At 60.5% G+C, this 40,526-nt stretch carries 29 protein-coding genes; 6 read left to right on the forward strand and 23 right to left on the reverse strand.

The annotated features are described in order from the left end of the window. Nucleotides 1–297 precede the first annotated feature (297 nt). From DI606_RS09915 to DI606_RS20345, 3 genes are read right to left on the reverse strand one after another with little or no spacing between them, the layout of a single operon-like run. Nucleotides 298–1,788: an aldehyde dehydrogenase family protein gene (locus DI606_RS09915; RefSeq protein WP_293982253.1), complete on the reverse strand. Its 1,491-nt coding sequence runs from the start codon at nucleotides 1,786–1,788 to the stop codon at nucleotides 298–300. Then, nucleotides 1,785–3,383, reverse strand: coding sequence for a GMC family oxidoreductase (locus DI606_RS09920; RefSeq protein ID WP_293982319.1), 1,599 nt, complete (start codon nucleotides 3,381–3,383; stop codon nucleotides 1,785–1,787). The genes DI606_RS09915 and DI606_RS09920 overlap by 4 nt, the downstream gene beginning before the upstream one ends. Beyond that, nucleotides 3,272–3,991 (reverse strand): SMP-30/gluconolactonase/LRE family protein, encoded by a 720-nt coding sequence (locus DI606_RS20345; protein ID WP_367119471.1) that lies wholly within the window; start codon nucleotides 3,989–3,991, stop codon nucleotides 3,272–3,274. The genes DI606_RS09920 and DI606_RS20345 overlap by 112 nt, the downstream gene beginning before the upstream one ends. A gap of 227 nt (nucleotides 3,992–4,218) precedes the next feature. Between DI606_RS20345 and DI606_RS09930 the strand changes: the two genes are divergently transcribed. The 3 genes from DI606_RS09930 to DI606_RS09940 all read left to right on the forward strand — a co-directional run bounded on the left by DI606_RS09930 (nucleotide 4,219) and on the right by DI606_RS09940 (nucleotide 10,729). Beyond that, a complete protein-coding gene (locus tag DI606_RS09930) occupies nucleotides 4,219–6,594 on the forward strand; it encodes a TonB-dependent receptor (RefSeq protein WP_293982255.1) in 2,376 nt (791 codons plus the stop codon). A gap of 85 nt (nucleotides 6,595–6,679) precedes the next feature. After that, a complete protein-coding gene (locus DI606_RS09935) occupies nucleotides 6,680–8,074 on the forward strand; it encodes a phosphotransferase (protein WP_293982257.1) in 1,395 nt (464 codons plus the stop codon). Nucleotides 8,075–8,290: 216 nt separating this feature from the next. Continuing rightward, on the forward strand, nucleotides 8,291–10,729 hold the full coding sequence (locus DI606_RS09940) for a TonB-dependent receptor (RefSeq protein ID WP_293982259.1): 2,439 nt from the start codon (nucleotides 8,291–8,293) through the stop codon (nucleotides 10,727–10,729). A gap of 474 nt (nucleotides 10,730–11,203) precedes the next feature. Here the strand turns inward: DI606_RS09940 and DI606_RS09945 are convergent, their stop codons facing one another. From DI606_RS09945 to DI606_RS09980, 8 genes are all read right to left on the reverse strand, one after another. After that, nucleotides 11,204–12,739, reverse strand: coding sequence for an efflux transporter outer membrane subunit (locus DI606_RS09945; RefSeq protein ID WP_293982262.1), 1,536 nt, complete (start codon nucleotides 12,737–12,739; stop codon nucleotides 11,204–11,206). 26 nt (nucleotides 12,740–12,765) lie between these two features. Then, the gene (locus tag DI606_RS09950; protein ID WP_293982265.1) at nucleotides 12,766–14,331 is read right to left on the reverse strand and encodes an MDR family MFS transporter; all 1,566 of its coding nucleotides are present in this window, start codon (nucleotides 14,329–14,331) and stop codon (nucleotides 12,766–12,768) included. Beyond that, nucleotides 14,331–15,647, reverse strand: coding sequence for an HlyD family secretion protein (locus DI606_RS09955; RefSeq protein WP_293982267.1), 1,317 nt, complete (start codon nucleotides 15,645–15,647; stop codon nucleotides 14,331–14,333). The genes DI606_RS09950 and DI606_RS09955 overlap by 1 nt, the downstream gene beginning before the upstream one ends. A gap of 66 nt (nucleotides 15,648–15,713) precedes the next feature. Further along, a complete protein-coding gene (gene cyoD / locus DI606_RS09960; RefSeq protein ID WP_293982269.1) occupies nucleotides 15,714–16,100 on the reverse strand; it encodes a cytochrome o ubiquinol oxidase subunit IV in 387 nt (128 codons plus the stop codon). Further along, on the reverse strand, nucleotides 16,097–16,720 hold the full coding sequence (locus DI606_RS09965) for a cytochrome c oxidase subunit 3 (RefSeq protein ID WP_293982272.1): 624 nt from the start codon (nucleotides 16,718–16,720) through the stop codon (nucleotides 16,097–16,099). Before DI606_RS09965 ends, cyoD begins: the two co-directional genes overlap by 4 nt. Then, entirely contained in the window at nucleotides 16,717–18,729 is a 2,013-nt protein-coding gene (locus DI606_RS09970; protein ID WP_293982275.1) for a cbb3-type cytochrome c oxidase subunit I, read from the reverse strand. Before DI606_RS09970 ends, DI606_RS09965 begins: the two co-directional genes overlap by 4 nt. Next, nucleotides 18,729–19,568 carry a ubiquinol oxidase subunit II gene (gene cyoA, locus DI606_RS09975; protein ID WP_293982277.1) on the reverse strand — a complete coding sequence of 280 codons (840 nt, stop codon included), beginning with the start codon at nucleotides 19,566–19,568 and terminating at the stop codon, nucleotides 18,729–18,731. The genes DI606_RS09970 and cyoA overlap by 1 nt, the downstream gene beginning before the upstream one ends. Before the next feature lie 253 nt (nucleotides 19,569–19,821). Further along, nucleotides 19,822–20,844: a patatin-like phospholipase family protein gene (locus DI606_RS09980; protein ID WP_293982324.1), complete on the reverse strand. Its 1,023-nt coding sequence runs from the start codon at nucleotides 20,842–20,844 to the stop codon at nucleotides 19,822–19,824. A 347-nt stretch (nucleotides 20,845–21,191) separates the two neighbouring features. Between DI606_RS09980 and DI606_RS09985 the strand changes: the two genes are divergently transcribed. Continuing rightward, nucleotides 21,192–21,806: a TetR/AcrR family transcriptional regulator gene (locus DI606_RS09985; RefSeq protein WP_293982279.1), complete on the forward strand. Its 615-nt coding sequence runs from the start codon at nucleotides 21,192–21,194 to the stop codon at nucleotides 21,804–21,806. A 258-nt stretch (nucleotides 21,807–22,064) separates the two neighbouring features. Here the strand turns inward: DI606_RS09985 and cobA are convergent, their stop codons facing one another. The 11 genes from cobA to lldD all read right to left on the reverse strand — a co-directional run bounded on the left by cobA (nucleotide 22,065) and on the right by lldD (nucleotide 37,999). After that, the gene (gene cobA / locus DI606_RS09990; RefSeq protein WP_293982281.1) at nucleotides 22,065–22,847 is read right to left on the reverse strand and encodes a uroporphyrinogen-III C-methyltransferase; all 783 of its coding nucleotides are present in this window, start codon (nucleotides 22,845–22,847) and stop codon (nucleotides 22,065–22,067) included. After that, nucleotides 22,834–25,443 (reverse strand): nitrate reductase, encoded by a 2,610-nt coding sequence (locus tag DI606_RS09995; RefSeq protein ID WP_293982284.1) that lies wholly within the window; start codon nucleotides 25,441–25,443, stop codon nucleotides 22,834–22,836. Before DI606_RS09995 ends, cobA begins: the two co-directional genes overlap by 14 nt. A gap of 13 nt (nucleotides 25,444–25,456) precedes the next feature. Beyond that, nucleotides 25,457–25,789: a nitrite reductase small subunit NirD gene (gene nirD / locus DI606_RS10000; protein WP_293982287.1), complete on the reverse strand. Its 333-nt coding sequence runs from the start codon at nucleotides 25,787–25,789 to the stop codon at nucleotides 25,457–25,459. A gap of 5 nt (nucleotides 25,790–25,794) precedes the next feature. Continuing rightward, the gene (nirB, locus tag DI606_RS10005; protein WP_293982289.1) at nucleotides 25,795–28,305 is read right to left on the reverse strand and encodes a nitrite reductase large subunit NirB; all 2,511 of its coding nucleotides are present in this window, start codon (nucleotides 28,303–28,305) and stop codon (nucleotides 25,795–25,797) included. 206 nt (nucleotides 28,306–28,511) lie between these two features. Continuing rightward, nucleotides 28,512–29,717, reverse strand: a complete 1,206-nt coding sequence (locus DI606_RS10010; RefSeq protein WP_293982292.1) for a hypothetical protein — start codon at nucleotides 29,715–29,717, stop codon at nucleotides 28,512–28,514. 126 nt (nucleotides 29,718–29,843) lie between these two features. Further along, on the reverse strand, nucleotides 29,844–31,088 hold the full coding sequence (locus DI606_RS10015) for a NarK/NasA family nitrate transporter (protein WP_293982295.1): 1,245 nt from the start codon (nucleotides 31,086–31,088) through the stop codon (nucleotides 29,844–29,846). A gap of 231 nt (nucleotides 31,089–31,319) precedes the next feature. Next, nucleotides 31,320–32,531 (reverse strand): ABC transporter substrate-binding protein, encoded by a 1,212-nt coding sequence (locus DI606_RS10020; protein ID WP_293982298.1) that lies wholly within the window; start codon nucleotides 32,529–32,531, stop codon nucleotides 31,320–31,322. Continuing rightward, nucleotides 32,528–33,109 (reverse strand): ANTAR domain-containing response regulator, encoded by a 582-nt coding sequence (locus DI606_RS10025; protein WP_293982301.1) that lies wholly within the window; start codon nucleotides 33,107–33,109, stop codon nucleotides 32,528–32,530. Before DI606_RS10025 ends, DI606_RS10020 begins: the two co-directional genes overlap by 4 nt. A 344-nt stretch (nucleotides 33,110–33,453) precedes the next feature. Beyond that, nucleotides 33,454–34,266, reverse strand: a complete 813-nt coding sequence (locus tag DI606_RS10030) for an IclR family transcriptional regulator (protein WP_293982304.1) — start codon at nucleotides 34,264–34,266, stop codon at nucleotides 33,454–33,456. A 161-nt stretch (nucleotides 34,267–34,427) separates the two neighbouring features. After that, on the reverse strand, nucleotides 34,428–36,614 hold the full coding sequence (locus tag DI606_RS10035) for a glycoside hydrolase family 95-like protein (protein ID WP_293982307.1): 2,187 nt from the start codon (nucleotides 36,612–36,614) through the stop codon (nucleotides 34,428–34,430). A 248-nt stretch (nucleotides 36,615–36,862) separates the two neighbouring features. Beyond that, nucleotides 36,863–37,999 (reverse strand): FMN-dependent L-lactate dehydrogenase LldD, encoded by a 1,137-nt coding sequence (lldD, locus tag DI606_RS10040; RefSeq protein ID WP_293982309.1) that lies wholly within the window; start codon nucleotides 37,997–37,999, stop codon nucleotides 36,863–36,865. A 26-nt stretch (nucleotides 38,000–38,025) separates the two neighbouring features. On the opposite strand from lldD, the gene DI606_RS10045 reads away from it, so the two are divergent. Together DI606_RS10045 and DI606_RS10050 are read left to right on the forward strand one after the other, a co-directional pair. After that, a complete protein-coding gene (locus DI606_RS10045; RefSeq protein WP_293982312.1) occupies nucleotides 38,026–39,168 on the forward strand; it encodes an aldo/keto reductase in 1,143 nt (380 codons plus the stop codon). 1 nt (nucleotide 39,169) lies between these two features. Then, nucleotides 39,170–40,033, forward strand: a complete 864-nt coding sequence (locus DI606_RS10050) for an amidohydrolase (protein ID WP_293982315.1) — start codon at nucleotides 39,170–39,172, stop codon at nucleotides 40,031–40,033. A gap of 117 nt (nucleotides 40,034–40,150) precedes the next feature. Here DI606_RS10050 and DI606_RS10055 read toward each other — a convergent pair whose 3' ends face one another. After that, complete coding sequence (locus DI606_RS10055; protein ID WP_293982317.1) at nucleotides 40,151–40,480, reverse strand: hypothetical protein; 330 nt, start codon at nucleotides 40,478–40,480, stop codon at nucleotides 40,151–40,153. Nucleotides 40,481–40,526 lie beyond the last annotated feature (46 nt).

Consider the following 40,526-nt stretch of genomic DNA (forward strand, 5'->3'; position numbering starts at 1 on the left):
CTATCCCCGATCTCGTCCGACACCCGCCACCTCGCTAAAAGAGCGGCAATCATCCCGGCGAATGGGCACCGCGCAAGGCGGCCCTCAGGCCCCGCTTACACCCTTTCGTGCGATCCGTCGATGACAAACATGCGTCGGGTGCAGGTCAGCGCCAGACTTGCGACGGGCCGGGATGCGGCCTTTACCGCTGCAATCGATGAACCGAACGCTTTCGACGACGCGAAAACACGATGGCGGCCTGCAAACTCGGCCAAATGGCAGGATTGGAGCAGCCGGACCGATACTCAGCCGAACTGTCTATCTGCCCACAGGATAAAAGACCGACTTCTGATTTTGATATTCGTGCAGCCAGTCAGGGCCATATTCGCGTCCGATACCGGATCGTTTATAGCCGCCGATCGGTGCATAGGTCATGCGCCCGGTTCCGCCATTGAGCATGACGCTTCCCGCGCGGATTTGCATTGCCATTTCATAACCCTTGGCGGCATCTGCGGTTTCGATGCCGCCGTTCAGGCCATAGCGGCTATCGTTGGCAATGCCGATCGCCTCTTCGTCTGTATCGAAGCCAATGACGCAACCGACCGGACCGAACACCTCTTCCTGGGCGATCGTCATGCTGTTGTCGACATCGTCGAAGATCGTGATATCCGTAAAGAACCCTTTATCCAGCCCCGCCGGACGGCCGCCCCCGTGCACGATCCGCGCGCCTTCGTCACGACCGATGGCGATCAGTCTTTCGACCTTTTCCCGCTGGGACTGGCGGATCAACGGCCCCATCGCCACGGTGGGATCGGCAGGATCGCCGATCTTGAACTGTGCAGCCACCGCGCAGGCGGTTTCGACGAATGCCTTCCTGATGCTGTTATGGACGACGAGCCGTGTGAGCAGGGCGCAACCCTGGCCCGCATTAACCGAAAGTATGGCGACCGCCATGGCCGCCGCCCGAGCGACATCGGCGTCGTGACGGACGATCAAAGCGGATTTCCCGCCCAGTTCGAGATGCACGCGCTTCAATGTCGGAGCGGCTTGCGCCATGATCGCGGCCCCCACACCTTCCGACCCCGTGAAGGTGACGAGGTCGACCCGCGGATCGCTGGTCAGGGTCGTGCCGACCTCCGGGCCGCCGGTCACGATATTCAGCACGCCCTTGGGCAGGCCAATCTCTTGGGCGATCTCTCCGAACAGCAGCGCTGAGAAGGGCGTGAAGGGCGACGGTTTCAGCACCATCGTATTGCCGGCGAGCAGTCCGGGCACGATCTTCGCCAGATTGATGAGGAAGGGGAAATTATACCCGGTGATCGCTGCAACGACGCCCACCGGTTCACGAACGACAGTCGTCCCCCCCATTTTCCTGGGGCCGTCCGGATTGAAGGGATCGGGCGTGATGTCGATGGGCAGGCGCACACTGTCGTCACGCGTCGAATGATCGAGAGCGGCCAGCAGATGGTCGAGCGGATTGGCGACCTGCATGCCTTGGGTAATGCCTTGCGAACAGCCGACTTCCGCGACGATCAGCGCCGCGATCTGTGGCCTGCGCCTGTCCAGGGCCGTATGCATCCGCCGCAGGTATGTCGCGCGTTCAGACATGGCCATGCGCGGCCAGACTCCTGCGTCGAACGCGTCGCGCGCAGCCGCAATCGCCGCTTCGACGGCTTGGGCGTTGCCCACCGGCGCATGGCCGATCACCGCTTCGGTGGCAGGATTGATGACGGCGTCGCGGTCGCTGCCTCCATCGACCCAGGCACCATCGATATAAAGCTTGTCAAAAGCGGTGAAGGGCACGGTCATATCGTAGGTTCCCGATGAGGCCGCAGGATCATGTCCGCAGCGTTGAGCGCAATGGCCATGGCCGGCGCGTTGGTGTTGCCCGACACGATAGTCGGCATAATAGAGGTATCGATCACGCGCAGGCCGGTGGCGCCCCGCACACGCAGTTGCGGATCGACGACCGAGCCTTCATCCGATCCCATCCGGCACGTCCCGCAAATGTGAAAGGATGTGCCGCCCAAGGCAATGGCGTTGGCCAGAATGTCTTCATCCGCCTCGATCCCGACGGTCTTGCCGGTTTCCTCAACGATCCAGTCCTGCAACGCAGGCTGTTGCGCAAGGCGGCGGAGCCAATGAAACAAGGCGACAAAACGCCGTCTATCCGTTTCGGTAGCCAAATGATTGGCATCGATGGTCGGCGGAACGTCCGGATCGGCCGAGCTTATCCTTATATGACCTTGGCTATCGGGGCGCGTATAATAAGCGATGACAGTCATGCCCGGGTGCGGATCGAGCGCCACCGCCCCCTTGTCGTCCGTACGAAAGGAATAAAGACCCATGCCGACTTGAGCGTCAGGTCGGTCGAGCGAGGGATCTGTCTTGATGAAACCGCCCACTTCATGCGCGGCATGCGTCAGCGGGCCTTTCGACCCGACAGCGTAGCGCAGCGCCGACATGATGAGGCCCAGACCGGACAATTTCCCGTTAAGGCTGTTAGACCGTACCTTGTAATTAAAGCCCAGATAGCGATGTTCGCGGAGGTTGGCGCCCACGCCGGGCGCATCCACCACGACCGGTATGCCCAGTGGTTCGAGCAAGGTCCGAGGCCCGATACCCGATAATTGCAGAAGCTTGGGGCTTTGTACCGCGCCAGCCGACAGGATGATCTCCCGCCGGACCATGACCTCGTGCACGCCTTCTTTGTTTCGCAACACGACACCGCTGGCCCGCTGCCCTTCGAACACGATACGAAGGACGTCAGTTTGAGGCAAAATGTCCAGATTCGATCGCCCGCGCACCGGCTTTAGAAAAGCGCGGGAGGCGGAAAATCGTTTGCCGCGATAGGTGGACGTCGGCTGATAGCCCATGCCGCCCTGGGTCACGGCCGGGATGTCGTTCATATCGTCGACCCGCTGCGTTCCTGCCTGCTCGGCAGCCGTCAGGAAAGCTTCGCACAGCGGGTCGCCAGCGGGGTGCATGCTGACCTTGAGCGGCCCGCCGGTGCCGCGCCATGCCTTGGCGCCCAGTGCATGGTCTTCCAGCGAGACGAAATGCCGACCGATCGTCTCCCAGCCCCAGCCTGCGCAGCCAGCCGCTTCCCACCCGTCGTAATCTGCCGGAGCACCGCGCACATAGACCATGCCGTTGACCGAACTGGACCCGCCCACCGTGCGCCCCTTCAGCCATAATTCCCGAGGTGCGTTACCGCCGGGCGAAACCGCATAATCCCAGACATGGGGATTGCCCGGTGCCAAGAGTTTGCCGATGCCGCGAGGCATGGCGATCAACGGACTGCTGTCGTCCGGGCCCGCCTCCACCAGCAGAACCTTGACGGTGGGGTCTGCCGACAGGCGATTCGCCATGACACAACCCGAAGATCCCGCTCCCACGATGATATAGTCATAGCAATCGGCTGGCATATTAGCTCTTTTCTTCGAATGACCGGACAAAACAGCAATGACGGGTCCGGCTGACCTGTCGGCAGGAAGGGTAGCTGCGGAGACATGTTTCGACCGAATGCCAGGGGGCGACCAGGAACATACCAGTCGATGCATATGACCGCGCCGGAACTGCCGAGCGTGACGAAAGCCACCTTTCCATCCGCGCGCCCGAAGCAGATGTTCGTCACCGGGAAATCGCCCTTTTCAATCCGCCGATGTGCTCCGCCCTCAGGCGGAAAGATCAGTACAGCCCCTTGGCCGGGCGATGCACAGCAAATACGCCCCGCGCTGTTCACGGCCATACTGTCGTTAAATTGACTGAGGCCCGCCCGACGATGACGCGCCTGTCCGGGGCGGATGCGATCATAGATCAGAGCAACATAAAGGCTGCGTCCGTCGGACTGCGCGATCGGTCCTTCCGGCATCAGCGGACCCGTGCGAAACAGCTCATGGCGCCCTCTCGCCAAAATTATGCAGATCGCGCTGCTCCCGCATGGATATTTGCACGATCTGGCATCGAACCCACCTTTCGACAGGTAATTCGTTACGCGAATTAGCGTCATGCTATCCTCATACCCAGTCCATGAGGCGGGATAGTAAGCGAGAGGATAGCGGTACGGCCCACAGGCAGATTCTCATCGGCAACGATCCAAACGAGGCGGTCCGCATCGGTAATGACCGGCGGAGATCAGCACGGATGATGTTGAAAATCTAGATAAAGCGGCAGGCCGGCAGAAGACCGGCTTTTGATAAAAATGGTTATTCTTTTGACCATTCGGGAGAAGATAGAGTGAAGGGACTGCGACGTTTCCTACTGCCAGTCGGCCTGTTACTTACGACATCTCAAGCGGCGCTGGCTCAATCTTCGGTCGCTGCCCCCCAGGATGGCGCCACCAGCGACATTGTGGTGACCGCGCGCCGTACCGCTGAAAATATCCAGGAAACACCCGTTTCCGTCGTAGCGTTCGGAGCCGATTCGCTGCGACAGGCCAACATACGCGATACGCAGGATTTGCTGGTCAAGACGCCTGGCGTGTTTCTGGCGGGTTCGGGCGGTCGCGAAAACACCAATTTCTCCATCCGGGGCCAGTCCAAGGCTCTTGCAGGCAACAGCGCGCCCGGCGTCATTAGCTATTTTGCCGAAGTACCATCCCCCACCACAGGGTCCAGTATTCCGACTTACGATCTGTCGTCGGTTCAGGTGCTCAAGGGACCGCAAGGAACCTTGTTCGGTCGCAACACGACCGGCGGCGCACTTCTTTATTATCCTACTGCGCCGGACTACAAATTGGGAGGCTATGCCAAGGCGTCCTACGGCAATTACGACGCCCGGCTGCTCGAAGCCGCAGTCAATATACCGCTGACGTCCGACACGCTGGCCGTTCGCATTGCCGGTCAGCTCCAAAAGCGCGACGGCTGGACCAAGAATATCGGTGTCGGCGGAAACCCGGACGATCTCAACTCGCGCGCGATCCGCGGGTCGATCCTGTTCGAGCCGAGCGCTGCGTTCCGCAATACGCTGATCGTCGATTACTACCACAATGACGCGGTCGGTGGCGCGTCCGTGCTTACCAACGTGCTTCCGGGGCCGAACGGGCTAACGGCAACGGGCACGGCCAATGCGGCGCTGGCCCAACTGGCGTTGCAGCGTGCACGCGGACCACGCGTCATCAACTCTGATGTCGATGCGTTCGAAAAGGTAGAGCGGTTCGGCATCACCAACAGGACGGAGTTCGATCTGTCCGACGACATTACTCTCATCAATATCTTCGGCTACCGACGGACGAAGATCGACTATTATTCCAGCGTCGATGGATTGCCGACCTTGATCGCCGACGGAAGCGGCGCGATCCCTGCCGGTCTGCCGGTGACGATCGTGGGCGGGCGCCAGACTTCCGACGTCCGACAGATCAGCGACGAAGTGCAATTGAAGGGATCGGCACTCGGCAATCGGCTCGACTGGCTAGTCGGTGCCTTTTATCTCGATAGCAAGCCGCGTGGACCCTCGGGCAGCTATATTCCCGTCTTTACCCTGCCCGGTATCACCGACGCGCGATTCAACTATAGTTTCTATACCGAAAAGAGCAGGGCGCTGTTCGGCAATGTCAATTATGAGATCGCGGACGGGCTTCACGTCAATCTGGGCGTGCGCCATACCTGGGACAAGATCGAGGCTTGTGTGGGCGGCGGCCTCAACAACCAGCCGGTCGTCTCGCCAGATGAGTGTGCGAATGGTGCCGCAGTCATTCGCAATTCAAGCGTCAACGAAACTTCGTCCAAAGCGCTGACCTGGCAATTGGGTGTCGATTGGAAGGCGTCGGATGCGGTCTTCCTCTATGCGGTCACGCGACGGGGCTATCGCGCCGGCGGTATCAACAGCCCGACCCTGGCCGGGCGGCTGGTACCATTCCAGTCGTTCGCTCCTGAAAAGGTCACGGATGTGGAGGCCGGCGTCCGATCCGACTTCACTGCCGGCGGTGTCAAACTGCAATTCAATGCTTCGCCCTTCGTCGGTTGGTACAACAATGTACAGGTGCCGATTTCAGGGCTCAATACGCAGGCAAGTTGCAGCACGACCGCACCGGGGGGAACGAACCCACCCAGATCGCCCGACGGCGATTGCGACGCGAGCAACGATCCGAGCGGCGGGACGCTGCTGGTCAATGCCGGCAAGACCCGAGTTGCGGGTATCGATCTTTCGACCCGCATCCAGCCTACATCGACTTTGGCGTTCGACGCGGGGGCGACTCTTCTCGATCTGAAATCGCGTTCGCTGACGGTACCTGCCGATCTACGCCCCTATCTCGCAGCGCTCAAGGTTCCGTTCAATCTCGTCGCAAAGACAACGGTCACGGCGGGTCTGCGCTGGACATTGCCGGTGTCGCCCTCATTTGCAGAGACGGTGTTCAATCTGGATTATTACCATTCCAGCAAGGTCCGCTCCTCCGACCAGGTTCTCCCCGCTTACGATCTGGTCAATAGCCGCCTGGATCTGAACGGAATCGGCGACAGCCGAGCCGACATCAGCTTTTTCGTGCGCAATCTGTTCGATAAAAAATATCTGGCGTCGAGCAATGTGGGATCGGCGGCGCTTGGAATATTCAGTGGCTTCTATGGCGCGCCGCGCACTTATGGCGTGGAGGTACGCTATCGTTTCGGTGAATGATCAACGAAATACATGCCGATGCGTCGCTTAGGGAAGCGGGTGACGCATCGGTCGGATATAAAGGCAAAGATCGAGAGGATCGTCGATGGCGCAAACCGAAGCAGATCAGGATCAGGCCGAAAGCAGCGGGCAATTGAGCCGATGGCTGGAGGATGTGTTAGGCTGTTCTGAAGTCGTTCTGGAAAAACAGCGACGTTGGCGCCCGGTCTGGCGCGCGAGCGCGATGCAGAATGGATTGAAGCGCGAGTTTCTGCTGAAAGGCGACCGCACTTGGCCCACGCATCCCTATCCGCTCGTATATGAAATGCGCATGCAACGCGCTCTGCATGAAAACGGCATTCCCATTCCGGCGATATTGGGCATGTGCGACCGGCCCAACACCATCGTTATGGATTGGATAGACGGTGGTCGCGACCCAGGACTTGTCCAACAGGCGATCGAAACTGCGTCTGTCATGACGGACGATAGATGGGCTGCGTCCCTGCGCTACATGGAAATATTAGCGGATATACACCGGTTACCCAATCAGCCTTTCGTAGACGGTGGCGCCTATAAGCCCGAGGGGCCACGGGAAATTGCTTTGCATAATTTCGAACGCTTCCATGCAATGACCGACGAGCAAGGGATCACCGATCCAATCCTCGAATTCTGCGCCCGGTGGCTTCGCCGTAATTATCCGAAAGACCGCCAATCGATTTCCTTCGTAACCGGCGATTGTGGCCAGTTTCTTTCCAATGGCGATCAGGTTACCGGCATTCTGGATGTCGAGATAGGTCATCTGGCGGATCCGATGCGCGATCTTGCGTGCTTTCGCGGACGACATCCGATCGAAAATATGGGTGACGTCGCCGCTCTGTTTCGTCATTACGAAACTGCAATCGGTGTTCCGCTCGACTATGATGCAATTGCCTATCACACCGTGTCGTTTCTGGCCGAAGCCATTTACGGCCCCTTGTTCGGCATGCACGAAATGGGACGTGGCGGCGATTGGGTCGAGGCGGCAGTTCAGGTTCCGATGATCGCGCGGCGATGCATGGAAGCCCTGGCCGAAATATTGGATGTGGCGCTGGACGACATCGCGCTTCCTTCCCCGGCAGCCGCCGATCAGAGCGATCTCGCGCTCCAAAAATTGCAGGCGGAAATCGAGCGGCTGCCGGAAAGCGAAACCTTCCACGGATGGCAGCGCAATGTTCTTGCCTCTATTCCAAGCTATCTGCGCAACCAATTGCTCTATCGCGATTGGTTGCGGGACGAGGATGCCAGCGACATCGAAGAGCTTCTCGGCATGTCCTATGCCGATCCTTCGGACGGCCAGGTCGCATTGATGCAACTGATCGAAAAGAACGACCCTTCAGACGATAAGGCGCTGACGCGATACTTCCATCGAAGGATGTTGCGTCAATGTCTGGTGATCGCAGGTCCGAATGCGCCCCCAGATCATCTCGTTTTGGTGCCCATGGAACCGCTGGTGAGAAGATAGGCGCACCGACTGCATCAGCCTGAGAGAAGATAGCAGTCGCCATTTTGCAAATAAGAAGCTAGAATATGATGGTAAGTTCGCAATAATTTGCGCTATAGTTAAAATAATATTGCTGATTGATCAGATTTATCATATAATTTATAATATAACTTGGGTCGCAATATTATAATATACTATCATTTATAACGTTAAAATATCAATGACGGAGGGGATGCGATGTTCAAGGAAATTCGTTCGATCTTTTTAGTTGGCACGGCAATGAGCGCCTGTCTGACGTGCGCAGGTCACGCCGCGGAGGCGGCTGAGCAAAGTACCGGCGCCAGTTCCGAAGACAACGGCGGTGTACGCGATATCATCGTAACGGCTCGTCGTACTTCGGAAAATCTTCAGACGGTTCCGGTAGCGGTGACAGCGCTTGACCCGACAGCATTGCTCGAGAGGCAGATCGTCGAAGTGGCAGATGTGGGAAGAGCGGCACCTGGTTTGTCGGTGCAGTCCGGCGGCACAGGCAATGCATCGCTCATCTATCTCGCCATTCGCGGCAATGCGCAGAACAGTCCCAATTCGTTTTCGGATCCTGCGGTCGGCATCTATGTCGATGGCGTTTACTACGGACGCCCGATCGCAGGCAATCTGGGCCTGCTCGATCTGGCATCGGTCGAAGTTCTGCGGGGAACCCAGGGAACTTTGTTCGGACGTAACACGACCGGCGGCGCGCTCAACATGACCACCGTTCAACCGGACGGTAATTTCGGGGGCTATGTCACCGGGCGCATCGGGAACTATGAAAGCTGGTCGATCGAGTCTGCGATGACCGTTCCGATTTCCGGCAACGAATTGTCCCTGCGCATAGCTGGGCGCTATGGCGAAAGAGGCAAGGGCTTCGGTGAGAATCCAATCAGGGGAGTGGACGCCGCTCGTATCGATCACGACATTGCGGGCCGCGCCACGCTGAACTGGGAACCGACAGCAATCCCGATGACTGTATCGGTCTCAGCGGATTATGCCAATATCAAGGATACTTATAACAACGTTGCGCTGCGCGGTATCAATCCTGCGGGACCGGCGCTCGCGCTCTATTCCCGTCAGTTCGACATCGCCAGCTTCCTTCAGGACAAGAGCCGATTTTACAGGACATATGGCAATCCCAACACGGGCAACCCCAATGTCGACACACCGTTCAACTATAATAAAACTTGGGGCGTTCGTGCCACAGTCGAGTATGACCTTGGCGATGTAAAGCTCAAATCTATTACAGCCTATCGTGAAGCCAAAACCGGTGACGGCACCGATCTCGATGGAACACCTGCCAAGATTGCATCCTATGCTAGCGACTATTCTCAGAAGCAGCGCAGCGAGGAATTGCAATTTTCCGGTAGCCTCGGAAAACTGGATTTTATCTTCGGCGGATTCTATTTCAAGGAAACGGGTGACGAACAATCTCAATCGTTCGTATTCCAGAATACAGATTTTGGCTTCAATTTGACTCCGGCCAATACCAATCTGGCGACCTACAAATCGGAATCGAAGGCCTTGTTCGGCCAAGTCAACTACAGGCTGACAGAACGGCTGCGGGTAACGGGTGGGTTCCGTTATACCTGGGACAAGCGGTCGATCAACCGTATGGGATATATCGGAGGAGTACCTGGCTTTTCCGGTTCTTTCCTTTCCAACGGTCGGTTGGTCACCCTGCCTCCGGCTGGACTATGCACCGTGGGCGCCAATGCAAATCTCGTCGCTCCCGGCCCCGATTGCGTGAACCCCGTCACGGCCAAATTCAGCTATCCTGCATGGCTGGCCAGCGTCGATTACGAGTTGGGAGACGGAAAGTTCTTCTATGCAAAGACGGGCGGCGCAGCGCTGGCCGGCGGCCTCAATTCCCGGCCGACCCCACCCAATGCGGATTCCTTCGCGCCCGAAAAGGTCAAGGATGCCGAAGTCGGTTTCAAGGGCGACTTTTTCGATCGGCATCTGCGGACCAATCTTGCCGGCTTCTACATCTGGCGAAACGGCGCACAGAATATCGTCAACGCGCTGGTCGGTGGCAATCTGACGCAGTTCGTCCAGAATGCTGGAGATGTGAAGGCCCACGGCATCGAGTTTGAAAGCACTTTGATCCCCTGGCAGGGTATGGAAATCAGCGGTGCTGTATCCTGGCTGAAAGCGAAATATGCGGCGGGATCGTTCACGGCGGCCGGGCTGGGCGGCACTGTCGACCGCAGTGGTGAAGTCGTTCCACGTGCCCCGCGATGGACCTGGAATATCGGCGCAACCCAGCGTTTCCCTGTCAAGGGCGGCGAAATCGCGGTTCATGCCGACTATGCCTACACCTCTGCCGTCTATCAGGACTACGCGACCGCGGATTTGACCGCGCCAGCACTTAACGACGGCATCAACGATGCAGCGGAACGTGCGGCGGCAGTCGACTTCGTCAATACACAGAACAGCTTCAGCCGACTGAAGGCTTATGGCGTCCTCAACGGAAGCATAAATTTCAAACTCGACGGAGGCATGGAGTTCACCCTGTGGGGCCGCAACCTGACGCAAGAGAAATATTATAACGCCATCTTCAACGGTTATGGCACCTTCGGAACCGCGATCGGCTTTACCGCGGCCCCACGGACATGGGGGGCCACGGCGTCTTATCGTTTCTGAGTTCGAATGATAGGTGAAGTGGCATGAGCCACTTCACCTAGTCTTCTCACGTTGGTTCCCCCGGGTCAGGGTTGGAAGACAACGCGCTTTCGAGGGTCGAAGAATCGTGCGTAGCAGCTCCGGTACTGGTCATGATATATATGCCAGGCTACGAGAGCCGCGCCGGGAAAGGTTACCAGACCGACCGGGATCGGTGCGGCCTATCGTTCGGCAAGGAACATGGCGGGATCCGCAGCGTCAAGCTTAGGTCTACGATCCATTTTCGATAAGCCAAGGGCGAGCCTATGGGTCAACGGGACCGGCATGCCAACATGAACCTCTCGAAGGCTGATTTTCGGTCAAGCGTGTCCGCTACGCTGGCGTCGCGCATAGCCCAGGCGTCTACCGGCAAAACATAAGAATGCTGATACCGAAATCAGCCGTCGATGATGGCTGCGTCTCCGCCAGCCATCTCACAGACGGTCAACCTGCCGTTCACTTTGCAGTGGGCGGCATGGAGGAAGGCGTATCCGACTGAGGCGAACGCCATCCGAGCCCGAGACTCTTGGCAATGGCGATATAACCGTTGGCGACCTGCGCCTCGCTTTGCGCTCGCTGCTGGCGCGCTTTGTTCTGCTGCCGCTGGCTGTCCAGCAAATCGATCAGACTGACGGCGCCTTGGGCATAACGCTGGCGAACCAGTTCTGCCGCCAGCGTTGCCGCCCGATCCGCCGCGAGGCGTTCGCTCAGCGCGCTGCGCTGGCCGCGGAAGGTCGAGAGCGCATCCTCCGCATCCTGGAGCGCTTGCAGGACAGTCTGTTGATATTGGGCCAGAGCCTCGTCCCGACCGGCCTCGGCTTGACGAATTTGGGCGCGGATGCGGCCGAAGTCCAGGAAGTTCCAGCGCAGCATGGGGGTGCCGATTGCAGCGAAATCGCTGGGGCTCAGATCGCCGAGCGATGGACCGCCGAGGCCGATGAAGCCCAATAGCGACACGGTCGGAAACATTTGCGCGGTGGTGGCGCCAACCTGAGCGGTGGTCGCGGCAATCTGCCGCTCAGCCGCGCGAATGTCCGGACGGCGGCGCAGCATGGCGGCGGGATTTTCCACGGGCACTCGAGCGGGAACGCGCGGTACCGGTGCTACACGGGCAAGGTCCGCATCGACAAAGCCAGGCTCACGCCCAATCAGGACCGCGATCCTGTTCAACGACTGCTCCACCTGCGCAGATAGCGGCTTTTCCTGCGACTTTGTCTGCGCCAGCTGCGTACGAAGGCGGGCGACGTCCTCTCGGGAAGCGGCACCGCGCGCGAACATTTGTTCGGTCAGCGCTAGGGATTGCTGGTCGAACCGGGTAGACTGCATGGCATAAACCATCTGCTGCTGCTGGCCACGCAAGTCGATATAGGCTTGCGCGACCTCGGCGGCGAGGCTGACCTGCGCATCGGCCACGCGGGCCTCCGCCGCTTCCGCCTGCGCTTGGGCCTGATCGCGCTGCCTGCGTCGCGCGCCGAATAAATCGATTTCCCAACTGGCGTCAAATCCGCCCGACCACAGGCCGCCGCTCGTCGATCCGCCGCCCCCGCCCTCTGTCGAGGAACCTGTGCCGCCCGATCCACCGTTCGGGGCGCCGCCATCCCCCTGACCCCCACTGGGCTGCCCACCACCACCAGCACCCTGACCGAGGCCGAGCGGCGGCAGCCGGTAGCGCAGGTAGCTGGCGTTCGCGCTGACGCTGGGCAAGAGGTTGGCCTGCTGTTCGCGCAGGGTGGCGCGCGACTGTCGCAACCTTGCCTCTGCTATGGCGATGCTGGGGCTGTTCGCCAGCGCCTGCTCGATCAATCGATCGAGTGACGGATCGTTGAAGGCGCGCCACCATCCGGCGTCGACTTCGGGCGGCTGCGTAGCCAGATCGCCGATGCGGCGGAAGGGTGCGCCCCCCTGGGCGCCGCTGGCAACTGTCGGAGGGCCTTCATAATCCGGACCGACCATGCATCCGGCGAGAAGCGCGGTCAGGAGGAGGGGCGCCAAGCGTGGGCGGAGAGCAGAAAAAGACATCAGTGGGCAGCCATGGGTTTGTCGGGATTCAATGGCCTGAGCAACATGCTGATCGGGATCAGCGCACAGGTTATGATGCCGAAGGTGAAGAAGAGATCGTTATAGGTCATCACGGTCGCCTGCTGGCTGACCTGCTGACCGAGCGTTTTGAGCGCACGCATCATGCCGGCGGTGGTATCGCCCTGCCCGAACTGGCTGGAAATTCCCCGGACATAGGCCTGAACCTGTTCCGAGGTGCGCGACAGAGTCTCTTCGATGCGACGCTCGTGCAGGTAGGTACGTTTTTCCTGCAGAATCGTTATAAGCGCCAGTGCGAAGGAGCCGCCCAGATTGCGTGCTGCATTGAAGAGCCCCGCAGCGTCACTCGCATCGTCGGATGAAACGGAACTGACCGCTGCCTGATTGAGGAACAATAGCGCCAGCACCTGCCCAAATCCACGGAGGACCTGCCCGACATAAAAATCCCCACCGGTCGATTCCGGGTTCAGGTCTGAATCGATGAAACAGCCGACGGCCATTATCACCATTCCCAGAGATACCGCGATACGTACGTCGACCTTTTTGATGAGCAACGGTACCAATGGCATAGTCAGCAGCATCGGTAGACCGTTCAAAAGTACGATCTGACCCGACTGGAAAGCATTGTAGCCTGCCACATTGGCGAGATATTGCGGAATGAGGTAAGAAATGCCGAACAATATCGCACCGACCGCCAGTGCGCCGGCGAACACAGCGGCAAAGCTGCGGTCAAGCAGCAACGCCAGCTTGATGACGGGGCTCTTGGCCAGATATTGCCCCAGAAACAACAGGACAAACCCGATCGTCGAGATGATCGCCAGATTGCGGATCATCGGTGAGGCGAACCACAGTTCGCGCTGGCCATCCTCCAGCACTACGGTCAGCCCGCCCAGGCCCAGCGCCAGCCCCACGATGCCCAGCCAGTCCGCTTCACGCAGCAGATGCAACCGCATCGACGATCCCTGGAGGCCGATCATCAACAGGATCAGCGTCAGCACACCGATCGGCGCATTGATGAAGAAGGCATAATGCCAGCTGTATGTTTCGGTCAGGTAACCGCCCAGCAAGGGCCCGAGAACGGGGCCCAGGACCGCGGTCGCGCCGAACATCGCGGTGCCGATCGGCTGCTGATGCGGAGGGAGGCGAGTGGCAATGATCGTCATCGCCGTGGGTATCAACATGCCGCCGAAAAACCCTTGTCCGACCCGCCCCAAAAGCATCACCGAGAGCGTCGTTGCCGACCCGCACAGAAGTGAGAAACCGACGAATGCCATTGTCGCGACGACAAGTACCAGACGGAGCCCGAACACCCGTTCAAGCCACGCCGTCAAGGGTATGGCGATGATTTCCGCGACAAGATAGGCAGTGGCGATCCACGTGCCTTCCGATCCGCTGGCGCCTACCTCACCCTGGATCGTAGGCAGGGCAGCGTTGACGATCGAGATGTCGAGCGTCGCCATGAGAGCGCCGATCGTTCCTGCGAACACGGCAAGCCACGCCGCCGGACTGGCGTTACGTGACTTGCCACGGCTGGCACCTGATGCCATCAGTTCTGCGCCTCGACCTGCTGCTTGATCCGTTCCTCGCGCTGATCGATGACCTTTTTCTGTTGCTCGGCCTCGTCCTCGATCCGCTGGGAATAGCCCTGCATCGCGCGCGTATCGACTGAGACCTCGGCAGACAGGCCGGATACGAGCACGCGCCGTGCTTCTTTGCCGGCCTGTACGCGGATGCGTACCGGCACACGCTGCACGATCTTGGTGAAGTTGCCCGTCGCATTTTCCGGCGGGAGCAGAGAGAAGCGCGCGCCCGTCGCGGGGGAGATGCTCTCGACCACGCCGGGAATATTCGCGCCCGGCAGCGCGTCGACCTGGATCGTGGCAGGCTGACCCGGTCGCATCAGCGTGAGCTGCGTTTCCTTGAAGTTGGCCTCCAGATAGAGCGCGTTGAGCGGCACCACCGTCATAAGTTCGGTGCCCGCCTGCACATAGCGGCCGACGCGCACATTCTTGTTCCCGACGATGCCCGCGATCGGCGCGCGCAATACGGTAGCGCCAAGATCCACCGCCCGCGAACGGACCTGCGCCTTGGCCGCCTCCGCCTGTGACCGCGCCTGATCGACCGAAGCGCGTAGCTGGCCGATCCGGCGTTCCTGTGCGACGACCGTAGCGCGACGGGACCGGACCATGTCGGCGGACTGATTGCGTTGCGAAACCAGCTGTGCCAGCCGTTCGCGCGGCGAGGCCCCGGTCGCGGCGAGCGGCGCGTAACGATCCACTTCGAGCTGGTCATGCCGCAACTGATCCAGCGCGGCGGCAAGCTCGGCGTTCGCTTGAGCGATCTGTGCGCGCTGCTGCGTGATCTGCGCCTCTGCCGAGCGTATGTCGGCATAGGATGACGCTACCTGTGCCTGGGCCTGCGCCACATCCGCCTGCGACTGACGTGAGTCGATCTCCAGCAGCGGTTGGCCGGCGCGCACATATTGATTTTCGGCCACCAGTACGCGCATGACGTAGCCCGAAAGCTTGGGGCTGATGGATACGTCATCCGCCTGAAGATAGGCGTTGTTGGTGCTTTGCTGGAACTTGCCGTAGTTGTTGTAGTGAATCCAGTAGACGATGCCGCCGATCAAAAGCGCGACGACGACAATAACGGCGAGGATACGGAACCAGGTCTTTTCGAGAAGCGACGGCTTCTCGTCCTCTTCCCGGCTTTCCCCGTCGTCATCTTTTTCCTGAACGTTGTCGTCGGTATCCCGGTCGGTACCGCTGCCGCCTTCATCGTCGGCATCGTTCCGATTGCGGGCGTCGTCATTGTCTTTCGGCGTATCGTTGCCGGGGCGGTCTTCGGAATGGTCGGTCATGATCGCGGTAATCCATTGGCGGGAAGCGAAGGAGCGGCAGATGGCCGCCGGTGTGGGGCGAGGCGGCTACATGCCGCCATGCATTGTGGGATGGACGGTGGAATGGGACAGATGGGTCATGATCCATACGGAGCCGAATACGATCAGCAGGCTGACGAAGGTGCCGAAGGCGACCGTCATGGCATTCGATCGATTGTCCGCACCGGTCGTCAGGTGCAGGAAGAAGACGAGGTGGACGCCCATCTGTGCCACCGCCAGCGTCACGACCGCCGCAGGCCGGGCGGGGCCCCACACCAGATCGGTCAGCGCGACAATGAAGGTGCCGGCAGTCAGCAGCAGCGCGATCGCGAATCCGAGGACATAGGCCCCCCAGCCGCCCCCGTCCGCCTCGTCGTCCTTCTGCTCGCGAGAAATGCCTGGAGCGCTGTCGCGGTCTATCGTCGTGTCGCTCATGCTATGCTGCTCCAGATATAGACGATCGAAAACAGGCCCACCCAGACGATGTCGAGGGCGTGCCAGTAGAGCGCGAAGCATTGCACACGCCGCTCCACATAGGGTTTGAAACCGCGCACCAGCAGCTGCGCCATCATCGTGCCGAGCCACATCAGCCCCGCGACGACATGGACGCCGTGGCAGCCGACCAGCACGAAGAAGGCGGAGAGGAAGGCGCTGCGCTGGGGCGTCGCGCCTGTTTCCACCAGATGCTGGAACTCGCGTATCTCCAGCCCCACAAACGCAGTGCCGAGCAGCCCCGTCACGGCCAGCCATAATTGCGTCGCGGGCATATGCCGTCTTTTCAAGGCGACGCTGGCGAAGGCGCAGGTGAGCGTCGATGTCAGGAGGCACAGCGTCTGCACGGCCACGCTCTTCATATCGAAAAGCTCGGCCGGGCCGGGCCCACCCGCCCGGTTCTGCGCAAGCACGGCATAGCCTGCGAAGAAGGAAGCGAACATGATGATGTCCCCGATCAGGAACATCCAGAAACCATAGGCGGTCGTGACAGATTGGTCCGGGGGGCCGTCCCATCCGCCGTCGCGCTTGTGCGGCCAATCCGCTGTTGCATCAGCGGTCATGCGTTCGCCTCCCGCTTCAGCCTGGCGAGCGCCTGTTCGCGCGGACGGCGGGCCTCGCGGTCCAGCCGCGCAACTTCTTCGGCCGGCACCTCCTCTTCGTGGATGTCGCGCCAGGCGTAGGCGACGAAAGCCAGCACCACGCCGACCAGCGCCGCGATCACCAGCCACCAGATATGCCAGATCGCGGCAAAGCCGATCAGCGTGGAAAAGAAGGCAACGATCACGCCGGTCGCACTGCGGCGTGGTAGTTCGATCGGACGGTAATTAGGCTCCTCGGGAAACTCCTTGCTCTCCAGTACCTTGCTCTTCAGGCACCAATAGGCCTCGTCATGCTCGACCTGCGGCAGCACCGCATAGTTGAAAAAGGCGGGCGGCGAGGGCAGCGACCATTCCAGCGTGCGCCCGTGCCAGGGATCGCCCGTTTCATCCCGGAGCCTGTCGCGCGCGCGGATCGAGACGATCAACTGGCCGACCAGCGCCGCCGTGCCCGAAACGCTCGCCATCACCCCGGCCACCATCGTCCAGAGCAAGGGTGTCCACTCCGTATCGTGGATATGCTGGAGACGGCGAGTCATCCCCTCCAGCCCGAGCCAGTACATGGGCGCAAAGACCGCCGCGAATCCCGTCAAGTGCAGCCAGAAGGCGATCTTGCCCCAGCCCTCGTGCAGGCGGAAGCCGAAGGCCTTGGGGAACCAGTAGCTATAGCCGGCAATGGCGCCGAAGATGACGCCGCCGACGATGACATTGTGGAAATGTGCAACGAGAAACATCGAATTGTGCAGCACGAAATCGGCTGGGGGCACCGCCAGTAGCACGCCCGTCATGCCGCCGATCGTGAAAACGCCGAGGAAGGCGAGGCTCCATAACATCGGCGTTTCAAAGCGGATGGTGCCGCCCCACATCGTGAAAATCCAGTTGAAGATCTTCACGCCGGTGCCGACCGCGATGACGCTGGTGGCGATGCCGAACGCCGCGTTCACATCCGCACCGGCGCCCATCGTGAAGAAATGATGCAGCCACACCGTAAAGCTGACGACGACGATGAACAAAGTCGCCGCCACCATTGAGCGGTAGCCGAACAGAGGCTTGCCCGAGAAGGTTGAGAATATCTCGGAAAAGATGCCGAACGCCGGCAGGATAAGGATATATACCTCCGGGTGCCCCCAGGCCCAGATCATATTGACGAACATCATCGGGTTGCCGCCAGCTTCATTGGTGAAGAAGTGGAAATCGAGATAGCGATCGAACGTCAGCATGGTGACGGTCGCTGTCAGGATCGGGAAGGCGGCAACTATCAGCAGGTTCGCGCCGAGTGCCGTCCAGCAGAACATCGGCATCCGCATCATCGTCATGCCGGGTGCGCGCAGCTTGACGATAGTCGTCACGAGGTTGACGCCGCTCAGCAACGTCCCGACCCCCGCGATCTGGATCGCCCAAAGATAATAATCCACACCGACACCCGGAGAATATCGCGTCTCGCTAAGCGGGGCGTAGGGCAGCCAGCCGGTGCGCGCGAATTCGCCGACGATCAAGCTGATGTTGACGAGCAGCGCGCCGCTCGCCGTGACCCAGAAGCTCACCGCGTTCAGCGTGGGGAAGGCCACGTCGCGTGCGCCGATCTGCAAAGGCACAACGAAATTCATAAGGCCGACGAGGAAAGGCATCGCGCCGAAGAAGATCATCAGCGTGCCATGCGCGGAGAAGATCTGGTCGTAATGGTCGGGCGGCAGGTAGCCCTGCGACGCCCCCACCGCGACCGCCTGATGCGTACGCATCATCACGGCATCGACGAGCCCGCGGATCAGCATCAACACCGCGAGCAGGCAGTAAAGCACGCCGATCCGCTTGTGATCGACGCTGGTTATCCACTCGCGCCACAGATAGGACAGCAGCCGCTGCTTGATCACCCACCACAGCGCCACGGCCCCGGCCGTGGCCACAAGCGCGGCCGCCGTTAGCGGCAGCGGCTCATGCAGAGGGATCGCCGACCAGTCCAGACGCCCCAGCATCAGCTTTTTTCCGCATCGGTGGACGAGCGATCCTGCGGCGGCCCCGGTGCCGGAGCGACGCGTTGCATGACGATCGCATCGAAAAGCCCTGCCTGCACGGTGGGGAAACCGCTTACCTTGCGGTTACGCTGCGGACGCGCGAGCAGCGCATAGGTCTTCGCGTTCAGCGGCGCGCCGTCCAGCGCCTTGACCTGCGCGGCCCACTCAGCAAATTTCGCCGGGGATACCGCCAGCGTATCGAAGCGCATGTCGGCGAAGCCTTCGCCGCTATAATGGGCGGAAAGGCCCTCATAGCGTCCCGGCTCGGCAGCGAGCAGGTTCAGCTCGGTCGCCATGCCGTTCATCGTATAGACCATGCTGCCAAGGCGGGGCACGAAGAAGGCGTTCATCACGCTGGCCGACGTCAGCCGGAACCGCACGGGACGACCCACCGGCAGGACAAGCCGATTAATGGTGGCGATCCCCTGTTCCGGATAGATGAACAGCCAGCGCCAATCGAGAGAGACCACTTCCACCTGAAGCGGCGGCGCACCGCTTTCCGTCTCGATCGGCGCGGTCGGATCCAATTTGTGGGAGCCCACCCAGATGATACCGCCTAGAAACAGGATCACCAAAAGCGGAATGGACCAGACGACAAGCTCGACGCGACCGGAATAGACGAAAGTCTCGTCCCGCTGGGCATGGCGGTTATTGGCACGGAACCACCAAGCCGTTGCGATCGCCAGCAGGATCGTGGGGATCACGACTGCTAACATCACGCCCAGCGCGTTGAACAGGATCGCCCGGTTGGCGGCTGCAATAGGCCCTGCCGGGTGCAAAATCGACGATCCACCTGTCATGCCCGGCTCGCGTTCTCGCCACGAGCCAGACGGACAATCATTTTGTCGAACCGCGCGGCGGCTATCGATAGGGATGGTGGGCAGCGGCAAAGATCGGGACGTTCCAATTCGCTTCCGCGCCGCCGGGCATGCCTTGTCCATCGCGACGACTGCGCACATGCCGCCGCATATGCCGCCCCCGCCCTGTCGAGCGACCGCCATTGAATACATATCCTGGTGACCGAAACGACCGATCGGCCTTGAACGACCATGGTTACGCTAACTCCGGTTCCGGTCGAGTGAGCGTAGATCGGCGCCCGAGTTCGTCGCGATGCTCCGCGAGCCAGGCATCCATGGTGTTGTAGCCGATCCCCCGCAATTCCTGCAGTTTGGAAGCCCGCGTATCGGATTTGCTCGCGAGGTTGCGAGAGGCCAGTTCCGGCGCCGCCTGCATCAGATGAAGGTTGATCTCCCTCAAAACGCTCAGGGGGCCAGTCACCCGAGGCGCCTCCTGCAAAGCCGCCTGCATCTCCGTCAGCGTCTTCAGGTCGCGGAGCAGGCAGGCGTTGAAACCGATGTCGCTGATCCGCCCGATCATTGCAGGAAGCGAGTGCGATACATCCTCCACCGCGAAGGGGGTAATCTGAAGTATGAGAAGATCGGTCGTGCCATCTGCCCGCAGCAACGGATCCAGAGCGGGATTGGCGGAATAGCCTCCATCCCAATGATCCTCGCCGTCAATATTGACTGCGGAAAAAAGCTCCGGCAGGCACGCAGACGCCATAAGCGCGTCGATGTCGATCTCGTTGTTATCGAACAGGCGCGGCGTGCCGTCCGCAACACGCGTGGCAGAAATGTGGAGAGGGATGGCGTTCGGCAGGCGAAGCGCGTCGAGGTCGATCGTTTCGCCAGCGATGCGGCGAAGAGCGTCCATTCCACGCACGCCCGGCACCAGCGGCAGAAAATATGGCCCAAACAATTTTGCCAGTTGCAGCGACGAGTTGATCCAAGGATCAAGAAATACGCTAGGCAACCATCTGCTATCGAGGACGCGCATCGGGGAGTAATGGGCGACGCTGTTCCACAACCGTTCCAGCCCCGCCTTCGCGCCCTCCCGCCCATCCGTGGCAAACCCTGCGACCAATGCCGCGCCATTCAGAGCACCGGCACTTGCGCCGCTGACCGCGACGATGTCTAGATCGGCTTCGAGCAACCGTTCGAGCGCACCCCATCCATAGGCCCCGTGCGCTCCGCCGCCTTGCAGGGCGAGCGCTATCCTGGGCCTCTCTGCCACCATGCCCACTTTGCGCCCCCTTTCATGGCGGATATGTGCACCCGGGGGTATACAAATCGCTATGTCGCTTTTTGTTGCATCGCATCAAAAATTTTTGCTGCGGGGCGGAATGTTCTGCGACGCCTTGCATAATCATAGTCTCGGCACGTAGCGGATAGTCCATAGCTCGAACCGTTTATCGACGTAGAGCCCGCCTTGACGTCCGAGATACAGGCCGTCACCCTGCGATCAAATGGCAGCCTAATGTCGCGGGGCCGGCTTGCCAGTATTTAGCAGCCCGCTTTTGGCTGCGGTGCCGATCGGCCGATGAGTATGGAGAGGTAAAGATGTCGCAGCCGGTATCGGGCCGAATGGGTAGACCTACCCTGGAGGAGGCCGTCGTGCTCAAGCAGCGGATCCTTGACCAAACGCTCGCCTCGATCAGGGAAAAGGGGTCGTGTGACTTCTCGGTCAATCATATCGCTGAACTGGCCGGCGTCACCAAGCGAACGATATATCGCCACTTCCTGACCAAGGCCAACCTTATCGACGCCGTCGTCGTCCGCGAAATTGACCGGCTGCGCGACGGCCTGCTCGATGCCGACGAGGTTCGCGGTGAGGATCCTATGGCACGGCTGGAAATATGGTCCAGGATGCTGTTCGACCTTAATCTGAAAGACGAGGCGATCGCCTTTGCCGCTTTCATCGATTTCGAGGCCAATCGCGATCCTGAAATGCGGGCACGGCAACGACAGTGGTACGCTCGCGTGGTCGAGCAGGCCGTGACCCTTATCGAAGCAGCCAAACATGTGAGCGCGATCAACGCAATGGATAGCGAGACATTGGCGGTTCTGCTGATCGATCTTCTGGGCGGCGGCAGCCACCGCCATAGATCGGCATGGGCCGGTCGCGATATCTTTGCTTCAGATGCGCAACGCGAGCATTTCGCGGTCCGCTGGAAAGCCTTCTATCTGTTGACGCGCTAGCCGCGCCGACGACCTCACTTCGGCCCTGGTAAAAGCGCTTCCCCGCTGGCCGCACGCCCTATATCGGCTTGGACTCGTCCAATAATGATCCACCGCTCATATTTCGGGCAAACGATACCCGTCCGGAATGATTGGATATTAACCGGTTTATCGCACAGCGTGCGATTGACGATTGCCCAAATGGCCGATCTCCTCCTTGAAGAACAAGTGAGATCGGAACCTTGCGCCTTTTTCCACGGCCACCCGCGCACAGATGCGCTAAACCGACAGCGGCATACTCGCCGATGCATCGGCTGGAACATAGATCCCCGCTATCGCTTCGCCGATCAGCAACAGCGTGGGATCGTCATCGCTGATTGTCGCTACCAAAAATGCAAGCGCCGATAGCTGCCCGCGGATCAGCCGCTCGCTCGACAGCGACACGTTGACCGCCACCATTACCGGCGTCTCGGGATCACGTCCCGCCGCAATCAGGCGTCGCGCGATCTCGCCCGCCGCGGCGCGCCCCATATAGATGCCCACCGTACCGCCCGCCTGTGCCAGCGCCTCCCAGTCCAGCGCCAATGGCTCGCCCGCCTTCAAGTGCGCCGTGACTAAAGTCAGCCCCCGAGCCACGCCGCGCAGCGTCAAAGACGCGCTCCCGCTGGCCGCCGCAGCACTCGCCGTCGTGATGCCCGGGCAGACGCGGAACCGCACGCCAGCCTCGCCCAGATGCGCCATCTCCTCCGCCGACCGGCCGAAGATCGACGGATCGCCGCCCTTCAAACGCACCACCCGCTGGCCCTTCTTGGCCGCCGCCAGAAGCAGATCGTTGATGCTCCCCTGCGCCCTGCTATGCCGACCGGATCGCTTGCCCACGCTTACCCGCTCGACCCGGTCGGGAATCAGGTCCAGAACGCCCGGCCCCACCAGCGCATCGTAAAAGACGATATCGGCGGCGGCGATTAGCTTCTCCGCTTTGCGGGTGAGCAGGTCCGGATCGCCCGGCCCCGCGCCCACCAGCCATACCTCACCCGGCGCAATCGTTTCATTCGGCTGCATGCAACGTCTCCTGATGGGTTTCCTTCAACAGATTGGCGAGCGCGGGACGGCACGAGCCGCAATTGGTCCCCGCACCCAACGCCTGCCCGATCGCGGGCACATCGACCAACTGCCGGTCGCGGATCGCGGCGACGATCTGGTTGAGGCCGATGTCGAAACACACGCAGATGGTTGCCCCCTTGTCCGGCTGGTTGCCCGGCCCGCGTGCGGCCAGCACCGAAGCGCCCACCCCCTCCATCGACAATTGCCCGATCAACCAGTCGCGCGAGGGCAACAGGCCCGTCCGCGTCACAATCAATATGCCCGAAAGCCTGCCGTCGCAGATAATCGCCACCCGGCGCGTGCCGCGCGTCCGATCGATCGCCTCGACCCGCTCGCCCTTGGGCAGGCTGGCCTCCAGCCACGCGGCATCGCCATTGCCCGCTACTTCGTAGAGCGCCCCGCCCGGCACCGCCACCCGTGTCGCCCACAGGCAAGGCAGCGTCACGGATATATCCCCGCGCACGATCAGGAAGCCCTTCCATTCGGTCGCCACCCGTTCGACGCTGGCAGGGGTCGATTTGAACCCCGGCTGGCCCGAATGGGGATCGACCAGCGGCTGGGGCAGCAAGCCGGTACGCCCGCCGGTCGATATCCGGTCGGTCCAGTGGATCGGGGTGAAAATCTCGCCCACCCGCTGCCCTTCGCTGATCGCAGCGCGAAAGATGCTGTCGCCCTGCGGCGTCCTCACCCGCGCAAGCTCGCCGTCGCCGATACCCAGCGCCTCGGCATCGTGCGGATGCATCTCGACCAGCGGTTCCTCCCGATGTCGCGCCAGCTTGGGAGCCAGTCCGGTACGCGTCATCGTATGCCATTGGTCGCGATAGCGTCCGGTATTGAGCGTCAGCGGCCAATCCTTAAGCGGACCCGGAACGTCGATCTGGCTGGTCAAGACCAGCCGCGCCTTGCCATCTGGGGTAGAAAAACCGTTGGCGAAGGGCGCTTTCCCGCCCCAGCGAAACGGCGTCATCGCATCATAAGCGTCATTGCCGATCGTTGCCCAAGCCCGCAGGTTCAACACGCGCGCGCCGTCATTCTGATAGGCCGTCAACCGCGCATGTTCCCGCCAGATTTCGGCGGGTCGATCATAAGCGAAGGCATTGCACCACCCCATGCGCCGAGCCACTTGCGTCACGATCCACCAGTCAGGCTTCGCCTCTCCCGGCAGCGCCATGAAGGGACGCTGACGGCTGATCGTTCGGTCTGAATTGGTTACCGTCCCGTCCTTTTCACCCCATCCAGCAGCGGGCAGGCGGACATGGGCATGGGCGCTCGTGTCGGTATCGGCAACGATATCCGAAACGACAACGAAGGGGCAGGCCTCCAGCGCTTCGCGAACGCGGCCCGCATCGGGCAGCGAGACTGCGGGGTTGGTCGCCATGATCCATAGCGCCTTGATCCGCCCTTCGCCAATCTGTCGAAACAGGTCGACCGCCTTCAGGCCGGGCTTGGTCGCCATAGTCGGCGCTGCCCAGAAGCGCCCCACCCTTGCGACGTTGTCGGGCGCGAAATCCATATGCGCCGCCAGCGTGGAAGCCAGGCCGCCCACCTCGCGCCCGCCCATGGCGTTGGGCTGGCCAGTAATCGAAAACGGCGCTGCGCCCGGCTTGCCGATGCGACCGGTCGCCAGATGGACGTTGATGATCGCATTGACCTGATCGGTGCCGCGGATCGACTGGTTGATCCCCTGGCTGAACAAAGTGACGGTGCGCGGTGTCGCGGCGAACAGACGGTAGAACTGCTCCAGCAACGCCGGCGCAATGTCGCAGGTCTTGGCTGTCGTCCACAAATCATGACCGCTGCGGATATGCGGCCAGAAGTCTTCGGGCGCACTTACATGGTCCGCCATGAAAGCATGATCGATGATCCCCTTGGTCGCGCACCAAGCAAGCAGTCCGTTCATCAACGCGACGTCGGTGCCCGGCTTCACCGGGAGATGCAGGTCGGCGTCCTCGCACGTCTCGGTACGACGCGGGTCGATCACCACCAGCTTGGTACCGCGCTCCGTTCGCGCCGCCTGGATGCGCTGATACACGATCGGGTGGCACCATGCGGTGTTCGACCCGATCAGGACGATCAGGTCCGCAATATCCAGATCATCGTAGCTGGCGGGCACCACATCTTCGCCAAAGGCGCGCATATGTCCCGCCACCGCGCTCGACATGCACAAACGGCTATTGGTGTCGATGTTCGCCGATCCGATGAAGCCTTTCATCAGCTTGTTGGCGACATAATAATCCTCTGTCAGCAACTGGCCTGAGACATAGAAGGCGACGCTGTCGGGACCGTGTCGCGCGATCGTCTCACGAAACTTCTTCGCAACCAAGTCCAGCGCCTTGTTCCAACTCGCCCGGCGGGCGCCGATCATCGGGTAGAGCAGCCGCCCGGCAAGGCCCACCGTCTCGCCCAGATGCGTGCCCTTGGAGCAAAGCTTCCCCGCATTGGCCGGATGCGCGCCATCGCCTTCGATCACAACGGATCGCGGTGCGGTGGGCGTTGCGGATATCCCGCAGCCTACGCCGCAATAGGCACAAGTGGTGCGGATCGCTTTCACCATTACAGGCCTTCCCTTACGCCGCCTGCGCCGTCACCGGCCGCGCGATCCATATCCGCCCATCCTCTTCCCTCACGGCAACGGTTGGCGTGCAGCCGCTATCTGTACCCTGTGCCTCTCCGGTCCTGAGCGCGATATTCCAGTTATGCAGCGGGCAGGCGACGCTGTGTCCGTGAACGATACCTTGGGAAAGCGGCCCTTTCTTGTGCGGACATTCATTGACCAGCGCGAAGACCCGATCGTCGCCGGTGCGGAACACCGCGATCTCCTTCTCCCTGCCAACCTGCACTGTACGCGCGCCGCGCTTCGGAATGTCGGCGATCGTGCCGATGTCGATCCAATCTGTCATGTCGTTCACTCCGCCGCGATGCCGATGGGGTAGAGGGGGCGGTGCAATTCTGCCTGCCCACCGGCGGCCCGTTCCGCCCAGGGATCGTCCTGCATGAACTGCTGCGAGAAGAGGAACCGCGCTCGCAACGCCTCGCGCCCAGCCCCGTCTTCTACGATCCGCGCCTTCACATAATCGACGCCGACCCGCTCAATCCATGGTGCGGTCCGCTCCAGATAGCGGGCCTCCTCGCGATAAAGTTGGGTAAAAGCGGCGCAGTAATCGAGCGCCTCCTGCTCAGTGGCGACCTTGCATAGCAGGTCGGTGACGCGGACATGGATGCCGCCATTCCCGCCGATATGCAGTTCATAGCCGCTATCGACGCACACGATTCCGAAATCCTTGATCGTCGCTTCCGCGCAATTACGCGGGCAGCCCGATACCGCGATCTTGAACTTGTGCGGCATCCACGACCCCCAGGTCATACGCTCTGTCTTGACGCCGAGACCCGTTGAATCCTGCGTACCGAAACGGCACCATTCGGACCCTACGCAGGTCTTCACCGTGCGCAGCGACTTGCCATAGGCATGGCCCGACACCATCCCTGCAGCATTGAGATCAGCCCAGACCGCAGGCAAGTCCTCCTTCCTGATGCCGAAGATATCCAGCCGCTGGCCGCCGGTAACCTTTACCATCGGCGCGTTGAACTTCTCGACCACATCGGCAATCGCCCGCAGTTCGCGCGGGTTGGTGAGACCACCCCACATGCGCGGCACGACGGAATAGGTGCCGTCCTTCTGGATGTTGGCGTGCATCCGTTCATTGACGAAGCGGCTCTGATGGTCGTCGACATAGTCCCCTGGCAAGGCACAGAGCAGATAATAATTGAGTGCGGGACGGCAGGACGAACACCCATCCGGGGTCGACCAGTGGAGCTTTTGCATCACTTCAGGGATCGATCGCATTCCCTGAGCCACGATCTCCCGTCTAACGTCGTCATGGCCAAAGCTGGTGCATTTGCACATTGTCTTTGGGCCCGACTGGACATTATCGCCCAGCACTACGGCCAGCAGATTTTCAACTAGGCCGGTGCACGATCCGCAACTCGCCGATGCCTTGCATCCCGCCCGTACCGCATCGAGGCTGCATGCGCCTGCCTCGACACAGGATACGACCTGGCCCTTGGAAACGCCGTTGCAGCCGCAAATCTCGGTATCGTCCGAAAGCGCTGCAACGGCCGCCTTAGGGTCCAGTGCGCCCCCTCCCTGGGCGAAAGTCTGGCCGAAGATCAACAGATCGCGTATGTCGGCAACGCTCTCGCCGCGCTTCAACAGGTCGAAATACCAGCTACCATCCGCCGTGTCGCCATAAAGCACCGCGCCGACGACGCGATCGTCCTTCACTACAACCCGTTTATAAACCCCGCGCGCCGCGTCGCGCAGCACGATATCCTCGCACCCTTCCCCGCCGGAAAAGTCCCCGGCGGAAAACACGTCCAGCCCCGCGACCTTCAGCTTGGTCGATGTGACCGACCCCTTGTAGCCCGAATGCCGGTCGGTCAGCCCATCCGCCAGGCTCCGGCACATGTCCCATAGGGGTGCCACAAGGCCATAGACGGTGCCGTCATGCTCCACGCATTCCCCGACCGCCAATATATCGGGATCGCTGGTGACCATGTGATCGTCCACCCTGATCCCGCGATGGACCTCAAGCCCAGCCTCCCGCGCCAGCGCCGTCGAAGGACGAATGCCCACTGCCATCACCACCAAGCTGGCCGGAATGGCAGTGCCGTCCTTCAACCGCACGCCTTCTACCTGGCCGTCACCGTAAATCTCGGCGGTGTTGGCCCCGGTCAAAATCGTCTGCCCCCGCGATTCCAGCGCTGATTTCAGCAGCCAGCCCGCGGCTTCGTCCAACTGCCGCTCCATCAGCGTGTCCATCAAATGAATGACCGTCACCTTCATGCCGCGCAGCGTCAGCCCGTGGGCTGCTTCCAGTCCCAGCAGACCTCCGCCGATCACCACCGCGTCCCCGCCCTTGTCTGCGGCAGCCAGCATCGTGTCGACATCCTTCATGTCGCGAAAGCTGATGACGCCGGGCAGATCCCGCCCCGGGACGGGAATGATGAACGGATCGGAACCCGTGGCGATCAGCAGCTTGTCATAATGGACGCTGCGCCCGCTCTGCGCGGTCACCCGCTTGGCCGCGCGGTCGATCGCCGTCACCGGATCGGCGACGATCAGGTCTATGCCATTGCCGTCATACCAGGCGCGGTCGTTAATGACGATCTGATCGAACGTCTTCTCCCCCGCCAGCACCGGCGACAGCATGATGCGGTTGTAATTCACATGCGGTTCCGCACCGAAGATGGTGACGCGATAGCGCCCCGCGTCGCGCGCCAGCAATTCCTCGACCGCACGGCACCCGGCCATGCCGTTGCCCACCACGACCAAATGTTCGCGCGTATCGTCAGACGACATACGGATATCCTCCGCGCTGTCCGCTACCGGCTCTGTTGTTCCGATCTGAAATTCCATCCCCATCGCTCCAGAAACCAAAAAAGCCGCCATCCTGACCCACGGTAAGAACCGAAAGTCAGGATGGCGGCTTTGCCATCATAAACGCCTTGGCCGTTCTACCTTGAACCGCCGCGGCTATGCGAAGAAGGACATCTTTGTCCCTTGTAGTGCAGCATATGGGGAATCGCCTGAACGCTCAAGCGATTCCTCTCACTCAATTTCAATCAAATGACCCAATCCGCCTGTAACCAGATTTTGTCCGTATCGGTCGCCATCGCTTTGGCGTCATAATGGGCGTAGCGGATAGACAACGCCGTCTTCCTGACCTTTGCCGACGCGATCAGATCGATCTCATCTCCATAATGCTGGCCCAGACGGTCGCTCTCGAATCGGTGCCAGCTACCGGCCAACGCCACACCGGACAGTGGCCCCATTCGCTTCCAGCCATAGCCACCCCCGACATAAAGGTCGCGCACGCCATCGGCGGGCGTCGTCAGGAACTTGTCGGCCCACCCCTGAAATTTGAAATTGGTGCCCAGCGGTGTCTGGAAACTGGTGAAGGGCAGACCCGTACTGGCCCCCAGCACCTCATACCCTCCATTCAGCTTGAAGCTCCGCACATCCAGCGTCGCGTCGACCAACCAATAATCAGCGCTATAGTCATTGGGGTTGCGACGATAGTCCGACTGCCGCGCATAGCTGAACTGATAGGAAAGCTTCGCGACCTTGGACAAAGGCTGCGTCCCCGCCAACCGCAACCCATAGGTCTGGCTCGACAATCGAAAGGCCTGCACCGCCGCCTCATCCTGATCCACCAGATAGGCAAAACCGGTCAGCGTTCCCATAGGAGTGGCATAGGACAGGTTGGCAAAGATATTGTTGTCGCCTATAGCCTGCTGCCGCGCGCCCTTGCCCTCAAATCCCCAGATCGTCCGCACGCTCCAGGCATAAGCGATATCCAGCTTCAGCCTCGCAACCGGGGTCAGTTCCGCCCGCACCGCGTCGAACGTCTGCCCGTTGTCGCGAAAAGCGACGTTGCCGACGAACCGTTCGTCATCCAGTGCGATCTTTTGCCGCCCGCCCGTCAGCGTCACTGCCTTGGTCTTATATTGCAGCTGCGCGATATAGAGCGCAATATTCTGTGGATCGGCCACGATCGGTCGGGTTGCCGCACCGTTCAGCCCGTTATAATAATGATCGATAACGGCCACAGTCCCCTGACCGACGATGGACGCGGACAGCGCCCCAGTGCTGGCGGTGAGCCCGGCGCGCGCGCGCACGGTCAGCGCATCCGCTTTGTCGAGGAGTCCATTCTGATCGACATGCTCATAGCGCAACCGCGCTTCGGCAATGGGTTTCAGGCCGATCTCTTGAGCGCAAGCCGGGCTTGCGACGACCAGCAGGGCCGACGACGCGATAATGATCTTCATGGGAAATCGCCCCCTTGGACGAAAATATGAAAAAGCCTGCCCGCCTTGAGGAAAGTCGAAGGGCTTCGACTTTCCTCAAGGCGAACCGGCGTTACACTCGAGACAATGGCCTTGGGGACCGCTGCTTCAAATCCGCGCGCCGCTGGTCCAGGTTGCGCGCCATTTTCTTTTGACCATCGTCAATCCCAGCAGCGCCACAACGGCCAATCCCGCAAAGATCAGGAAACCCGTCGCGAAGCTGCCCGTGAACTGCTTGGCCAGCCCCAGCGAACTGGCGAGGTAGAAGCCGCCGATACCGCCCGCCATGCCCACCAGACCCGTCATCACGCCTATTTCCGCTTGGAACCGCTGTGGCACCAGTTGGAATACCGAACCGTTGCCCGTACCCAATGCCAGCATCGCCAGGACGAAAAAGCCCAATGCGCCCGCCAATGTCGTGGCATAGGCCACGCCGATCAGCGCCAGCGCCGCGACGATCAGCACTATGGTTAGCGTGGCGACGCCGCCGACCCGGTCGGCCAGCGCTCCGCCCATCGGGCGCACCAGCGATCCGGCGAACACGCAACCCGCCGTGCAATAGCCCGCAATGATCGGTGTCAGCCCAAACTGATCGGTGAAGTAGATCGGCAGACTGGCCGCCAGCCCGACGAAACCACCGAACGTCACCGCATAAAAACCCATCAGCCACCAGGCGTCCGCCTGCTTCAGCGGCTCGAAATAATCGATCAGCTTTTTGGGCATGGGCGTATCGGGTGCATCCTTCGCCATGATCATATAAAGCACGAACACGATGCTCAGGGGGATACAGGCCAACCCCAGCACCGCGTTCCAACCGAACAGCTTCGCGAGCATCGGCGCGAAAAGCGACGCGAGCACCGTGCCCGAATTGCCCATGCCGGCCAGGCCCATCGCTTTTCCCTGATGCTCAGGCGGGTACCAGCGGCTCGCCAGCGGCAGCGCGATCGCGAAACTCGCGCCCGCAAACCCCAGGATCACGCCCAGCGCCAGCGTTCCGCCGAAGCTGTTGACGCCCATCGCCCAAGCTGTGAATAGCCCCGCGATCACGACGATCTGGCTGATCGCGCCGGACCGCTTCGGTCCGATCCGGTCGACCAGCAAGCCATTGACCACACGCAGCAGCGCCCCGGCCAGAGTGGGCACCGCGACCATCAGCCCCTTTTGCGCCGGGGTCAGCATCAATGTCTTCGATATCATCGGGGCCAGCGGTCCCAACAGCACCCACACCATGAAAGCGAGATCGAAATAGAGGAACGCGGCGATCAGTGTCGGTGTATGGCCCGATTTCCAGAAACTCGTCGCGGGCGCAACCGATGCGGGCTTTCCATCGCGATCCCAATAAGCAGTAGCCATGTGACGTCCCCCAATAAAAGGCAATGGACACGAAAAAAGCCGCAGGTCGGACGATACCTTTGCGGTACATCCGATCAGCGGCTTTGCTGCGATATATGGTGAGGACATGTGGTCCCCCCGTTGGGACGGCACATCCAAAACGCGCGCTTCGTCGCGCGACGTCTATGTTATCTCTCGATTCGTACTATGTTGCAAGGCACAAAATGGAGAGGCTTTTTCAGTGACCTGTCGCTAGCCGGTACCGAATCCCGCCAGATACTCCTCGATCTTCTCAGGATCGAACACGCGCCCGTCGAAGAATCGATCCGGCCCCAGCGTCAACTCGCCCCGGCGGGACCCCACCGCCAGCGGCAAGTCGACGGCCCCTTCCAGCTTCATGCTCGCCCCCGGCATGGCGACATCGCTCTGGGCCAACGCCCGGCGATAGACATCGGGGCGGAACACCGCTCCTGCCCGCGCCGCAGTGGCCGCGTCATGCGGCACCATATTCCATCGCGCCAGTTGCGAGTAGATCCACAGCGCCTGACTGCGCCACGGAAAAGGCGTCGCCTCACGCGAAAATAGCATGAAGTCGGGATTGGCCACCGCCGCCTCACCCGTCCGCGCCACCATCTGGCCCGACAGCGCCCGCCCGATCAGCTCGGCTGGCTGATCGATATAGTGCGGCTCGGCCAGCAATCCGGCCAGATCGCCATGATGGGCCCTGTCGTCGCACCATGCCGCCGCCCGCGCGAGCGCCCGCAATAGCCGGTCGACCGTTTCGGGATGCTCCTCTAACCAAGGTGCACGAAACGCCAGCACCTTCTCAACCCCACGCCGCCAAATGCGTTCACCGATCGCCACCGTTTCGGCCAATCCGGCTTCCACCGCCGCGCTGCCCCAGGGTTCGCCCGCTATGAAGCCATCGATCTCGCCCGCCCGCATCGCCTCAACCGTCAGTGATGGGGGCAGGACTCGCAACACCACGTCACGATCCGGATCGACGCCCGCGCTAGCCAGCCAGTAACGCAGCATCAGGCTATGGCTGGAAAAGCGGTGAACCACGCCGATGACAGGCTTGCGCCGCCACAGCCCGATGGCCGCAGCGAAATCATGCGCGGTGCCGAGCGGATCGGCCAGCCGCGCTGCCACCTTCGGTTCCAGCGCTGCAGCGAAATCGCGCGCCATGACCAACATGTTGCCATTGACGCCCAGCTTGTAGGGAGCAGCCAGCGCAGCGGGCTGCTGGCTCAGCCCCAACGTCACAGCCACGGCCAGCGGCGCCAGCATCTGCGCCGCCTGCACCTGCCCATAAACCAGCCGGTCGCGCAGCGTCGCCCAGCTGGTCGTGCGCACCAGTTCCAGATCCAGCCCCTGTTCCTCGGCAAACCCCCGTTCGCGCGCCGCGACCAGCACCGCCGCATCGGTCAGCGGCAGGAAGGCGATCTTCACTCCGGTCGTCATATCCCTCCTCCCAACAGGTCGCTCGCGGTAATCAGCGCCTGCGCCACATCCACGATTTTCTTTCCCTGGTTCATCGCCGCCGACCTTAGCAGGGCATAGGCATCCTGTTCGTTCAGCGAGCGCTGGTTCATCAGGATCGACTTCGCCCGGTCGATGATCTTGCGTTCGGACAGCGCCGTGCGCGCCTCGTCCAACTCGGCCTGCATCTTGGAGAAGGCGTTGAACCGGCGCACCGCCAGTTCCAGCACCGGCTTCACTCGCTCCTTGCGCAGGCCGTCAACGACATAGGCCGACACGCCCGCATCGATCGCTGCGCCGATCATCGCATCGTCGGACTGGTCCACGAACATCGCGATCGGTCGGGCCAGCGCGCGGCTGACGATCAGCATTTCCTCCAGCGTATCGCGGCTCGGGCTGCCAAGGTCCATCAACACGACATCGGGGGCCATCCGTTCCAGCCGCGCAACGAACGCGCCGCGCGGGGGCACGATATGGATATCGTCATAGCCCGCTTCGCGCAGACCTTCTTCAAGCACCGTCGCACGCAGACCGCTGTCGTCGATAATGACAATCCGCATTGCTGCCCCTTTTACACAAGCCATCGGCAGTAATCGGTGTCGAGTCAATCCGAAGCACCGTCAAGGAACGGGTTATCGATCTTGTCACTCGATGCTCGAGGGCACCTGCTTAAAAGATATGGCCTAAACGGGTGGTTGACGATCTGCCCGTCTAAATGGCCCATTGACCGTCATGACCTGGGCCGCGGAAAAGGAATGGCTTGCCGGCAGGTACAAAGGAGGGGCGTCTTGGCCTGACTGACTCGCCGATATGAACGACGAGTTTTTGTCCTTCAAGATCTTAAAGAACCTCGACAGTCCACAGTCGGATCAGAATTCTGAATTGGCATCTAAGCGCTTTCCATTTAGACGCGGCGGTCATTGGTCGCAAGGCAATTTGAAATATCGGCCGCAGCCTGTCGCAAGAGCGAGACTACCTGATATTGATGTACAATGAGCGGATTTTTGTTAACGAAAGGTACCGTCAGCGCTGCCGCCGACGATTCCCCACGCAATATCGGTGCGGAAATATCGATTATTCCCGGCACGACTTCGCTTGGGTGCATATCCCAACCGTTATTTTTAACCCGTTCAGCCCGATCTCTGAAAGCAGCCAGGGACGCTGGCGGCAAGTTCGGATCGAAATCGCGTTCCCAACTCGTACGTACGGTCTCGGGTTGAAATGCATACAATACCGCGCCCGATCCTGAACTAGGGATGGGCATCCGATAGCCGAGCCTGACCGAAAATCCTATCAAACTCGCGGATTCCATCCTTGCCGCGATCAAGATGTCCCCGCCAAGCCTCAAGGCAAGGTGGCAACTCTGGTCTGCTTCCTCCGACAATCTACGCATGACAGGAAGGGCAACTTCCAGGATGGATTGGACGGGGGCCTGCCCCATCCCCAACGAAAACAGCTTCGACGTGGGCTGATATCCGCCTGCTTCACTTTGTGAGATAAACCCACGATGCTCCAATACCTGGATCATGCGAAACAGTTCGCTCGGCGAGCGTCCTAATAACTGCGAAATCATCGCAGCAGACAATGGCTTGGTAGCGCGAGATATCAATTCAAGAATATCCAGGCCTTTCTCCAAAGCAGGAGCCCGATATTTCTGATCCTCTCCGCCTTCATTTTCCACCCTGATCTCGGACTGTGTGGAAATCTTTTTGCTCATGTAAGTTCTTTTGCAGCCTGACAGCATCGATAAGCGATGGCTATACGGCAGACAAAGTGGAATTTCCAGACTGTATAGGGGTTGCGGTTCGCAGGAATGGGGGGAGGCGTCGCTCATGCATCGCTGAATCCCCCGCCTTGCGGCGCGAGTGCAACCTCGATTTACAAGCTCATGTCTCGCTGCTGCCTGACGCGGGAGTTGGCGTTCAGGCCGAAGCTGTTCATGACACCGGCTTGCACCGGCACAATCTTCATGTCGGGCATAGCACCCGACGGATAAATCAATATTGTCTCTCCCTTGGCAAGGTGACATCGCCACTGCTGCGCACCTGCGCGTTCCAGGGGTCGGGACTGGCCGTCCACCACCGCGACTGGCTGGGCTATGTCGATTTCGATGACGAAAGGCTCACCCGCCCGGCTTTCCACTCTGATCCAAGCCGTTTGTCCGGCCTGCCGCCGCGCGCTGACCAGAAAGCCCCCTTGCGCACTCATGTCGGTAAACACGCACTCCTGCCACGTTGACGGAACGGCAGGCAATGGCCGGATGACGCCGCCCCAACTCTGGAGCAGCATGTCATGGATCGACTGCGCCCCCGACAACGGCGTTTCGATAACCGGCCCTGACTCTTTGTAAAATGTGTTGGGCCTCAGATATTCATCGAAGAGAGATTTCAGATAAGCGATGGCGTCATCACCCTTACCCAGCGCAGCGGAAATAGACGATGCGCCCGTAGATGAATATCCGCGCAACATTGCGGGCATGGACTGCCAATGCGCCAACGACCTCTCGATCAGCGCACGCGCACCACGCTGATCGCGATTGACGAGATATAGCGGGTATATCATCAACATATGCGAATAATGACGGTGGGAGCTTTTCAGCGGCAAACCCGCGCCGATCATATAACCGCTGGCATCCTTCGGATAATCGGCGAGTTCGTCGCGTATTCGACGCCATTCCGGAATAAGCGGATCGTCGATGCCAAGGCGTTCGGCAGCATCTATCAGCGCTGCACAACTCCACTGCAACAGTGCGAGATCGTAGTTCAGGTCCGGGGCTGAGCCATATTCCGGAGAGTATGTGGGCGGCAAATGAAGTCGCCCATCCTTCCCGGGGGTCAGGAAATGACGGTAATAATTGGTCGTTCGACGCAGGACCGGGAACAGCGTGTTCTTCAGGATCGCATCATCCATGCTGTGCCGCCAGACAAGCCAGATATCGTGGAGCGCCCACGGCAGATTGCCCATCTCAGGCGGATTGCCCCCTCCGCCGGAGGTCAGCCCGTCCACCAGTTTCACGTCCGTTCCTGCCACAGGGGGCTTTACCGGCGATTCAAGGACGGTCCCCGCAGATCGCCCGAAGGAGGCGGAGTCAGAACGATATTGCAGTTCCACATTATCGATCAATTGCTGCTGGTTGTCGTGAATCGTCCGGATAAGCGACCCGGCAAGGTGCATACGGTTGGATGCGATCATGGGCCAGTAGATGAGTTGCACGTTGAGATTCCAGGTCGCATAGGGCCATGCAGTGGGTTGCAGCCACGGACCCTGGTTATCGACATAGGCCCTGTCGCCGCGCGTGGCGGAAGCCAGCTTGTACATCTGGATCCAGTAGAAGCTTTCGACCTGCGTGTCCGGAATGCTGAGGAAACTGGCGGGATAATAGTCGTGCCACCAGCGCATGTGCCGACGCTCCAGGGAAGCATCCGCCGCCGACCTGCGCACTGCGTCGAGAGCCTGCTCTCTGGCTCCGTCGCCGGGAAAATCGTGCATCACACTGGCGATCAACTTCCCCCCTTCCTGCCGCCAGGCGGTTGCGGTTCCTCCGCCGGATAGGAGCGGTTGAAGCCACAGTTCTTCCTTTCCGTCGCGCGCGCGCGCTCCTTTCGGGTTTCTCCTATAGTTTGGGTCGACGCGCTTGGGTTCTTTACGATCTATGCCCCATTTCTGCCGTGGGCTGATCGCTTCTTCGCCGACCCATTCCCACCGTGCGTTCCGTTCGCCCCCCGAGGCGTTAAACTGCACAACAAGCACCATGTCGTCGGCATGGACATAGGCGCGTATCGCAACGATACCGCGATCCGTCTGTACCGTTCCGGTCAACATCGCATCATGCAGTTTCAGGCGCATCGCGGTGCGGCCTGTTATCCTGCCGTCAGTACGAAGCAGGAAGTGGCCGATCGGCAGGCGGGCCCGATCATAACCCGTCGATCGCAAGGGTGTGCGATGATCCTGCACATCCGATCGACCGAGGTCGATCCTGATCGCACCTGCGTTTTCGTCGTAGTAAAGCATCGCGCCCATCATCCCGTTACCGAGAAAGGGCCCTTCGTCCCATGCTTTGGGCATGCGGTCCCAAACCAGATCGTGCCGAGCGAGGAATGACGGCCAGTCGACAGACGACGGGGCGGGCGCTTTCGCCGCAAACGCAGACCTCGGTATGAAGGCTGCGGCGGTCAGAAGCTTCAGGACAGTCCTGCGAATTGGCGACACTGGTCTTTCCTCTCCATTGATCGTCCCGTTCGGACCTAATCTTCCATTTCAGATAAAAAGCCGGGGGCGGAATGTGCAGATTCCGCCCCCGCCCCCGACCGCGATCATCGACTGTCGATCAGGCTTTGATCCACCTGTGACAGTTTCGATATCCCGGCCAATGCCATCGCGGTTCGCATCTCTGCCAGATAAATGTCGATCAGGTCGCTGACGCCCTTTCCGCCTGCCGCAGCCAGGGCGTAGACCCAGGCGCGACCGAGCAGCACGCCTCGGGCTCCCAGCGCCATCATGCGCAAGACATCGACGCCCGACCTTATTCCGGAATCCGCCAGAACGGTGATGTCGCTACCCACCGCATCGGCGATGCTGGGGAGTGCGCGCGCGGTGGCGATGGCGCCGTCGAGTTGACGCCCGCCATGATTGGACACCACAATGCCGTCAGCGCCGAACCGAACGGCATCGCGAGCATCGTCGGGATCCAATATTCCCTTGATAATAAGCGGTCCGTCCCATTCCGCCCTGATCCATTCCAGATCGCTCCACCGGATCGACGGATCGAAATTTTGAGCCAGCCATCCCATGAAATCTTCAAGGCCGCTGGATTTTCCGAGCACCGGGGCGACATTCCCCAGGATATGCGGTCTGCCCATGACGCCGACCGACCATGCCCATGCAGGTTTTCCGACAATTTGCAGACCGCGGCGCAGACCGGCATATGGACCGGACAACCCGCTATGCGCATCGCGCCGGCGTGCGCCCGGCACCGGCATATCGACGGTAAACACCAGGGCAGACGCGCCTGCCGCCTTTGCACGCGCAATCAGATCGCGCATGAAGCCCCGGTCGCGAATGACGTAGAGCTGAAACCAGAAAGGCGCGGTGCAATCGCGCGCCACCTCTTCGATGGAACAGACCGATACCGTCGATAGGCAGAAAGGGACGTCGCGACGGCTTGCCGCGCGCGCAGCCTGCCTCTCACCCCGACGCGCATAAAGCCCCGTCAGGCCAACCGGCGCCAGCACCAACGGCGCAGCAACCTCCTGCCCGAACAAGTTGGTGCGAAGGTCGATGGCCGCGACATCGCGCAACACGCGCTGGCGCAACGCAACCGTCCGCAGCGCGCATTGATTTTCGTCCAAAGTGCGCTCGTCGCCAGCGCCTCCGTCGATATAGTCGAACAGAAACCGGGGGAGGCGTCGTCGAGCGCCGCGCCGAAAATCCTGTGTCGATGTCGCTATCATAGCCAGCTGATCTTACAAAATTTCATATGCGAATGTTTACATTACAAATGAACAATGACAAGAGGCAATGGAGGAGATGGTACGCTGCCTTTCCAAAACTGGATATCCGATGCAGCAACCTTGGGTATCGCAAGAGAGACGATATTATGATCGCAAAACGTGTGGCGCGAAGATCGGGCCTGGAATTCAGCGAATTGGGTTTCGGTGCGGCGGCAATCGGCAATCTTTATCGCCCCATAAGCGACAACCAAGCGCACGATGTGCTGGAAATGGCGCTTTATGCAGGCATGTCTTATGTCGACACAGCCCCCCATTATGGTCACGGGTTGAGCGAGAGGCGGGTAGGCGACGTGATCCGGGAGCGCCGCGATGTCCTCCTTTCCACCAAAGTTGGCAGGCTTTTAAAGGCTGATCGTAGCTTGTCGGGTTGCCGGATGCGAGAAGGCTTCTGCTCTCCAATGCCGTTTACCAGGCTCTACGATTATAGTTATGATGGTATATTGCGGTCATGGGAGGACAGTCGCCAGCGACTTGGCATGGCTGCGATCGACATTCTTTACGTGCACGACATCGGGCGCCTGACACATGGCGAGCGTAATGACTATCATTTCGATGCCCTTACTTCGGGAGGCGGATTTCGCGCCCTGGAAGAATTGCGTGCGGCAAGGGAAATCGCGGCTTTCGGCATCGGTGCCAACGAATGGGAAATATGCGTCAGCGCGATGGACCATGTAGATATGGACGTGGTGCTGCTCGCGGGGCGCTACACATTGCTCGACCAAAGCGCGTTGGCCAGATTTCTCCCGCTATGCCTGGAGCGGGACGTATCCGTCGTGATAGGGGGGCCTTATAACTCGGGCATACTGGCGACAGGAACCCGGCGTAGCGGGCCAGTCCATTATGATTATGGCGAAGCGCCGCCAGAGGTCATCGAAAAGGTGAGCAAGATGGAAGCCCTTTGCGACCATTTTCGCGTCCCGCTAGCCGCAGCCGCGCTGCAGTTTCCGCTCGCCCATCCTGCCGTCGTCAGTGTCATACCCGGGCTCGGCAATGTGGCGCGGGTTCAACAGACGGTTGATCTGTATCTGACAGCCATCCCCACCGAATTTTGGAACGCTCTGCGTTACATATATTTGCTGGACGACGCCGCCCCCGTGCCGGTTCAATAATATGCGGATCGATGCCCATCAGCATTTTTGGCGTCTGGATCGCGGCGATTATCATTGGCTGACCGAGGACATGACTGCCCTTTACCGCGACTTTGGCCCCAATGATCTGGAACCGCATCTCGGTATCGGCAGGATAGAGGCGACCATTGCCGTACAAGCGGCACCGACCGAAGAGGAAACCGAATTCCTCCTCGATATGGCCGCCAATCACAACTGGATTGCCGGTGTTGTAGGGTGGGCCGATCTGGAAGCCACAAATGCTGTCACGCGTATCGCACGGCTTGCCCGCCGCGACAGGCTGGTGGGGCTGCGCCCCATGTTGCAGGACCTGCCTGATGTGAACTGGATCAGCCGTGCTTCGATCGCACCGGCGCTCAGGGCCATGGAAATGCACGGGCTGGTCCTGGACGCGCTGGTTCGCGCCGAACAGATAGATTTGATCCACGACTTGGCCTGGCGACATCCGGGGCTTGTCATCGTGCTGGATCATGCAGGCAAACCGCCATTGATGAAGGATTTGACCGAATGGCGTGCGTCCATAGCGCGTTTGGCAAACTGTCCGAACGTCTATGTGAAGCTGTCGGGCCTCCTCACCGAAGCGACAGACGGAGCCGATGCTCGATCCCTACGCCCCCTGTATGACAATCTGTTGTTTGCGTTTGGCGCCAGCCGCCTTTTGTGGGGAAGCGACTGGCCCGTCGTGACGTCGAAGGCCAATTACGCGCAGTGGCTGAAAATGGCCGAGCGCCTGATCGCCGGTCTTTCGGAAAGCGAGCGCGACGCGGTCATGGGCGGCAATGCCGCACATGTTTACGGCATCGCGACCGTTCGCGAACCACAGCCGCCTCGCCATTTGCCAGCGTAAATCAGCCTGGAAGTTCGGACGCAAGTCGCTGCACGACTTCGGGTAAACAAGGATAACGATATGAGGTTTTGTGGCGCTGGCCGTGTCATTGTCTGGGTGGTGGCCGGCATGTTGGGCTTAGCGGCCGATATGCCTGCGATCGCTCAGGACATAGCGCGGGCCGACGTCGATACTCCACCCCTCGATCGAACCGTGACGACAGCCATAGTTCCTCAGATCGACCGCCTGATCGACCGCCTGTTGATCCAGCGGCGCGATTTCACCATCGATGGCGTCCGGGTATTCGATCAGGACGATAAGTTTCTCCCCGGCAAAATCGCGGCGATCATGGCATATCGGGTAACATCCCTGACGCACGACGACCCGCGCCTTTCGCAGCGACTTGAGGAATTCAGTGTTGATTGCCGCTGAGAAGTGACCCGGGGTTTTCATCGAGAAGTGACCCACCTTGCGATTATGTTTCGGATGTCAGGGGTGGGTCAAGATGGGGTTT

It is taken from the genome of Sphingobium sp., assembly GCF_003248505.1.
Taxonomy (GTDB): Bacteria; Pseudomonadota; Alphaproteobacteria; order Sphingomonadales; family Sphingomonadaceae; genus Sphingobium.

Excerpts from the sequence above, each read along its gene's own strand:
- DI606_RS09915 (WP_293982253.1), bottom strand. The coding sequence starts at position 1,788 with ATGACCGTGCCCTTCACCGCTTTTGACAAGCTTTATATCGATGGTGCC.
- DI606_RS20345 (WP_367119471.1), bottom strand. The coding sequence starts at position 3,991 with ATGACGCTAATTCGCGTAACGAATTACCTGTCGAAAGGTGGGTTCGAT.
- DI606_RS09935 (WP_293982257.1), top strand. The coding sequence starts at position 6,680 with ATGGCGCAAACCGAAGCAGATCAGGATCAGGCCGAAAGCAGCGGGCAA.
- DI606_RS09940 (WP_293982259.1), top strand. The coding sequence starts at position 8,291 with ATGTTCAAGGAAATTCGTTCGATCTTTTTAGTTGGCACGGCAATGAGC.
- DI606_RS09950 (WP_293982265.1), bottom strand. The coding sequence starts at position 14,331 with ATGGCATCAGGTGCCAGCCGTGGCAAGTCACGTAACGCCAGTCCGGCG.
- DI606_RS09955 (WP_293982267.1), bottom strand. The coding sequence starts at position 15,647 with ATGACCGACCATTCCGAAGACCGCCCCGGCAACGATACGCCGAAAGAC.
- cyoD (WP_293982269.1), bottom strand. The coding sequence starts at position 16,100 with ATGAGCGACACGACGATAGACCGCGACAGCGCTCCAGGCATTTCTCGC.
- DI606_RS09965 (WP_293982272.1), bottom strand. The coding sequence starts at position 16,720 with ATGACCGCTGATGCAACAGCGGATTGGCCGCACAAGCGCGACGGCGGA.
- DI606_RS09970 (WP_293982275.1), bottom strand. The coding sequence starts at position 18,729 with ATGCTGGGGCGTCTGGACTGGTCGGCGATCCCTCTGCATGAGCCGCTG.
- cyoA (WP_293982277.1), bottom strand. The coding sequence starts at position 19,568 with ATGACAGGTGGATCGTCGATTTTGCACCCGGCAGGGCCTATTGCAGCC.
- DI606_RS09980 (WP_293982324.1), bottom strand. The coding sequence starts at position 20,844 with ATGGTGGCAGAGAGGCCCAGGATAGCGCTCGCCCTGCAAGGCGGCGGA.
- DI606_RS09985 (WP_293982279.1), top strand. The coding sequence starts at position 21,192 with ATGGGTAGACCTACCCTGGAGGAGGCCGTCGTGCTCAAGCAGCGGATC.
- cobA (WP_293982281.1), bottom strand. The coding sequence starts at position 22,847 with ATGCAGCCGAATGAAACGATTGCGCCGGGTGAGGTATGGCTGGTGGGC.
- DI606_RS09995 (WP_293982284.1), bottom strand. The coding sequence starts at position 25,443 with ATGGTGAAAGCGATCCGCACCACTTGTGCCTATTGCGGCGTAGGCTGC.
- nirD (WP_293982287.1), bottom strand. The coding sequence starts at position 25,789 with ATGACAGATTGGATCGACATCGGCACGATCGCCGACATTCCGAAGCGC.
- nirB (WP_293982289.1), bottom strand. The coding sequence starts at position 28,305 with ATGGAATTTCAGATCGGAACAACAGAGCCGGTAGCGGACAGCGCGGAG.
- DI606_RS10010 (WP_293982292.1), bottom strand. The coding sequence starts at position 29,717 with ATGAAGATCATTATCGCGTCGTCGGCCCTGCTGGTCGTCGCAAGCCCG.
- DI606_RS10015 (WP_293982295.1), bottom strand. The coding sequence starts at position 31,088 with ATGGCTACTGCTTATTGGGATCGCGATGGAAAGCCCGCATCGGTTGCG.
- DI606_RS10020 (WP_293982298.1), bottom strand. The coding sequence starts at position 32,531 with ATGACGACCGGAGTGAAGATCGCCTTCCTGCCGCTGACCGATGCGGCG.
- DI606_RS10025 (WP_293982301.1), bottom strand. The coding sequence starts at position 33,109 with ATGCGGATTGTCATTATCGACGACAGCGGTCTGCGTGCGACGGTGCTT.
- DI606_RS10030 (WP_293982304.1), bottom strand. The coding sequence starts at position 34,266 with ATGAGCAAAAAGATTTCCACACAGTCCGAGATCAGGGTGGAAAATGAA.
- DI606_RS10035 (WP_293982307.1), bottom strand. The coding sequence starts at position 36,614 with ATGCCCAAAGCATGGGACGAAGGGCCCTTTCTCGGTAACGGGATGATG.
- lldD (WP_293982309.1), bottom strand. The coding sequence starts at position 37,999 with ATGATAGCGACATCGACACAGGATTTTCGGCGCGGCGCTCGACGACGC.
- DI606_RS10045 (WP_293982312.1), top strand. The coding sequence starts at position 38,026 with ATGCGAATGTTTACATTACAAATGAACAATGACAAGAGGCAATGGAGG.
- DI606_RS10050 (WP_293982315.1), top strand. The coding sequence starts at position 39,170 with ATGCGGATCGATGCCCATCAGCATTTTTGGCGTCTGGATCGCGGCGAT.